Source organism: Paraburkholderia sp. PREW-6R, from assembly GCF_039621805.1.
Taxonomy (GTDB): Bacteria; Pseudomonadota; Gammaproteobacteria; order Burkholderiales; family Burkholderiaceae; genus Paraburkholderia.
The window spans coordinates 456828-513441 of sequence record NZ_CP155073.1; the positions used below are offsets into that span (position 1 = coordinate 456828).

Annotated in this window: 51 protein-coding genes (1 of these 51 running past the window's edge); 24 read left to right on the plus strand and 27 right to left on the minus strand. The window is 63.3% G+C overall.

Annotation, left to right across the window (positions count from 1 at the left end):
- Positions 1-99 precede the first annotated feature (99 nt).
- From AAGS40_RS02055 to AAGS40_RS02065, 3 genes are all read left to right on the plus strand, one after another.
- Positions 100-576, plus strand: coding sequence for a nitrate reductase associated protein (locus tag AAGS40_RS02055; RefSeq protein WP_345812866.1), 477 nt, complete (start codon positions 100-102; stop codon positions 574-576).
- A 299-nt stretch (positions 577-875) separates the two neighbouring features.
- Entirely contained in the window at positions 876-3986 is a 3111-nt protein-coding gene (locus AAGS40_RS02060) for an EAL domain-containing protein (protein ID WP_345812868.1), read from the plus strand.
- Between the two features lie 223 nt (positions 3987-4209).
- The gene (locus tag AAGS40_RS02065) at positions 4210-4539 is read left to right on the plus strand and encodes a DUF4148 domain-containing protein (RefSeq protein ID WP_345812869.1); all 330 of its coding nucleotides are present in this window, start codon (positions 4210-4212) and stop codon (positions 4537-4539) included.
- Positions 4540-4692: 153 nt separating this feature from the next.
- Here AAGS40_RS02065 and AAGS40_RS02070 read toward each other — a convergent pair whose 3' ends face one another.
- Positions 4693-5088 (minus strand): acyl-CoA thioesterase, encoded by a 396-nt coding sequence (locus AAGS40_RS02070; protein ID WP_345812870.1) that lies wholly within the window; start codon positions 5086-5088, stop codon positions 4693-4695.
- Between the two features lie 293 nt (positions 5089-5381).
- On the opposite strand from AAGS40_RS02070, the gene AAGS40_RS02075 reads away from it, so the two are divergent.
- The gene (locus AAGS40_RS02075; protein ID WP_345812871.1) at positions 5382-7271 is read left to right on the plus strand and encodes an ABC transporter ATP-binding protein/permease; all 1890 of its coding nucleotides are present in this window, start codon (positions 5382-5384) and stop codon (positions 7269-7271) included.
- Positions 7272-7404: 133 nt separating this feature from the next.
- Here AAGS40_RS02075 and murU read toward each other — a convergent pair whose 3' ends face one another.
- Positions 7405-8118 (minus strand): N-acetylmuramate alpha-1-phosphate uridylyltransferase MurU, encoded by a 714-nt coding sequence (murU, locus tag AAGS40_RS02080; protein ID WP_345812872.1) that lies wholly within the window; start codon positions 8116-8118, stop codon positions 7405-7407.
- A gap of 16 nt (positions 8119-8134) precedes the next feature.
- Complete coding sequence (locus AAGS40_RS02085; RefSeq protein WP_345812873.1) at positions 8135-9202, minus strand: phosphotransferase; 1068 nt, start codon at positions 9200-9202, stop codon at positions 8135-8137.
- Between the two features lie 218 nt (positions 9203-9420).
- Between AAGS40_RS02085 and AAGS40_RS02090 the strand changes: the two genes are divergently transcribed.
- The 6 genes from AAGS40_RS02090 to AAGS40_RS02115 all read left to right on the plus strand — a co-directional run bounded on the left by AAGS40_RS02090 (position 9421) and on the right by AAGS40_RS02115 (position 16204).
- The gene (locus tag AAGS40_RS02090) at positions 9421-11787 is read left to right on the plus strand and encodes an LPS-assembly protein LptD (protein ID WP_345812874.1); all 2367 of its coding nucleotides are present in this window, start codon (positions 9421-9423) and stop codon (positions 11785-11787) included.
- A 74-nt stretch (positions 11788-11861) separates the two neighbouring features.
- Positions 11862-13226, plus strand: coding sequence for a peptidylprolyl isomerase (locus AAGS40_RS02095; protein ID WP_345812876.1), 1365 nt, complete (start codon positions 11862-11864; stop codon positions 13224-13226).
- Positions 13227-13231: 5 nt separating this feature from the next.
- Positions 13232-14239, plus strand: coding sequence for a 4-hydroxythreonine-4-phosphate dehydrogenase PdxA (gene pdxA, locus AAGS40_RS02100; protein ID WP_345812877.1), 1008 nt, complete (start codon positions 13232-13234; stop codon positions 14237-14239).
- 99 nt (positions 14240-14338) lie between these two features.
- Positions 14339-15184: a 16S rRNA (adenine(1518)-N(6)/adenine(1519)-N(6))-dimethyltransferase RsmA gene (gene rsmA / locus AAGS40_RS02105; protein ID WP_345812879.1), complete on the plus strand. Its 846-nt coding sequence runs from the start codon at positions 14339-14341 to the stop codon at positions 15182-15184.
- Between the two features lie 209 nt (positions 15185-15393).
- Positions 15394-15780, plus strand: a complete 387-nt coding sequence (gloA, locus tag AAGS40_RS02110; RefSeq protein ID WP_345812880.1) for a lactoylglutathione lyase — start codon at positions 15394-15396, stop codon at positions 15778-15780.
- Positions 15781-15805: 25 nt separating this feature from the next.
- Positions 15806-16204: a DUF4440 domain-containing protein gene (locus AAGS40_RS02115; RefSeq protein WP_345812882.1), complete on the plus strand. Its 399-nt coding sequence runs from the start codon at positions 15806-15808 to the stop codon at positions 16202-16204.
- A 104-nt stretch (positions 16205-16308) separates the two neighbouring features.
- Here AAGS40_RS02115 and AAGS40_RS02120 read toward each other — a convergent pair whose 3' ends face one another.
- The 7 genes from AAGS40_RS02120 to AAGS40_RS02150 all read right to left on the minus strand — a co-directional run bounded on the left by AAGS40_RS02120 (position 16309) and on the right by AAGS40_RS02150 (position 23716).
- Positions 16309-17208 (minus strand): SprT family zinc-dependent metalloprotease, encoded by a 900-nt coding sequence (locus AAGS40_RS02120; protein ID WP_345812883.1) that lies wholly within the window; start codon positions 17206-17208, stop codon positions 16309-16311.
- A gap of 42 nt (positions 17209-17250) precedes the next feature.
- The gene (locus tag AAGS40_RS02125; protein ID WP_345812885.1) at positions 17251-18012 is read right to left on the minus strand and encodes a lysophospholipid acyltransferase family protein; all 762 of its coding nucleotides are present in this window, start codon (positions 18010-18012) and stop codon (positions 17251-17253) included.
- A 39-nt stretch (positions 18013-18051) separates the two neighbouring features.
- The gene (gmhB, locus tag AAGS40_RS02130) at positions 18052-18606 is read right to left on the minus strand and encodes a D-glycero-beta-D-manno-heptose 1,7-bisphosphate 7-phosphatase (protein ID WP_345812886.1); all 555 of its coding nucleotides are present in this window, start codon (positions 18604-18606) and stop codon (positions 18052-18054) included.
- 10 nt (positions 18607-18616) lie between these two features.
- Positions 18617-20716: a glycine--tRNA ligase subunit beta gene (gene glyS, locus AAGS40_RS02135; RefSeq protein ID WP_345812887.1), complete on the minus strand. Its 2100-nt coding sequence runs from the start codon at positions 20714-20716 to the stop codon at positions 18617-18619.
- A 16-nt stretch (positions 20717-20732) separates the two neighbouring features.
- Positions 20733-21740, minus strand: a complete 1008-nt coding sequence (gene glyQ, locus AAGS40_RS02140) for a glycine--tRNA ligase subunit alpha (RefSeq protein WP_345814466.1) — start codon at positions 21738-21740, stop codon at positions 20733-20735.
- A 272-nt stretch (positions 21741-22012) separates the two neighbouring features.
- On the minus strand, positions 22013-23173 hold the full coding sequence (gene mnmA, locus AAGS40_RS02145) for a tRNA 2-thiouridine(34) synthase MnmA (RefSeq protein ID WP_345812888.1): 1161 nt from the start codon (positions 23171-23173) through the stop codon (positions 22013-22015).
- Positions 23174-23233: 60 nt separating this feature from the next.
- Positions 23234-23716: an NUDIX hydrolase gene (locus tag AAGS40_RS02150; RefSeq protein WP_345812890.1), complete on the minus strand. Its 483-nt coding sequence runs from the start codon at positions 23714-23716 to the stop codon at positions 23234-23236.
- A 196-nt stretch (positions 23717-23912) separates the two neighbouring features.
- Between AAGS40_RS02150 and AAGS40_RS02155 the strand changes: the two genes are divergently transcribed.
- Genes AAGS40_RS02155 through AAGS40_RS02165 form a run of 3 tightly spaced genes read left to right on the plus strand, consistent with a single transcriptional unit; the run spans position 23913 to position 26866 of the window.
- Positions 23913-25055: a Re/Si-specific NAD(P)(+) transhydrogenase subunit alpha gene (locus tag AAGS40_RS02155; RefSeq protein WP_345812891.1), complete on the plus strand. Its 1143-nt coding sequence runs from the start codon at positions 23913-23915 to the stop codon at positions 25053-25055.
- 15 nt (positions 25056-25070) lie between these two features.
- Positions 25071-25415: an NAD(P) transhydrogenase subunit alpha gene (locus AAGS40_RS02160; RefSeq protein ID WP_345812892.1), complete on the plus strand. Its 345-nt coding sequence runs from the start codon at positions 25071-25073 to the stop codon at positions 25413-25415.
- Positions 25415-26866 carry an NAD(P)(+) transhydrogenase (Re/Si-specific) subunit beta gene (locus AAGS40_RS02165; protein ID WP_345812893.1) on the plus strand — a complete coding sequence of 484 codons (1452 nt, stop codon included), beginning with the start codon at positions 25415-25417 and terminating at the stop codon, positions 26864-26866. Before AAGS40_RS02160 ends, AAGS40_RS02165 begins: the two co-directional genes overlap by 1 nt.
- A 196-nt stretch (positions 26867-27062) precedes the next feature.
- Here AAGS40_RS02165 and AAGS40_RS02170 read toward each other — a convergent pair whose 3' ends face one another.
- The 6 genes from AAGS40_RS02170 to AAGS40_RS02195 form a co-directional block, all read right to left on the minus strand.
- Entirely contained in the window at positions 27063-28355 is a 1293-nt protein-coding gene (locus AAGS40_RS02170; RefSeq protein WP_345812894.1) for a class I SAM-dependent RNA methyltransferase, read from the minus strand.
- Positions 28356-28643: 288 nt separating this feature from the next.
- Positions 28644-29540: a hypothetical protein gene (locus AAGS40_RS02175; protein ID WP_345812895.1), complete on the minus strand. Its 897-nt coding sequence runs from the start codon at positions 29538-29540 to the stop codon at positions 28644-28646.
- A gap of 334 nt (positions 29541-29874) precedes the next feature.
- Positions 29875-30612, minus strand: coding sequence for a PqiC family protein (locus AAGS40_RS02180; protein WP_345812896.1), 738 nt, complete (start codon positions 30610-30612; stop codon positions 29875-29877).
- Positions 30609-32267: an MlaD family protein gene (locus AAGS40_RS02185; RefSeq protein ID WP_345812897.1), complete on the minus strand. Its 1659-nt coding sequence runs from the start codon at positions 32265-32267 to the stop codon at positions 30609-30611. Before AAGS40_RS02185 ends, AAGS40_RS02180 begins: the two co-directional genes overlap by 4 nt.
- Positions 32260-32910 carry a paraquat-inducible protein A gene (locus tag AAGS40_RS02190; RefSeq protein WP_345812898.1) on the minus strand — a complete coding sequence of 217 codons (651 nt, stop codon included), beginning with the start codon at positions 32908-32910 and terminating at the stop codon, positions 32260-32262. The genes AAGS40_RS02185 and AAGS40_RS02190 overlap by 8 nt, the downstream gene beginning before the upstream one ends.
- Before the next feature lie 7 nt (positions 32911-32917).
- A complete protein-coding gene (locus tag AAGS40_RS02195) occupies positions 32918-33688 on the minus strand; it encodes a paraquat-inducible protein A (RefSeq protein ID WP_345812899.1) in 771 nt (256 codons plus the stop codon).
- Positions 33689-34146: 458 nt separating this feature from the next.
- Between AAGS40_RS02195 and AAGS40_RS02200 the strand changes: the two genes are divergently transcribed.
- The 4 genes from AAGS40_RS02200 to AAGS40_RS02215 all read left to right on the plus strand — a co-directional run bounded on the left by AAGS40_RS02200 (position 34147) and on the right by AAGS40_RS02215 (position 37450).
- Positions 34147-34707, plus strand: a complete 561-nt coding sequence (locus AAGS40_RS02200; protein ID WP_345812900.1) for a cytochrome b — start codon at positions 34147-34149, stop codon at positions 34705-34707.
- An 8-nt stretch (positions 34708-34715) separates the two neighbouring features.
- On the plus strand, positions 34716-35279 hold the full coding sequence (locus tag AAGS40_RS02205) for a YceI family protein (protein WP_345812901.1): 564 nt from the start codon (positions 34716-34718) through the stop codon (positions 35277-35279).
- 40 nt (positions 35280-35319) lie between these two features.
- Positions 35320-35898 carry a YceI family protein gene (locus AAGS40_RS02210; protein ID WP_345812902.1) on the plus strand — a complete coding sequence of 193 codons (579 nt, stop codon included), beginning with the start codon at positions 35320-35322 and terminating at the stop codon, positions 35896-35898.
- A 274-nt stretch (positions 35899-36172) separates the two neighbouring features.
- A complete protein-coding gene (locus tag AAGS40_RS02215) occupies positions 36173-37450 on the plus strand; it encodes an MFS transporter (protein WP_345812903.1) in 1278 nt (425 codons plus the stop codon).
- Between the two features lie 92 nt (positions 37451-37542).
- On the opposite strand, the gene secF is transcribed toward AAGS40_RS02215, so the two are convergent.
- From secF to yajC, 3 genes are all read right to left on the minus strand, one after another.
- A complete protein-coding gene (gene secF, locus AAGS40_RS02220; RefSeq protein ID WP_345812904.1) occupies positions 37543-38493 on the minus strand; it encodes a protein translocase subunit SecF in 951 nt (316 codons plus the stop codon).
- 18 nt (positions 38494-38511) lie between these two features.
- Positions 38512-40575, minus strand: a complete 2064-nt coding sequence (secD, locus tag AAGS40_RS02225) for a protein translocase subunit SecD (RefSeq protein ID WP_345812905.1) — start codon at positions 40573-40575, stop codon at positions 38512-38514.
- A gap of 118 nt (positions 40576-40693) precedes the next feature.
- Entirely contained in the window at positions 40694-41023 is a 330-nt protein-coding gene (gene yajC, locus AAGS40_RS02230) for a preprotein translocase subunit YajC (RefSeq protein WP_345812906.1), read from the minus strand.
- Between yajC and AAGS40_RS02235 the strand changes: the two genes are divergently transcribed.
- Complete coding sequence (locus AAGS40_RS02235) at positions 41013-41204, plus strand: hypothetical protein (RefSeq protein ID WP_345812907.1); 192 nt, start codon at positions 41013-41015, stop codon at positions 41202-41204. The genes yajC and AAGS40_RS02235 overlap by 11 nt on opposite strands.
- A gap of 16 nt (positions 41205-41220) precedes the next feature.
- Here the strand turns inward: AAGS40_RS02235 and tgt are convergent, their stop codons facing one another.
- A complete protein-coding gene (gene tgt / locus AAGS40_RS02240) occupies positions 41221-42411 on the minus strand; it encodes a tRNA guanosine(34) transglycosylase Tgt (RefSeq protein ID WP_345812908.1) in 1191 nt (396 codons plus the stop codon).
- Between the two features lie 116 nt (positions 42412-42527).
- Positions 42528-43577: a tRNA preQ1(34) S-adenosylmethionine ribosyltransferase-isomerase QueA gene (gene queA, locus AAGS40_RS02245; protein WP_345812909.1), complete on the minus strand. Its 1050-nt coding sequence runs from the start codon at positions 43575-43577 to the stop codon at positions 42528-42530.
- A 149-nt stretch (positions 43578-43726) separates the two neighbouring features.
- On the opposite strand from queA, the gene recG reads away from it, so the two are divergent.
- Complete coding sequence (gene recG / locus AAGS40_RS02250) at positions 43727-46159, plus strand: ATP-dependent DNA helicase RecG (RefSeq protein ID WP_345812910.1); 2433 nt, start codon at positions 43727-43729, stop codon at positions 46157-46159.
- Between the two features lie 103 nt (positions 46160-46262).
- Positions 46263-47222, plus strand: coding sequence for a LysR substrate-binding domain-containing protein (locus AAGS40_RS02255; protein WP_345812911.1), 960 nt, complete (start codon positions 46263-46265; stop codon positions 47220-47222).
- Between the two features lie 30 nt (positions 47223-47252).
- Here AAGS40_RS02255 and AAGS40_RS02260 read toward each other — a convergent pair whose 3' ends face one another.
- Positions 47253-47453: a hypothetical protein gene (locus tag AAGS40_RS02260; RefSeq protein WP_345812912.1), complete on the minus strand. Its 201-nt coding sequence runs from the start codon at positions 47451-47453 to the stop codon at positions 47253-47255.
- Between the two features lie 248 nt (positions 47454-47701).
- Here AAGS40_RS02260 and AAGS40_RS02265 point away from each other — a divergent pair, with 248 nt between their 5' ends.
- The 4 genes from AAGS40_RS02265 to ubiA all read left to right on the plus strand — a co-directional run bounded on the left by AAGS40_RS02265 (position 47702) and on the right by ubiA (position 51169).
- Positions 47702-49156 carry a catalase gene (locus AAGS40_RS02265; protein WP_345812913.1) on the plus strand — a complete coding sequence of 485 codons (1455 nt, stop codon included), beginning with the start codon at positions 47702-47704 and terminating at the stop codon, positions 49154-49156.
- 65 nt (positions 49157-49221) lie between these two features.
- Positions 49222-49383 carry a hypothetical protein gene (locus tag AAGS40_RS02270; protein WP_345812914.1) on the plus strand — a complete coding sequence of 54 codons (162 nt, stop codon included), beginning with the start codon at positions 49222-49224 and terminating at the stop codon, positions 49381-49383.
- Positions 49384-49547: 164 nt separating this feature from the next.
- The gene (locus AAGS40_RS02275; protein ID WP_345812915.1) at positions 49548-50036 is read left to right on the plus strand and encodes a Dps family protein; all 489 of its coding nucleotides are present in this window, start codon (positions 49548-49550) and stop codon (positions 50034-50036) included.
- A 269-nt stretch (positions 50037-50305) separates the two neighbouring features.
- Positions 50306-51169 (plus strand): 4-hydroxybenzoate octaprenyltransferase, encoded by an 864-nt coding sequence (gene ubiA / locus AAGS40_RS02280; protein WP_345812916.1) that lies wholly within the window; start codon positions 50306-50308, stop codon positions 51167-51169.
- Positions 51170-51281: 112 nt separating this feature from the next.
- On the opposite strand, the gene proC is transcribed toward ubiA, so the two are convergent.
- The 5 genes from proC to AAGS40_RS02305 all read right to left on the minus strand — a co-directional run.
- Positions 51282-52100 carry a pyrroline-5-carboxylate reductase gene (proC, locus tag AAGS40_RS02285; RefSeq protein WP_345812917.1) on the minus strand — a complete coding sequence of 273 codons (819 nt, stop codon included), beginning with the start codon at positions 52098-52100 and terminating at the stop codon, positions 51282-51284.
- Positions 52101-52148: 48 nt separating this feature from the next.
- Positions 52149-52847, minus strand: coding sequence for a YggS family pyridoxal phosphate-dependent enzyme (locus AAGS40_RS02290; RefSeq protein WP_345812918.1), 699 nt, complete (start codon positions 52845-52847; stop codon positions 52149-52151).
- 37 nt (positions 52848-52884) lie between these two features.
- Positions 52885-54111, minus strand: coding sequence for a glycolate oxidase subunit GlcF (glcF, locus tag AAGS40_RS02295; RefSeq protein WP_345812919.1), 1227 nt, complete (start codon positions 54109-54111; stop codon positions 52885-52887).
- Positions 54112-54119: 8 nt separating this feature from the next.
- Complete coding sequence (gene glcE, locus AAGS40_RS02300) at positions 54120-55208, minus strand: glycolate oxidase subunit GlcE (protein WP_345812920.1); 1089 nt, start codon at positions 55206-55208, stop codon at positions 54120-54122.
- A 160-nt stretch (positions 55209-55368) separates the two neighbouring features.
- On the minus strand, positions 55369-56614 hold the 3' portion of the coding sequence (locus tag AAGS40_RS02305) for an FAD-linked oxidase C-terminal domain-containing protein (protein ID WP_345812921.1). 248 nt of this gene lie beyond the right edge of the window; 1246 of the gene's 1494 nt are visible here — the last part of the coding sequence; its start codon lies off the right edge, out of view; the stop codon is at positions 55369-55371.

The window sequence follows — 56614 nt, forward strand, 5'->3', positions numbered from 1 at the left end:
GCGTTGCGCGCCGGCTTCGGGCCGCCGTCGCGCAAATAAGGTTCTAAAATACCTCAAGCCGGGCTTGCGTGTGGCCCGTTACCAGAGAGGAACACCGTCATGGGACTCAGCGAAGCACCGATCCTGTTCGACTTCGAAGTCGCGTCGTCCGAGAACTTCACGTACATTCCAATGTCGGTCCGCTTCAATCTCGACCGTTTCGGGCTGCGCATTTCACTGGCTCAATGGCAAATGCTGCCGCTTGAAGACCGTAAGCTGCTGGCACGATTTCCTGTCGACGAGGACGCGGAAATCGAACCGAACTTCGATCACGCGCTGTTCGAAATGCTGCGCACGCATGCGAACATGGAGCCCGAGTGGTTCACACCCGAAGAGGCGCCCGCATGGCGGCGGACCGACAGCGTGCCGCAGGGCGTCGCCCATCAGGCGGAACTCGCGGGTCTTGCCGCGCCGAGCGTCGCGCGTTGGGCCGACCTTGATCCGTTCAGGCGCTATGTGCTGGCCAAGCTGTCGCGCAAGCCGGAAGCGAACCACGACTTCATCCCCGCGATGAGGGAATTTGGAGCGGCCGGCTAGGTGCGGCCGGCTAGGCGCGGCCGGCCAGGTGCGGCCGGCCAGGCGCGGCCGGCGAGGCGCGGCCGGCCAGAAGCGGCCGGCCAGAAGCGGCCGGCCGGAAGCGATCGGCGAGGCCGGCCGGCCAGGCGCCGCCAGCAACAATCCCCCAAGCACCGCAAAATTTCCTCCCTCCCACCCTCAATCGATTCCGAACCGTGCCGTTATCCAAAGGTTGGCGCGTATAACCACTCGCATCGATGTGAACCGGCATCGAACGCGACGGCGCGCTCCGTCCGCAGAACGAGTGACGTTCGGAACCCATGACTCTTTTTTTATCGAAGCGGCTGCTGATCAATCTGGCGGTCGTCGTCGCAGCGGTCGGCGCGAACGCGTTCGTCGCTTACACGCAGATTTGCGGCCAGCGCGACGTCGACGCCCGCGCGCTGCGTTCGACAAGCGTACGCCAGAACCTGGACGCCTATCGCTCGGCGCTCGACGGCGGACTTGCCGCGCTCGCACGCTTCGAAGCGTCGGGCGAGCGTGCGCCGCAGCATGCGGCTGGCGCCATGTCCATGACACTCGGGAACCTGGAGCGCGATCTGCACGAGGAAATGGCCAGCGAACCCGCGATGCTCGGCGCGCTTGCCAGACTAAGCGCCGACAGCCGCGCACTGCAACGCGACATCGGCGATGCGTTAAAGCAGACGGCGAGCGCCGCGCCGGGCGACTCCCGCGCGTGGGCGGCCTCCGCCTACACACAACTCGGCCTCGGGCTGAATCGTGTCGAAGCCGACCTGGCTTCGGTGCGCGGCGAGGAAAACCGCGCGTTGCAGGCGTCGCTCGCAGCCTCGATCCAACAATCGCGGCGCGCCATGCTGCTGCTGATCGCAACGATGCTCGCCGGCAGCGCGCTGCTGATTTTCACGTTCGGCGTGCGCGAAAGCAGCGCTCGCGCGAAACTGCGCAGCATGCGCGCACTCGGTCGCAACGACGAGCGCTTTCGCGGGCTGTTCGACGAGCATCCGGTGCCCATGTACATCGTCGATCGCGAGACGCTGCGTTTTCTCGCGGTCAATACTGCCGCGATCAAACAATACGGCTATAGCGAGCGCGAGTTCCTCGCCATGACGGTCCGCGCGATCCGGCCGCACGCCGAAATCGCGCGTCTCGAATCCCACCTGCAGCGCAGCGACCTGGTGCCGCGTGGCCGTACGATGGCGGGCGTGTGGCATCACCGGCGCAAGGACGGGTCGATGATCAGCGCCGACATCTCGTATCACGCGCTCAATTTCATGGGTCGCGCCGCGTTCTTCGTGCTTGCCGACGACGTCACCGAGCAGATCAACGCCGAAGCCGAAGCGCAGCGTTCGAACCAGATGCTCGAAACGGTGATCGACAACATTCCACAGCGGATTTTCTGGAAGGATCAGGCGTCGCGCTATCTCGGCTGCAACATGGCGTTCGCGCGCGATGCCGGCTTGTCCTACCCGGAGCAGGTGGTGGGCAAAAGCGATGCCGACATGCCGTGGCGCGCATTTGCCGATCGGTTGAGCGAACACGATCACGAAGTCATCACGACCGGCTTGCCCAAAATGAACTTCGAAGTGGACGTGGTGATAGACGGCGTGCACCGCACCACGATGACGAGCAAGCTGCCGTTTACCGACAGCGACGGCCGCGTGATCGGCGTGCTCGGCTCCTATACCGACATCACGGAGCGCAAGCGTGCCGATCTGGCGCTGCGTTTGCAAAGCCGCGCGCTTGATGCGAGCGTCAACGCGATCCTGATTACCGCGCCGTCGCCGACCGGCAATCTGATCGAATACGTGAATCCCGCGTTCAAGCGCATTACCGGCTATGACCCGGCCGAGGTGATCGGCCACGACTGCCGTGTGCTGCAGCGCGACGACCGCGATCAGGAAGGCGTCGCGCTGATCCGCCAATCGCTCGTCACCAATCGCGAAGTGAGCGCGGTGGTGCGCAACTATCGCAAGGACGGCGCGCTGTTCTGGAATCAGCTCTTCATTGCGCCGGTGCCGAACGCGGAGGGTGTCATCACGCATCATATTGGCGTCATCAACGACGTGACCGATCTGATCCGCTATCAGGAACAGTTGGAATATCAGGCCAATTACGACAGCCTCACGCGACTCCCGAACCGCAATCTGCTGCGCGACCGTCTGCAGCATGCGTTGATCGTCGCGCAGCGGCAGCACAAGGGCGTCGCGGTGGTGTTCCTCGATCTCGACGGCTTCAAGAACGTCAACGACAGCCTCGGACACAGCGTCGGCGACCGTCTGTTGAGCGTGGTGGCCGAGCGGCTTGCGCGCTGCTCGCGCACGAGCGATACCGTCGCGCGGCACGGCGGCGACGAGTTCGTGATCGTGATGACGGATACCGTCGATGAACAATCGCTGATTGCATGGATGGAGCGCGTGCGAGCGTCGATATCAGAGGCGGTCTGGCTTGACGGCACCGAGTTGTACGTGGGCTGCAGCATGGGCGCGAGCCTGTACCCGCAAGATGGCGACGATGCGGAAACGCTGATGAAGAAGGCCGATCTCGCGATGTATCGCGCGAAAGACCTGGGCCGCAACACGTTCCAGTTCTATCAGCCGGAGATGAACGCGAGCGCCGGTGCCCGTCTGAATCTCGAACGGCGCTTGCGCCGCGCGTTGCGCGACAACGAATTTTTGCTGCACTACCAGCCGCAGGTGGATATCGAAACCGGACAGATCGTCGGCACCGAAGCGCTGGTGCGCTGGCGCGATCCGGAGGTGGGGCTCGTGCCGCCGTCGTCGTTCATTCCGGTCGCCGAGGAGAGCGGCCTGATCGGACCGCTTTCCGAATGGGTGCTGCGCGAGGCGTGCCGCCAGAACAAGGCGTGGCAGGATCAAGGCTTGCCGGCGGCGCGCGTGTCGGTGAACCTGTCGGCGCGCGTGTTCCAGCAGCGCGATATCGCGCAACTCGTGATGCAGGTGCTGGCCGAAACGGGTCTTGCGCCGGAGTACCTCGAACTCGAACTGACCGAAAGCGCGATCATGCGCAACGCCGAAGAGGCGGTGTCGATGCTGAATGAGCTGCACGCGCTCGGCATCGGTCTTGCGATCGACGACTTCGGCACCGGCTATTCGAGCCTCAGCTATCTGAAGCGTTTTCCGGTCGACCGGCTGAAGATAGACCGCTCGTTCGTGTCGGACATCGGTGTGTCGAGCGACGACGAAACGATCACGTCGGCGATCATCGCGCTCGCGCATTCGCTGAAGTTGCAGGTGATCGCGGAGGGCGTGGAGACGTCCGCTCAACTCGACTTCCTGAAGGAGCGCGCATGCGATGAAATGCAAGGCTTCTACTTCGCCAAACCGTTGTCGACCGATGCCATTCGCGCGTTGCTGCAAGGCGGCGTCGGAGCGGAACTGGCAACGGCGTAAGCGATGCGCGGCGCTGTCCAGGCAATACGTCGCGCGCCAGGCTGCGCGATGAGCAAATCAGAAAAGGGTCGTATATAGTCGAGGCTCCCATCGTGAAGCTGACGACCGGGAACCAGGAAGCATCGATTCACGTGGCGCAGCGCCCGCAATCGTAGCTGGATGGCTTGGTGCGAGAGCGGACGTTTCGCCGTCGACTATGAGTTCAACGACTGGAGAAAAAAGAATGACGTCTTCCCCTGCAAAGAAGTGGGCTGTACTGCTGGCATCCGTGGTATTGAGTGTGGCGTCGGTCTCGCCGGCGTTCGCACAAAGCGGCGGCGGCGGTCCGGCGGGAAATGATTCGGACGCGGCAATTCCGGGCGCCGCTTCGAAAGTCACGACCACCAAAGCGCAACGCAAGGCCGCGCGCAAGCAGGCGCGGGCCAAGAAAAATGCCGAGCTGAAGCAGCTGGAAGCCAACGGATATAACCCGTCGCGTAACGATCCGAATTATCCGAACGACATTCAGAAGGCGGAGAAGAAGGCGGCCGCCGGCACCGCGGCCAGCCAGTAAGCGCTGCGGCGCCTGTCGTCGGTCTGGCGGCCCGCTTGCATGAGCTTGCCCGCCAGGCTTGCCGGATGGGATGGACGTAAACCAGACGAGGCGCCCGGAAGGCGCCTCGTTACACTTGCGCGAGTTCCGCCCGAAGCGGCGGCCGCGCGTCAGTCAGTCGAGGGTTGGCAACGCGCGCGGACGACGGTCGCTGTCGGTTGCAACATAGGTCAGCGTGGCTTCGGTGACCTTGACGAGGTCTTCGGTAAGGCTCATGCGTTGCGCGTAAACCTCGACTGCCACCGTCACCGACGTATTGCCGGTCTTGACGATATCCGCATAAAAACTCAGCAGGTCGCCGACGAACACCGGCTGCTTGAACACGAACGAATTCACCGCAATGGTCGCCACACGTCCATTCGCGCGACGGCTCGCCGGGATCGAGCCGGCAATGTCCACCTGAGCCATGATCCAGCCGCCGAACACGTCGCCGTGAACATTGGCGTCGGAAGGCTGCGGTACGACTCGCAGCGCACACGGCTTTTGCGGAAGTTGAAGAATATCGGTCATCGGGACACCCTGAGAAACGTGTTGGCTCGGTCGGCTCGACCGGCAGGCGGCGATTCACGACAACTGCACTGCGTACCCGGCAGAAGCCGTGACACGGCTTACGTGCAGCGCTGGCCGATCGGCCCATGAAGAGCGGCGCCAGCCGGCTTCTGCGACAATATAGGAATCAGGAATTGTACGGGAAAGCGCCCAGCCGGGCCGCGTGACAAAAAGCAGGGCGCCGGACCGGCAAGCTGCTAGGCTTGCCGCTGCGCTGCGAACTCCGTCTGTTTCGCAATTCAAGCAGAGTCCCCATGCGCCGCTCGTCCTCGACCGAACTTTCCCCGATCTCCACCCAGCCGCGCAACGACTGGCAGACGATCCTCTCACTGCTGCCTTACCTCGCCACCTACAAATGGCGTGTGGCATTCGCACTGAGTTGCCTGATCGGCGCGAAGGTCGCCAACCTTGGCGTGCCAATCGTGATGAAGCGGATCGTCGACAGTCTCTCGTCGGTTCGCCATCTCACCGCACTCGGCCGCGCACAGGACGCGCCGGGCATCGTGCTGCTCGGCGGCGTCGGTCTGCTCGTGGTGGCGTATGCGGTGGTGCGGCTTTCCACGTCGCTCTTTACCGAGTTGCGCGAAGTCCTGTTCGCGAAGGTGACCGAAAGCGCGGTGCGTCAGCTCGCGCTGAAAGTGTTCCGCCATCTGCATGCGCTGTCGCTGCGGTTTCATCTGGACCGGCAGACGGGCGGCATGTCGCGCGATATTGAACGCGGCACGCGCGGTATCACACAGCTGATCTCGTATTCGCTCTACAGCATTCTGCCGACGCTCGTCGAGGTCGGTCTCGTGCTCGGTTTCTTCGTCGTCAAGTACGAGGCGTATTACGCGGTCGTCACGTTCATCGCGCTGGCTGTGTACATCACGTTCACGGTGAAAGTGACGGAATGGCGCACGCATTTTCGCCGCACCATGAACGATCTCGATTCGCGGGCAAATTCGCGCGCGATCGATTCGCTGCTGAACTACGAAACCGTCAAATACTTCGGCAACGAAGAGTGGGAAGCGCAGCGCTACGACGAAAATCTCAGGCGCTACCGCACAGCGGCGATCAAGTCGCAGCGTTCGTTGTCCGCGCTGAACTTTGGGCAGCAGGCGATTATCGGCACCGGGCTCGTGTTCATTCTGTGGCGCGCGACGCAAGGAGTGATGGCCGGGCGGCTCACGCTCGGCGATCTGGTGTTGATCAACACGTTCATGCTGCAACTCTACATACCGCTGAATTTTCTCGGCGTGGTGTATCGCGAGCTGAAGCAGAGTCTGACGGACATGGACCGCATGTTCACGCTGCTCGGCGCGACGCGTGAAGTGCCCGATCTGCCCGACGCGCCTGCGCTACACGTGACGGGCGCGCAGGTCCGCTTCGAGCACGTGAATTTCGCGTATGAGCCGGCGCGGCAGATTCTGCACGACGTGAGCTTCACGATTCCGGCGGGCACCACGACGGCGGTGGTCGGCCATAGCGGCTCGGGCAAATCCACGCTCGCACGGCTCATGTTCCGCTTCTACGATCTCGACCGCGCAACGGGCGGCGCGATCACCATCGACGGTCAGGATATCCGCGATGTCGCGCAGGATTCGCTGCGCGCGTCGATCGGCATCGTGCCGCAGGATACGGTGCTGTTCAACGATTCGATCTACTACAACATTGCGTACGGCCGGCCGTCGGCCACGCGCGACGAGGTGATCGCGGCGGCGCGCGCGGCGCATATTCATGAGTTCATCGAAGGCTTGCCGAAGGGCTACGACACGCCGGTCGGCGAACGCGGGCTGAAGCTTTCGGGAGGCGAAAAGCAGCGCGTGGCAATTGCCCGCACGATCCTCAAGAATCCGCCCATTCTGTTATTCGACGAAGCCACGTCCGCGCTCGACTCGCGCTCCGAGCGCGCGATTCAGCGTGAACTCGATCAGATCGCCCGCGAACGCACGACGCTGATCATTGCCCACCGGCTGTCGACGGTGGTGCACGCACAGCAGATCATCGTGATGGATAAAGGGCGCATCGTGGAGCGCGGCACGCACGCGGAGTTGCTGAACGCGAATGGGCTTTTTGCGCAAATGTGGGCGTTGCAGCAGCAACGCGCGGAATTGACGCCGGAGGCTGGCGAGCCTGCGGATGTTGGCCACAGCGGACGGTAGTGAGCGTCGGCGGAGTCGACGCACGCGGGCACACGTCGGCCACCTTCGAGGGCAGCGCAGCGGAGCCCGGCGGCGCACGAAAGCTCACGCGCCGCCGCGGCATGCGCACTTTCCTGCGCTCTCTCGCTCGCGCTCAGCGTGCGCGCAAGCGCTGATCCAGCGCCTGCAACTGCGCGGGCGTCCCGACGTTTTCCCACACGCCTTCATGCAGTTCGCCGCTCGCGCGGCCTTGCGCAATCGTCTCGCGGTAATACGGCGAAAGCGCGCGCCGCGTGCCGCGCGGCAAATCACGGAACATGCGCGTGTCGTACAGACCGATGTTGCCGAATGTGAAGCGCGGTTGGGCGTCGAGTGCCAGCACGCCGTCCACGAGACCGAAGTCGCCGCCCGGATGAAACGCCGGATTCGGCACCATCACCAGATGCATGCCGGGCTCGCCCGACGCTGCCAGTTGCGCGGCACGGGCCTGCAGCGTCGCGTAATCGAAATCCGCATAGACGTCGCCACTTACCGCGACGAACACTTCACTCGTGCCTTCGTCTTCGAGTAGCGGCAGCGCCTGAACGATGCCGCCCGCTGTTTCCAGCGCTTCGGTTTCGCGCGAATACAGCAGACGCACGTGCCAGCGCGAACCGTCGCCGAGCGTGTCCTCGATCTGTTTGCCGAGCCACGCGTGATTGATCACGATAGTCTCGAATCCGGCCCGCGCAAGCCGTTCGATCTGCCACACGATCAACGGTTTGCCGCCTGCTTCGAGCAACGGTTTGGGGCGTGTGTCGGTCAACGGACGCATGCGTTCGCCACGGCCCGCGGCAAAGATCATCGCTTTCTTCAGGGACTTCGTCATGAGCGAGGTGAGGAGTTCAGAACGTGTAGCCGACTTCGTCGGCGCGGCCTTCGAGTTCGTCGAGCAGTCTCGCAAACGGGCGCAGCGGCGCGTAGCGTTCCGCCACCTTACGCGCGTAGCCCATGAAGCGCGGCAGGTCGTTCATGTAGTGCGGCTTGCCGTCGCGATAATTGATCCGGCAGAAAAGGCCCAGCACCTTGATGTGCCGTTGCAGGCCCAGCCATTCGAGTTGACGGTAAAACTCCCCGAAATCCGGATCGACCGGCAGGCCGGCCTTTCTCGCACGCTCCCAGTAGTACACGAAGCAGTCGAGTTCGAATTCCTCGTCCCAACTGAGAAACGCATCGCGCAGCAGCGACACGACGTCGTACGTGATCGGACCGTACACGGCGTCCTGGAAGTCGAGCACGCCGGGATTGGGCGGCGCGATCATCAGATTGCGCGGCATGAAGTCGCGCAGCATGAAGACTTGCGGTTGCGCGCGGGCGCTCGCAATGAGCAGCGCATACGTGCGATCGAGCAGTGCGCGCGTCTTTTCGTCGACCTCACGGCCCAGATGCCGGCCAATGAACCACTCCGGCAACAACTCCATCTCGCGGCGCAGGAACGCTTCGTCGAATGGCGGCAGCACGCCGTCTTGCGAACTGAGCTGCCAGCGGATCAGCGCGTCCAGCGCGTCGCGCATCAGCGTGCGGCACTGGCTGGAATCGCCGTCTCTTTGCGCGGTGGTCAGCGCACCGAGATACGACTCGGTGCCGAGATCGGTGACGAGCATGAAGCCCGCGTCGAAATCGGCTTCCATCACGCGCGGCACGTGCACGCCGGCGTCGAACAGCAGTTGCGCGATCTGCACGAACTCGCGGCATTTTTCGGGCGGCGGCGCGTCGACGGCGATCAGCGTGCCGGCGGCCTCGCCTTCCGGCGCCTTACCGGCGAGCCGGAAATAGCGCCGGAAACTGGCGTCGGACGAGGCGGGAACGAGGGTGTCGAGCGCAAGCGCATAACCCGCCGCGTGGCCTTGCAGCCAGGCTTTGAGCAGGTGGAGGCGGGTGTCGGTGGAATCTTGGGAGGAGGGCAGCGTCATGAAAACCGGCGGCAAAATCTTGGGGGCAACGTCTTGCCATATAATACCCCACGACTTTTTTGACGCGACTCACGCCAGCTGTGCGCATTGCGCTTTACCGCCCGCCTCACCGTTCGACAGATCTCTATTGATGTGCAGCCGACTGTCACGGTCAGGATGTGCAGGCGGTGGATCGTGACTGCAAAAGCTGACGGACGGGCCGATTCGCCAAACGATACATGCCGCCTAGACAGCTTTCCCAAACGACTCCCTCTTGTGCCGCAGAGCCGCGCAAAAGGCGGCTCGTCGCGGCGTTGATCGCCGTTCCGGGCCTGATGCCCGCGCTTGCGCACGCCCAGCTCGTCGGCGAGGCGGCGCAGCCACAGCCTATCGACGCGCCGTGGGGCATGCGGCTCGCCCCGCAGCTCGAAGAACATCCGCTGCAGTCGGGCCAGAAGCCGGCCACGTTCGTGCTCGGCGAAAGCGAGAGCGGCACGACGGATCAGGATCTGGCCGCGAAGGGCGCCGCGGAAGTGCGCCGCAATACTTTCGTCATCAAGGCCGACGCGCTGCATTACGATCAGGACACGGACATGGCCGACGCATACGGCCAGGTCCACGTGAACAACAACGGCGCGACCTTCGCCGGCCCCGAGGCGCACATGCGCGTGGATTCGAGCGAAGGCTTCATGACCGCGCCGAAGTACCACTTCAACATGACAGGCGGTTCGGGCAGCGCGGACCGCGTCGATCTGCTCGACAACGAGCGCTCGGTGTTCACCAACGGTACGTACACGGCCTGCGAGTGCGCGGACGATCCGGCGTGGTACATCAAGGGCAGCGAATTCGATTTCGACACGGGCGCGGACGAAGGCGTCGCCCACAATGGCGTGCTGTTCTTCCAGGGCGTGCCGGTGTTCGCGTCGCCGTGGCTGTCGTTCCCGCTGTCGGGCGAGCGGCGCAGCGGGATCCTGCCGCCCACGTTCTCGCTGAGTTCGTCGAACGGCTTCGAACTCTCGGTGCCGTATTACTTCAACATCGCGCCCAATCGCGATCTGACGGTCACGCCGCGTCTGATCTCCAAGCGCGGCGTGCAGCTGCAGACCACGTTCCGGTATCTGTCGCCCACGTATTCCGGCTCGATCACCGGCGAATTCCTGCCGGACGACCACCTGACCAAGACCAACCGCTACGCGCTGTACATCCAGCACAACCAGAATTTCGGCGACGGGTTCGGCGGCTACATCTATTACAACAAGGTTTCGGACAACACGTATCCGGAAGACCTGTCGTCGTCGGTCAACCAGTTCATGAACGGCACCCAGCTCCTGTATCAGCAGGAAGCCGGGTTGACCTACAACAATGGCCCGTGGTCGGTGCTCGCGCGTGAGCAGCACTGGCAGACGCTGACGCCGTCGGTCGCGCCGTATGGCCGCGAGCCGCAGTTGAACGTGAAGTACGCGAAGTACAACGTCGGCGGTTTCGACTACGGCGCGGAAGCCGACTACACGAACTTCCGCATCACCACGGCGGACATGACCGAAGGTCAGCGGGTGATGTTCAACCCGTACCTGTCGTACTCGGTGGTTGGACCAGGCTACTTCGTCACGCCGAAAGTGCAGTGGCACTTCGCGTCGTACAACCTGCGCAATATCGGCACCGACGTGCCCGTCGGCACGCCGAAGAACTTCACCGAATCGATCCCGACGCTCAGCTTCGACACGGGCCTGATCTTCGACCGCTCGGTGCGCATCTTCGGCGAGGATTACATCCAGACGCTGGAGCCGCGCCTATACTACGTTTACACGCCGTACCGCAATCAGGAATCCGCGCCGCTGTTTGACACGGCCGACTCCGACTTCGGTCTCGCCGAAATTTTCACGCCGAACACGTTCGTCGGCAACGACCGGATCGCGGACGCGAACCGGCTGACGGCCGCCATCACCACGCGTTTCATCAACCCGGCAACGGGCGACGAACGCGCGCGCTTCGTGATTGCGCAGCAGTACTATTTCCAGGACCAGCGCGTCACGCTGCTGCCGACGCAAACCAGCACGCAAGCCACGCACTCGGACCTGATTGCAGGCGCGTCGTTGAAGCTCGGCGCCGGTTTCGCTTCGGAAACGGCGTTCCAATATAATGCCGACAATAACCAGCTGGTGAAGACCAGCGTGGGCTTCGGGTTCAGCCCGGGCACCGGCCGGGTGATCAACGTCGGCTATCGCTACACGCGCGCGAACACCACGCTGGATAACCAGCCGATCAACCAGCTGCTGATTTCCGGGCAGTGGCCGCTCACGCACCGCGTGTACGGAGTCGGGCGCTTCAATTACGACCTCGGCGGTCACCGGATCGTAGACGGTCTCGTCGGTCTGCAATACGACGCCGACTGCTGGACGCTCGGCGCCGGTATCCAGCGTTACGCGAACGGCCTGAACACGTCGGGGCAGAATCAGTCGAGCACGCGGTTTCTCGCGCAGCTGACGTTCAAGGGTCTGTCGAGCGTCGATAACGGACTGATCAGCGCGTTCCGCAACAGCGTCGCGGGCTACACGCCGTTGCCGCCGCCGCCGCCGCCGGAAGCGCGTTTCACCAATTACGAATGACGCTCACCGAATCACGAGCATTGACGGAATGCGAAAAGACGGGCCCAGGCGTGCCCGACATCATTGGAGTATCTGTGGCAATCATGAAAAAGCTTCGCTTGGCAACGCTCGCGGCCGGTCTGGCCGTCGCGGCGTCTTTCCTGTCGGTGGCGCCGGTGCAGGCGCAGGCGCTCTCCAGCAGTAGCGGCGAGACGGTCGATACCATCGCCGCGGTGGTCAACAACGGTGTCATCACGCGGCGCGAGCTCGACGAGCGCATCGGCCTGATCACGCGCCGGCTGAACCAGCAGAACGCGCCGGTCCCGCCGATGGACCAGTTGCGTCAGCAGGTGCTCAACCAGATGGTGCTGGAGCGCATCCAGCTGCAAAAAGCCAAGGAAGACGGCATCAATATCGACGACGCTGCCGTGCAGAAAACGCTCGAACGTCTCGCGCAGGCGAACAACATGTCGCTTGAAATCTACCGCGCACGGATCGAGGCGCAAGGCGTGCCCTGGACCACGTTTACGAACGACGCGCGCACGGAACTGACGCTGTCGCGTTTGCGCGAAAAGGAAGTGGATAGCAAGGTCACCGTGTCGGACGCCGAGGTCGCCAATTACATCGCCAGCCAGCGCGGCCCGAACGCCGGCCTGACGAGCGACCTGCACATGCAGCACATTTTCGTGAAGGCGCCGCTGAACGCGCCGGAAACGGACATCGAAGCGGCGCAGAAGAAAGCCCAGGCGTTGCTGGACGAAGCGAAGGGCGGCGCCAGTTTCGAGAAGCTGGCAAAGTCGGAATCGCAGGCGCCGGACGCGTCGAAGGGTGGCGACATGGGTTATGCGTCGCCGGCCACGCTGCCGCCTGACTTCGTCAAGGCCGCGTCGAATCTGCGCCCGGGCCAGGTCAATCCGGACCTGATCCGCACCAGCGACGGCTTTGAAATCGTGCGTCTGGTGGACCGCCGCGCGGGTCAGGGCACGTCGTCGAGCGATTCCACGAAGCTCGTGCAGACGCACGTGCGGCACATTCTGCTGCGTGTCGGCGACGGCATGTCGGAGCCGCAGGCGCGCCAGAAGCTGCTCGAGATCAAGCAGGAGATCGCCGCGGGCGGCGATTTCGCAAAGTTCGCGCATACGTATTCGCAGGACGGTTCGTCGTCGCAGGGCGGCGATCTGGGCTGGATCAGCCCGGGTGAAACGGTGCCCGAATTCGAACGCGCGATGAACACGTTGCAGGACGGCCAGATCAGCGACCCGGTGCGAAGCGAGTACGGCTACCACCTGATTCAGGTGCTGGGCCGCCGCGAAGCAGAAGGCTCCGTTTCGCAGCAGATGGACCTCGCGCGCCAGGCCATCGGCCAGCGCAAAGCGGAACAGGCGTATGCCGACTGGCTGCGCGAACTGCGCGACACGGCGTACGTGGAAGTCAAACCCATGCTGACGAGCGCGCAGTAAGCATCATGACGAACGCCGCGCAGTCCAGCCATCCGTTGCAGATCGCGGTCACGACCGGCGAGCCCGCCGGCGTCGGCCCCGAGTTGACCGCGCAGGCGCTGGCCGGCGCGGCCACGCACTGGCCCGGGGCGCAATTCACAGTGCTCGGCGACGCGGACCTGCTCGCCGCGCGGGCGCATGCGGTGGGCGTGGATTGGGCCGCGCTGACGGCGGACGGCAAGCGCGTTCGCGTGCAGCACACGGCGCTCGGCGCGCCGGCGCAGGCCGGCAAGCTGAACGCGGCAAACGGCCGCTATGTGCTCGACCTGCTCGATCGCGCGATCGACGGCGCAATGGCCGGTTCGTTCGACGCGATCGTCACCGCGCCGCTGCAAAAGAGCACGATCAACGACGCCGGCGTGCCGTTTACCGGCCACACCGAATATCTGGCCGAGCGTACGAATACGCGCCAGGTGGTGATGATGCTGGCCGGCACCGGCAAACGTCCGCTGCGGGTCGCGCTCGCCACCACGCATCTGCCGCTGAAGGATGTGTCCGCGGCGTTGTCGGTGCAAGGCATTCTGGAAACGCTGCGCATCATCCATCATGATTTGCGGCATCACTTCGGTTTGCCCGCGCCGCGCATTCTGGTCACGGGGCTGAATCCACACGCGGGCGAAAACGGTTATCTCGGCCGCGAGGAAATCGAGGTCATCACGCCGGCGCTGAAATGCGCGAACGATCAGGGTATCGACGCGCGCGGTCCCTATCCGGCGGATACGCTGTTCCAGCCGCGTTATCTGGACGAAGCTGACTGCGTGCTGGCGATGTTTCACGATCAGGGCTTGCCGGTGTTGAAGTACGCCACGTTCGGCGAAGGCATCAACGTCACGCTCGGGTTGCCGATCATCCGCACGTCGGTGGATCACGGCACGGCGCTCGATCTGGCCGGCACGGGCCGTGCCGACGCCGGCAGCCTGATCGCCGCGATCGACACGGCGGTGTCGATGGCGCAGCACCGCCGGGCGGGCTGACGGCGGCGCACGCCGCTCGCGTTGCCGACGCTTTCGCACGAGCATTGCGTTTCGCGCGCGCTCCTTTTTCAAAGCCATTTTTTTCTTAGCGTTTCTTCGATGTCCATCAGCAGACAGCAACAGGGCCGGCACCAGGGTCACATCGCGCGCAAGCGTTTTGGCCAGAACTTTCTGGTCGACATGGGCGTGATCGACTCGATCGTCGACGTGATCCGGCCGCAGCGCGGCGAGCGCATGGTCGAAATCGGGCCGGGCCTCGGCGCGCTGACCGAGCCGCTGATCGAGCGGCTGGCTACGCCCGGCTCGCCGCTGCACGCTGTCGAACTGGACCGTGATCTGATCGGCCGTCTGAAGACGAAGTTCGGCGAGCTACTCGAACTGCACGCGGGCGACGCACTCGCGTTCGACTTCGGCTCGCTGGCCGTTCCGGGCGAGAAGGCGTCGCTGCGCATTGTCGGCAATCTGCCGTACAACATTTCGAGTCCCTTGCTGTTTCACCTGACCTCGTTTGCCGAGCGCGTGATCGACCAGCACTTCATGCTGCAGAACGAGGTGGTCGACCGGATGGTGGCGGAGCCGGGCACCAAAGCATTCAGCCGACTTTCGGTGATGCTGCAGTATCGCTACGTGATCGATAAACAGCTCGACGTTCCGCCCGAGGCATTCAACCCGCCGCCGAAGGTCGACTCGGCAATCGTGCGGATGATTCCCTATGAATTGCACGAGTTGCCGGACGTCGACGAGCGCGTGCTCGGCGAAGTGGTGACCGCCGCCTTTTCGCAACGCCGCAAGATGTTGCGCAATACGCTTGGCGCGTACCGCGATTCGGTGGATTTCGAAGCACTCGGCTTCGATCTGCAACGCCGCGCGGAAGACGTGCCGGTGGCCGAGTATGTGCGCGTCGCGCAATTGGTGGCAGGCTCGGATTCGCGCAGCGAGGGCTAAGCTTCAGGCGGTCAAAACGCGGTAGCCGAACGCGGCGGCCGAACGCGGCGGCCAAACGCGGCGGTCAAACGCGGCGGTCAAACGCGGCGGTCAACGGGTTGGCACGTCCGCTTTATTTCTGACTACTGATGTATTTGGTAGCCCCAACTCATCTCCGTCCAAATCCGGGTACATTTACGGTTTCTACGTCAGGCAACTGGGAGTACAACATGCGCCTTCTTCACACCATGCTCCGGGTCGGCGACCTGGACCGTTCAATTGCGTTTTACACGGAACTGCTCGGCATGAGACTGCTGCGCCGCGAAGACTATCCGGAGGGCAAGTTCACGCTGGCGTTCGTCGGCTACGAAGACGAACGCACCGGCACCGCGCTGGAACTCACGCACAACTGGGATACACCTTCGTATGATCTCGGCAACGGCTTTGGCCACCTCGCCGTTGAGGTGGAAGACGCCTACGCGGCGTGCGACAAGATCAAGGCACAAGGCGGCACGGTGGTGCGCGAAGCCGGCCCGATGAAGCATGGCACGACGGTGATCGCATTCGTGACTGACCCGGATGGCTACAAAATCGAATTCATCCAGAAGAAGAAATAAAAAGCGTGCTCGGTGAGGCGACGCAATGATCAGATCGAATCCCTACTTCGAAGAACTCGGTAGCATTCACGTCGAAATCCAGGCGCTGTTTGACGGCTCGGCCGACGAAGGTGCGTTGCGGCGAATCATGGCGCGCTTCGCGCCGCAATTCACACTCGTCACGCCGTCGGGCGCCGTGATGGATTACGCGGGTCTGCACGACACGTTTGCAAGGCTGATTGGCGCGCGCCCCGGTTCGCAGATCACCATCAAGGACATGGAGCTTGTCGCCGAGTATCCGTCTGGCGCCGTGGTGAAGTATCGCGAGTATCAGCGCGACAGCGCGGGCAACGCGAACGTGCGGCGCTCTACCGCCGTGATGGATCTCGACTCAACCGGCAACGTTTCATGGCGTCATCTGCAGGAAACGTTCTGCACGGAGTAAGCCAGTATCAGACGGCAGTTGCAAGCGGCAAGTCATGCAATGAAAAAAGGGCGCTTCGTTCTAACGACGAAGCGCCCTTTCTTATGTGGCCATATTCGAACGCATCAAAGCGTCGGCAGCAATTCCGGTGGATGCGACTTCAATGTTTGCCGTGCCTCGCGGAACTCTGGAAAGATCGATTCAACGGTCTGCCAGAAGCGCGGGCTGTGATTCATCTCACGCAGATGCGCAAGTTCATGCGCGACCACATAGTCGATGATCGACAGCGGGAAATGAATCAGGCGCCAGTTCAGGCGAATCTTGCCGTCGCTCGAACAACTGCCCCAGCGTGTGGCCGCCGACGACAGCGCGTACGCACGGTAGTTGACGCCCAGCTTGTCCGCGTAAATGGCGAGACGCTCGCCGAACACGCGTTTTGCCTCGCCTTGCAGCCAGCCTTGCACGCGGTCCTTGATCTGCTGCGGGTCCGCTTGCAGCGGCAACGGCACCTGCAGCGCCGCGTCCTGAGCGTTGAATGCGAGCGTGCCTTCTGGCGCGCCGAGCGTAATGCGCACAGGGTGACCGAGATAGGGCACCTGTGCGCCGTCTTTCCAGTCCACTTTCGGCAACGCGCGTTGTTCGACACGCGTTTGCCATTCGATCAGCTTCGTGAAAATCCAGCGCTGCTTCTCGGTGATTGCCGTTTCGATATCGGCAAGCGTGACCCAACGCGGTGCAGTGATCGTCAGCCCGGTGCTGTCGATCGCGAAACCGATCGAGCGGCGTGCCGAGCGTTTCAACGCGTAATGCAGGATGCGCGATCCGATGGTCAGGCTACGCAGCTTGCTGCCGTCCGGCGCGAGCGGCGCAACCTGCGATCCGCCCGGCGAGGTTGCGGACAGACCTGACGAAGGTGCGGACGGTGACGGGGACGACGACGTCGACCCCGGCTCGGCAAAGAGCGGGAGATCGAGTTGCCGGCTATCGAGCGCCGCAGCGGGCTGCGACGTAGGAGACTTCTGCATCGGATTCGGCTTCGCGCTAATACGCCTTCAAGGCGTGGCGCGTCAGATTGGTGCGGCGGCGGAACGGTTCTTTTCCGCCGCGCTGTACGCAGCAGGATCGATGCGACGCATCTCTGCTTCGATCCACTGTTCGACGCGCGTGTTCACTTCGTCGGGCGTGAGCCCCGTCGTCTCGATCGGTTTGCCGATCGACACTGTGACTATACCCGCATATTTGAGAAACGAGTTGCGCGGCCACACACGCCCTGCGTTGTGTGCGATCGGCACGACCGGTGCGCCCGTTGCAATCGCAAAACGCGCACCGCCGGTTTTGTATTTTCCCTGCTTGCCGGTCGGCGTGCGCGTGCCTTCCGGAAACATGATGACCCAGGCGCCTTCCGCCATGCGCGCCTTGCCTTGCCGGATGACGGATTCAAACGCGTACTTGCCCTCCTTGCGATCGATATGAACCATCTTCAACAAGCCGAGCGCCCAGCCGAAGAACGGTACGTACAACAGTTCTCGCTTGAACACGTAACACAGCGGACGCGGCATCAGTGCGGGAAACGCCAGCGTCTCCCACGCGGATTGATGCTTCGACAACAGCACGGCGGGACCGTTGGGCAGATTCTCGTAACCCTCGATCCGGTAGCGGATGCCGTTCAGCCAGCGCACCATGTTGAGCGTGGCACGGCACCAGCCGGCGGCCATCCAGTAGCGTTTATCGGCGTGCATGAACGGGAACGCGATGAAGCACGCGGTCGCGTAGGGCACCGTGAACACCACGAAGTAGAGCAGCAACAGCAGGGAGCGAATGAAGCGCATCGGCGTGATTGAAAAAAGTTAGGACGCGCGCGGTGCGCGTCACTCCTGGGCGTCGGAGAGGAAATCGAGCGCGAACGCGCGCAGGTCATTATGGACTTTCGTGCCTTCGGGCAGACCGCCGGCTTCGAGCGTTTTGCGTCCCTTGCCGGTCAGCACCAGATGCGTGGGATGACCGAGCGCGGCGCCCGCCTGCAGATCGCGCATGGCGTCGCCGACCACCGGTGTGTATTCCGGCGTGGCCTCGAAGCGCTCGTTGATCTGCTTGAGCATGCCGGGCTTCGGCTTGCGGCACTCGCAGTGATCTTCCGCCGTGTGCGGGCAAAAGAACACGGCGTCGATGCGGCCGCCGACCGCGGCCGCCATGCGATGCATTTTCAAGTGCATTGCGTTCAGCGCGTTCATGTCGAAAAGGCCGCGGCCGATGCCCGACTGGTTGGTCGCGATCGCCACGCGGTAACCGGCCTGGTTCAGACGCGCGATCGCTTCGAGCGCGCCCGGCAGCGCGACCCATTCGTCCGGCGACTTGATGAACGCGTCGGAATCGACGTTGATCACGCCGTCGCGGTCGAGGATCACCACTTTTTTGGTCGGCATGGCGCGGGGCTCAGGCGGCGAGTCGGGAAATGTCGGCGACGCAGTTCATCTGCTGATGCAGTGCGCCGAGCAGGGCCAGACGGTTGGCGCGCAACGCCGGATCTTCGGCGTTGACCATCACGTCGTTGAAGAACGTGTCCACCGGTTCACGCAACGCGGCGAGCGCAGTCAGCGCGCCCGTATAGTCGCGCGCGGCGAGTTGCGTCTGCACGCGCGGTGCGACCTGTTCGAGCTGCGCGTACAACGCTTTTTCCGCCGATTCTGTGAGCAATGCGACCTGCACACCGCCGGTGGCCGCGCTTTCCGACTTCTTCAGAATGTTCGAAATGCGTTTGTTGGCGGCCGCGAGCGACGCCGCCTCGGACAGCGACGCGAACTCGCGCACCGCATCCAGGCGCGCAACGATGTCGTCGAGGCGCGTAGGATTGAGCGCCAGCACCGCGTCGATTTCCCCGGGCGCATAGCCGCGTTCACGCAGCAGACCGCGCAGACGGTCCATGCTGAACTCGTAAATGGCTTGCGTGGAATCCACGACGCCCGGGACGCTTGCGAACTGTGCATAAGCGGCGCGCAGCAGTTCGATCAGATCGACCGGCAACTGCTTTTCAATCAGGATGCGCAGCACGCCCAGCGCGTGACGGCGCAGCGCAAACGGATCTTTTTCGCCGGTGGGTTGCAGGCCGATGCCCCAGATCCCGACCAGCGTTTCGAGCTTGTCCGCCAGCGCGACTACGGTGCCGGTTGCCGTGCTCGGCAATGCGTCGCCGGAAAAGCGCGGCTGATAGTGTTCCGAGCAGGCGAGCGCGACTTCTTCGGGCTCGCCGTCGTGGCGCGCATAGTACGTGCCCATCGTGCCTTGCAGCTCCGGGAATTCGCCCACCATGTCGGTGATCAGGTCGGCCTTCGACAGACGCGCGGCGCGCTGCGCAAGCGCCACGTCCGCGCCGGTCAGCCCGGCAATGACGCCCGCCAGCGCCTCGACTCGCTCCACGCGCTGCAGCGCCGAGCCGAGCTTGTTGTGATACACGACGTTCGCGAGCAACGGCACGCGATCCGCGAGCGGCTTTTTCTTGTCCTGCTCGAAGAAAAATTTCGCGTCGGCTAAACGCGGACGCACCACGCGTTCATTGCCTTCGATAATGTCGCCCGGCGTTTTCGTTTCGATGTTCGACACGATCAGGAAACGCGAGCGCAACTTGCCGTTTGCATCTGTCAACGCGAAGTATTTCTGATTGGTCTGCATGGTGAGAATCAGGCATTCCTGCGGCACTTGCAGAAACTCGTCCTCGAAGCGGCACGCGTAGACCACCGGCCATTCGACCAGCGAGGTCACTTCGTCGAGCAGCGATTCGGGCATCACCACCTGATCGCCGTCGGCTTGCGCGAGCAGGTGCGTGCGGATGGTTTCCTTGCGGTCGGCGAAATTCGCGACCACGCGGCCTTTGTCCAGCAGCGTGTGAGCGTAGGCATCCGCGTGCTGGATCTGCACGAGCCCCTCGGAGAGGAAGCGGTGGCCGAGCGTGGTGTCGTCGGCGTCGATACCGAGCGCCGTGACCGGCACGATCTCTTCGCCATGCAACGCGGTGAGGCGCTGCACCGGACGCACGAACTGCACGTTGGTGCCGTCCGGGCGCTGATACGTCATGACCTTCGGAATGGGCAGCTTGCCGAGCGTTTCGTCGAGCGCGGCCTGCAGGCCGTCGGCGAGCGTCGCGCCCGGCGCGGCGTAGCGCAGAAAAAACGCCTCCGTCTTGCCGTCTTGCGCGCGCTCCAGGTCGCTCACCGAAAAGTCGGGGAAGCCGAGCGCGGCGAGTTTCTTGGCAAGCGGTGCAGTGGGCTGGCCGTCTTTATCGAGCGCGACGGAAACCGGCAGCACTTTTTCGCGCACGTGCTTTTCCGGCGCGACCGCGCGCACGTTTTTGATCGTGACTGCGAGGCGGCGCGGCGTTGCATAACGTTCGAACGACACGTCGCCGTCGATCAGATCGCGCGCCGCGAGGCGCTGCGCAATGCCTTCGGCGAACGCGTCGCCAAGACGCGCGAGCGCTTTCGGCGGCAGCTCTTCTGTCAGCAGTTCGACGAGCAGGGTAGCGTGTTGGAGTTGAGTCATTGTCTTCGTGTTCTCGTCAGTCCGGATCGATCTTGCGTTCGATTTTCAGCGGCGGCGCCCACGCGGGCATGGCGGCGTCCTGCGCGTCGGTGGTGAGGCCGGGCACGCCGTGCACCGGATTGCCGAGCATCGGGAAGCCGAGCTTTTCGCGCGAGTCGTAATAAGCCTGAGCGACGAGACGCGACAGCGCGCGAATCCGGCCGATATACGCCGCACGCTCCGTGACGGAGATCGCGCCGCGCGCGTCGAGCAGATTGAACGTGTGGCCGGCCTTCAGCACGAGTTCATAGGCGGGCAGCGCGATCTGCGCTTCGATCATGCGCTTCGCTTCGGCTTCATAGCTGTTGAAGAACGTGAACAGCAGATCGACGTTCGCATGTTCGAAGTTGTACGTGGACTGTTCGACTTCGTTCTGGTGATAGACGTCGCCATAAGTCAGGCGGCGAATTTCAGGGCCATTCGGACCTTGCTCTTCCCACTCGGTCCAGGTCAGGTCATAGACGTTCTCGACCTTCTGCAAGTACATGGCAAGACGCTCGAGACCGTAGGTGATTTCGCCGAGCACCGGCTTGCAGTCCAGACCGCCGACTTGCTGGAAGTACGTGAACTGGGTCACTTCCATGCCGTTTAGCCACACTTCCCAGCCAAGACCCCACGCGCCGAGCGTCGGATTTTCCCAGTCGTCCTCGACAAAGCGCACGTCGTTCTGCTTCAGATCGAAGCCGAGCGCTTCGAGCGAGCCGAGGTACAGGTCGAGAATGTTTTCCGGCGCCGGCTTGAGCACGACCTGGTACTGGTAGTAATGCTGCAGACGGTTCGGGTTCTCGCCATAGCGGCCGTCTTTCGGACGACGCGACGGCTGCACATACGCGGCGCGCCACGGCTCGGGTCCGATTGCGCGCAGGAAAGTGTGGACGTGGGACGTGCCCGCGCCGACTTCCATGTCGATCGGCTGGAGCAACGCGCAGCCCTGCTTGTCCCAGTAGGATTGCAGAGTCAGGATGATTTGCTGAAACGTGAGCATGAAGTGCCTTTCGGGCATGGGGCCACGCCGTGAGCGCGAAAGCGCGCGGCGCTAGCCGTGGAGCGAAGTGCCAAATCGTAGATTTTAGCGGAAAGGCAGGGGGGTGTCCGTTTTACGGGGTCATGTCGCAGCCGGTTCGGCCATTGCCGGGAACGATTCGCTGTGCGCCGCTGGCCACTATCTCCGTGAGCGGCGAGCAGCGGTGGAAGCGGTTCAGCAAAGGTAAGCGCGCGGCGGTGCCAAAGCGTGGGGCCGACGACGCGACGCGTCGCCTAGCGCGCCGTCAGCAGTGCTGCTTTCTGCGGCTCGCGCAAGAGCGGCTCGCGCAAGAGCGGCTGCCCGGTCACCGCATGTTCGATGATGCCGCCGCCCAGACACACGTCGCCATCGTAGAGCACAGCGGATTGCCCCGGTGTGACGGCCCACTGTGCGGTGTCGAAAGTCAGTTCGAAGAGTCCCGCGCCGTCGCTCGCGGCATTGAACGTGCAACGCGCGTCCGATTGCCGATAACGCGTTTTCGCACCGCACGCGAGACCTTCCGCCGGCGGCTCGCCCGCGACCCAGCTCGTATTGCCCGCCGACAGCGTGCGGCTCAGGAGCCACGGGTGATCGTGGCCCTGTGCGACAAAGAGTGTGTTCGACGCAATGTCCTTGCCGGCCACGAACCACGGTTCGCCGCTGCCGTCCTTGCTGCCGCCGAGGCCGATTCCCTTGCGCTGCCCGAACGTATAGAACGCAAGGCCGATGTGTTCGCCGACGAGCTTGCCGTCGGTGGTCTTCATCGGGCCGGGCTGGGTCGGCAGGTAGCGGTTCAGAAAATCGCGGAACGGCCGTTCGCCGATGAAGCAGATGCCGGTCGAGTCTTTCTTTTTCGCATTCGGCAGCCCGATCCGTTCGGCGATTTCGCGCACTTTCGTTTTGGGTATTTCGCCGAGCGGAAACAGCGTCTTCGACAGCTGTGCCTGATTCAGCCGATGCAGGAAGTACGACTGGTCTTTCGTATGGTCGAAAGCCTTCAGCAGTTCGAAGCGGCCATGGTTCTCGCGCACGCGCGCATAGTGGCCGGTCGCGATGGTTTGCGCGCCGAGCGACATCGCGTGATCGAGGAATGCCTTGAACTTGATCTCGGCATTGCACAGCACGTCCGGGTTCGGCGTGCGGCCGGCCGAGTATTCGCGCAGGAATTCCGCGAACACGCGATCCTTGTATTCGGACGCGAAATTGACCGCTTCCACGTCGATGCCGATCAGGTCGGCCACCGACACCACGTCGATCCAGTCCTGACGTGTGGAGCAGTACTCGCTGTCGTCATCGTCTTCCCAGTTTTTCATGAACAGGCCGACCACGTCGTAGCCCTGTTCTTTCAGCAGCCACGCCGTTACCGACGAATCGACTCCGCCCGACATGCCTACTACGACTTTCTGCTTGCTCATAAGATGCTCACTGGGTACTGCGTGACTTCATGGATCGTGGGGTGACGGATTGCGGTTCGCTCACGCCTGCTTTTTCCCGACCGAATGCGTGTGTACGAAGTCGAGCGGGAAACGCCGGCCCGCGAGGTAATCGTCGAGACATTGCATGACGAGCGGCGTGCGGTGCCGCTCGGGGCAGGCGCGCAATTCAGCTTCGGTCATCCACAACGTGCGGACAATGTCGGGGTCGAGCGCGCGCTCCGTGTCCGGCTCACCGGCGTTGCCGCAATAGGTGAAGCGCAGATACGTCACGGCTTCGCTGCCGGGCCGCTCGAAGTGGGTCATATACATGCCGACCAGCGCCTCGGGCGTGAACGGATGAGCGGTTTCCTCGAGCGTTTCGCGGATCACCGCGTCCAGCAATGACTCGCCCGCTTCCAGATGGCCGGCGGGCTGATTCAGGCGCAAGCCGTCGACAGTATGTTCCTCGACCAGCAGAAAGCGCCCGCCGCGTTCGACGATCGCCGCGACAGTGACGTGCGGCAGCCAGGTTTCCGGGTTCATGGATGCGCATTTTACCGTTTATAGGCGCAGGCTGCCCGCCGCGGCGCGTGGCCCGCGCGCTGGGCACCCCCGGATTGTCCCCGATTTCTGGACACCCCCCGGTATCGGTTAAAGTGAAGCATTAGCCGTTGCATCCGCAAGCCGGCGTGCCTCGTCGGCCGATCTGTCGTCATTCAGGAAGTCGAGGAGGAACACGATGCACATCGGAGTGCCAGCCGAGACACGCGCGCACGAAACACGCGTTGCCGCGACGCCCGAAACGGTCAGGAAGTACGTGACCCAGGGCCATCGGGTCACGATCCAGAGCGGCGCCGGCGCTGGCGCGAGCTTTCCTGATGACGCCTTTGCGGCAGCCGGCGCGCAGGTCGTCGACGCGGCCACGGCTTTCGGCGCCGATCTCGTCCTCAAAGTACAGTCTCCTACCCAGGCCGAACTGCCGTTGGTGAAGCGCGGCGCGGTGCTCGTCGGCATGCTCGATCCGTTCAATGCCGATAACGCGACGAACCTCGCGGCGGCCGGCGTGACGGCCTTCGCGCTGGAAGCCGCGCCGCGAACGACCCGCGCGCAAAGTCTCGACGTGCTGTCCTCGCAGGCGAACATTGCGGGCTACAAGGCGGTGCTGCTGGCGGCCACGCTTTACCCGCGCTTCATGCCGATGCTGATGACCGCCGCCGGCACCGTCAAAGCGGCGCGTGTGCTGATTCTCGGCGCGGGCGTGGCCGGCCTGCAGGCAATCGCGACCGCGAAGCGCCTCGGCGCGGTGATCGAAGCGTCGGACGTGCGTCCGGCGGTGAAAGAGCAGATCGAATCGCTCGGCGCCAGATTCCTCGACGTGCCTTACGAAACCGACGAAGAACGCGAAGCCGCGCAAGGCGTCGGCGGCTATGCGCGACCCATGCCGCCTTCCTGGCTCGCGCGTCAATCGGCGCTCGTCCACGAACGCGCGAAGCAGGCCGACGTGGTCATCTCCACCGCGCTGATTCCGGGCCGCGCCGCGCCGACCCTGATTTCCGTCGAGACGGTAGAGGCCATGAAGCCGGGCTCCGTGCTGGTCGATCTCGCGGCCGGCCGGGGTGCGGAGTACGCAGGCCGGCGCGGCGGCAACTGTCCGCTCACCGAAGCGGATCAGGTGGTGGTCAGACATGGCGTGCAGATCGTCGGTTATACGAATCTCGCGTCGATGGTGCCCGCGGACGCCTCGTCGCTCTATGCCCGCAACCTGCTCGACTTCCTCAAGCTGATCATCACAAAGGAAGGCGCCCTGAACATCGATCTTGCCGACGATATCGTCGCGGCCACGTTGCTGACGCGTGACGGCCAGGTCGCGCGCAACGCATAAGCGGAGAGTGCGGAAATGGAACTCATCAACCACACGGTGATTAACCTCATCATCTTCGTGCTCGCCATTTACGTCGGCTACCACGTCGTCTGGAACGTCACGCCCGCGCTGCATACGCCGCTGATGGCCGTGACCAATGCGATCTCCGCAATCGTGATTGTCGGCGCGATGCTGGCTGCGGGTCTGACTCTGGGCGCGCCCGGCAAATTCTTCGGCACGCTCGCGGTCGCGCTGGCTGCGGTGAACGTGTTCGGCGGGTTTCTCGTCACGCGGCGAATGCTCGAGATGTTCCGCAAGAAAGAGCCGAGAAAGCTCGCTGCCGACAAGGCTGCAAACACGACGGCCAGGGAGAACGTGTAATGAGTCTGAACGTCGTTACGCTGCTTTATCTGGTCGCCTCGGTCTGCTTCATTCAGGCGCTCAAGGGGCTGTCGAATCCGAAGACGGCTCGCATCGGCAACACATTCGGGATGGCCGGGATGGCGATCGCCATCCTCACGACCATCGCGCTGATCGCGAAAGAAGCGAATGGGCTCGGCTCGAATCTCGGCCTCGGGTTGGGCTTGCTGCTGGTCGCGCTGTTGATAGGCGGCGCCATTGGCGCTTTCGTCGCGGCGCGCGTCGAAATGACGAAGATGCCGGAGCTGGTGGCGGCGATGCATTCACTGATCGGTCTCGCCGCGGTGTGCATTGCGTATGCGGTGGTGTCGGAGCCGGCGGCGTTCGGCCTCGTCGATCCGGAGAACACGGCGCCGGGCTTTCTGCCGTATGGCAACCGTGTCGAGCTGTTTATCGGCACCTTTGTCGGCGCGATCACGTTCTCGGGTTCGGTGATCGCGTTCGGCAAGCTGTCGGGCAAGTACAAGTTCCGGCTTTTCCAGGGCGCGCCGGTCGTGTACAGCGGTCAGCATCTGATCAACCTGATGCTCGCCGTCGCGATGCTGGGCTTCGGCATCCTCTTCTTCCTCACGCAATCGTGGCTGCCGTTCATCATCATGACGATCATCGCGTTCGTGCTCGGCGTGCTGATCATCATTCCGATTGGCGGCGCGGATATGCCGGTGGTCGTGTCGATGCTGAACTCGTACTCCGGCTGGGCGGCTGCGGGGATCGGCTTTTCGCTGAACAATCCGATGCTGATCATCGCGGGCTCGCTGGTGGGCTCATCCGGTGCGATCCTGTCGTACATCATGTGCCGGGCGATGAACCGCTCGTTCTTCAACGTGATTCTGGGCGGCTTCGGCAACGAGGCGGGCGCGGCGGCGGGTGGGGCGGCTGAGCAGCGCCCGGTGAAATCCGGTTCCGCCGACGACGCGTCGTTCATGCTCGGCAACGCCGAAACCGTGGTGATCGTGCCGGGTTATGGCCTCGCGGTGGCGCGCGCGCAGCATGCGTTGAAGGAGCTGACCGACAAGCTGGTGGAAAAGGGCATCGAGGTGAAGTACGCGATTCACCCGGTCGCGGGCCGCATGCCGGGCCACATGAACGTGCTGCTCGCCGAGGCCGAAGTGCCGTACGACATGGTGTTCGAGATGGACGACATCAACGGTGAGTTCGGTCAGGTGGATGTCGTGCTGGTGCTCGGCGCGAACGACGTGGTGAATCCGGCGGCAAAGACCGATCCGAAATCGCCGATCGCGGGCATGCCGATCATCGAGGCATACAAGGCGCGCACGGTGATCGTCAACAAGCGTTCGATGGCGGCAGGGTATGCCGGCCTCGACAACGACCTGTTCTACATGGACAAGACGATGATGGTGTTCGGCGACGCGAAGAAGGTGATTGAAGATATGGTGAAGTCAGTGGAATGACGTCTGCCGCCGCGACCGTTCGCGGTTTGCACATGACGTGCTCCGCGAACAGTCGACTTCCGCTGCGCCGCTGTGCGCCGCTTGTTTGCAGCTTGTCTGCCGTGTGTACAGCGTTTGTGCGCCGTGTGTTGAACGCTTGAGCACCGCTTTCTGCACTTCGTGCCCGAGTGGCTCGAACACGGCATGGCGCCTGCGTTCAGGCCGCCGGCGTATCGGTCTGCGGCCGCTGGCGCACGCTGCCCGCAATAAGGTCGAAGCGGAACAGGCGGCATTCCAGCGCACCGTTGAAAAGCGGTGTCTTGGTCGATTCGCGCAGCCGCAACTGGCCCGGCAGCTTGCGGTCCGACGTGAGAATGAACGCATGCCAGCCGGTGAAGCGCTGCTTCAGCGCGTCGCCGAGCAACTGGAAGAATTCGCTATCCGGCGCTTCTTCCTGGGCACGACGGAAGCCGTCGTCGTCACGATCTTCACGACTGCCGCGGCCCTCGCGAAGCTCGCCGCGCGCATTGCGGCCACGCACTTCGATACGCTCGCCATAGGGCGGATTCGCGACGAGAATGCCCGGCGTGGACGTGGGCGGCGTCATGCCGCGAGCGTCCACCTGTTTCAGCGGAATGGACGGCAAACCGGCGCGCTGGAAGTTCGCGCGTGCCTTGTCGAGCATGTCGCCGGAGATGTCGCTGCCGTAAATCTGGATGTCGGCGCGCGATTGGCGGGCCGCGTGTTTTGCATCGAGCGCAGCGGCCTTCAGCGTGTGCCACGTTCTGGCGTCGAACTGCTTGAGCTTTTCAAAGCCGAAGCGGCGCTCCGCCCCCGGCGCGATGTCGAGCGCCACTTGCGCGGCTTCCGCGAGGAAGGTGCCGCTGCCGCACATCGGGTCATACAGCGGCGTGCCGGCGGTCCATCCGGTGAGACGCAGAATGCCGGCCGCGAGGTTTTCGCGCAGCGGCGCCGCGCCTTTGTCGAGCCGCCAGCCGCGCTTGAAAAGCGGGTCGCCGGAGGTGTCGAGATACAGCGTGCAGTCGGTTGCGGTCAGGAAGGCGAATACGCGTACATCCGGCATGGCCGTGTCGATGCTCGGGCGCGCGCCGCTCACTTCACGCAGACGGTCGCAGATTGCGTCCTTCACGCGCAACGTGGTGAATTCGAGACTGCGCAGCGGCGATTTGATCGCCGTGACGTCCACGCGCAGCGTTTCGTTCGCGGAAAACCACTGCTCCCAGCGCTGTTCGACGGCGAGCGCATACACGTCCTGTTCGCTGCGATAAGGACGATGCGCGATTTTAAGCAGCACACGGCTTGCAATGCGCGAATACAGGTTGGCCGCCATGCCAGCCGCCCAGCCGCCGCGAAAGTGCACGCCACCCGGCACCTGGGCTCCGGCGGTGAACGGCGCGCCGTTCAGATGCTTCGCGGCGATTTCCGCGAGTTCGGCTGCAAGCGAGGCTTCAAGGCCGCGTGGGCAAGGGAGGAAAAAATCGAAGGACATTGAGGTTGCCGGAAGGCGTTGGATAAGGCGCTATTGTACGCGGTCGGCTTGAGGGGTTTCAGTGGGGTGAGTACAGGCAACGCGCATTGCCGTTCGGAGTCGTGCAGGAGAACGCGTCGCATGCTTTGCGCGTGAATCTGAACGCAGCGCCCGCGCGGCACATCGCGCCGCATGACGCGGGGAGCGCGTTCTTTTGGCGATGACGAGTCGTTGTTCAGCGGATGGCAAAACGGGTGCGGTCAGGTCCAGACGCATCCCCTACGTCCGGGCCGGGTGAATGTCGGGCAGTTACGCCGCGGTCCTTTCGATCTCCGCAGAGGTGTGCGCGAGATCTTCTGGCCGCGTGGCCCTGAGCTTTTTTCCGCGGCGCGCCTTTCTTTCGGCGCCGGGTCGTGAAGACAGACTGGCGGGCAGCGGATCGACCGCGTTCAATGTAGTCAGGTGCTTCTTTACTCGCTTTGGCTGATCGCCGCAGTCCGTGATTGCGGACGTCGATGGGCGTGACGCGCGCGCCTGAGCGATAAGCAGACAGAGTGCGTCAGCGAGATCCGTGCGGGTGGAAGGCAGAACGAATGCGGGATCCCGCTCGAGGCGACGCCACGCTGCTGGAAACGCGCGGCTGAACAGAAAGCACAGCGCTTTCGTGTCGGGCTGGTGATTGCGCCCGCGCAGCCATTCCTTGTGCAGCAGATCGATCGCGCTATCGCGCAGTGACGTACGCAGCATGCGTTTTCTTAACAGCCCACGGCGAATTTCGAGATCCTTGGCGCTCAGGATCGACGTGCCGACCGCGTCCGCAATCAGCGCAGCGCGTTCGAATGGCGTTCCGCAGCGCGCATTGAGCAGCGTATGTCCTTTGCGCATGAGGCAGATCGTTTCGTAACGCACGTTGTCGTCTAGCTGGGCCTTGTAGGGAAGGCCGTCGTATTCTTCGTGGGCGTCGCACTCGCGCAGCACGATAGCGCGCACGGTGCACGCCTGGTTGCCGTCGAGCAACGCTAAATGTTGCGACAGCGCCGGGTGAACTTCGCGCAACCACGCGACATGCTGGGCAATTCCAAAGTTTGGAGTTCTAAGTAATCCGCCGACGAAGAAAAATCGCACGGCGCCGCGATCGTCCGAAATCGCCAGGCCATACACGACGATGCGCGGGATGAGTGGCAAAGCGCAGGTGAAACGCGACATGATCCCTCCAGTTATTAAGCGTTACAGGCGATTTCACTATGGTTACAAAGCTTAAGGTTAGGAGATTTCGGACATCATGCAAACCAAATGGGCAACGCTGACCGGGGAAAGATATGATAAAAGCGATTTAAACTCACCGTGAAACGCGTTGCAGCGTGTTTACGCCGGTAAGGAGGGACAGAAAGAAATTAAACACGCACCCAGTGGGCATGTAATGGATTTGTCACATTGACCGCAATTAAACGTTTCAAACGTTTTTCAGTGCGATTCGCAATGTCCGACATGCTTCATACAGGGTGCCCTGCCGCCGCGAGCAGCGCACCCGTATGCTCGCTCAAGCGCCTGCCGCCGCCGTGCTGTTACCCGACGGACACGCCGGCGCCGCTGTCGGTGCAGCATTGTTCAGCGAAGCTCCGCTGTTCAAACGCGGTGGGAGGGCAGCCAACGTCTTCACCGCCGCAGCAACTTGCGTGGAAATCTCCTGCAGCGCTTTTTTATGCCCGTCCACCAGCGCGTCATAGCCGCCACTCACTGGCTCATTGACGACGCTGCGGCAGGTCATCACGGTCGAGCTGTTCACCGCGCGCACGCTCCAGACCGCGTCGATCAACGCGTGCGAACCTGGCCACGATTCGAAGCGCTGCACGTTCACGTTCACGCGATAAACCGGCGTGCTATCCGGATACGCGGTGCCATAGACGTCGATCGTGCCGAGTTGTTGCGTCAGATCCGTGGATAGCGCGCGGCGAATTTCATCGCCGGGCAGTGAAGCCCAGCGTTCATCTTCGAGCACGCGAACCTGTGTCGGACCTGTTTGCACGACCAGCTGGTTTTTGGCGACCTGCGGCGGCACGTCGATGGGCGCCACCGCGATCATCCACGACGGCCCCGACGTGCGCGCAGTGACGCTCGTGGTGGTGGCCGATCCTGGCGCGCCGGCATCGCCAAGCGTATAGAAGCGGCTGTTCGGCGACGAGCACGCCGCCATCGCCACCAGTGCGGCCAGCGCGCCGATCTGGATGGCGCCGCGCGCGAGCGCGCGCGGCGGGCGGGGGAGCCGGGCAAACATCATGGTTTATCTCCTGATTTACCGCGCAACAGCGATTCGGGGTGGCGCTCCAGATAGTCCGACAACGCATTGAGCGACTGCAACGTGCGCGTCAGTTCCTGTAGCGCCTGATGCACGTCCGACTGCAGCGGCGAATCCTGCTGCAACGTCGCCTCCGCGGAGCCGAACGTCTGCTTCGCTGCGGCGAGGGTGTCGCGAGCCTGCGGCACGACTTCCTTGTCCAGTCGCGTGAAGAGCTGGTCGGCATTCTTCAGCGCGCTATTCAGGTTCGAGCCGATCTCGTCGAACGGCACCTTGTCGAGCTTCTTCGCTATGTCCGCAACCTGCAATTGCAACTCGTCGAGCGTGTTCGGGATGGTCGGCAGTTCGAGCGGGTCGCTCGTTACGTCGACTGTTGCCGGCGGCGCTTTCGGGAAGATGTCCACGGCCACGTACAACTGGCTCGTGATCAGATTGCCGGTGCGCAACTGCCCGCGCAGACCGTGCTTGACGAGCGCCTGCAGCAGACTCTGACCCGCCATGCTGCCCGGCGCCGGCGCGGTCTCGCGGAAGCGCTTGCCGAGGCGGTCGGGGTACAGGTTCATCGTGACCGGCATGGTGAAGCTGCGGGTCTTCGGATCGTAGTCGATGCCGATGTTGGTCACTTGCCCGAGCACGATGCCGCGGAAGTCGACTGGCGCGCCAATCGACAGCCCGCGCAGCGACTGATTGAAGTTCATCACCACGCGCAGCGGCACGCCATCGGGTTCGCGCATCGCGTCTGCTTCGTCGGAACCGAGGCGGAACGTCATGTTGTTCGGCGCCTGCGCACCCACGCCCTGGCCTGGCGGCGACTGGAACGACAGACCGCCCACGATCACCGTGGCAAGCGATTGCGTGTTCAGCTTGAAGCCGCTCGAATCGAGCCGCAGATCCACGCCGCTCGCATGCCACCAGCGCGAATTGGTGCCGACGTACTGGTCGAACGGCGCGGATACGAACACCTGCATCGTCACACCGGTGCCGTCTTTATCGAGCGAGAAGCCGACGACCTGGCCGACCTGCACGCGCCGGTAGAAGATCGGCGAGCCGATGTCGATCGAGCCGAGCGAGTCGCCATGCAGAATGAACTGGTGGCCTTTCTGGTCGCCGGTAATGGGCGGCGGCGTTTCGAGGCCGACGAAGTTCTTTTCGGTGTCGGGCGAATGGCCCGCGTCCGCGCCGATGTACGCACCCGAAAGCAGCGTGGTCAGCCCCGACACACCGGTCGCGCCCACGCGCGGCCGCACGACCCAGAAGCGGGAATCCTTGACGGCGAAATCCTCGCCCTCTTTGGTCAACTGCACCTGCACCCGAACGTGCGACAAGTCCTTCGACAACGTAATGGTCTTGACCGACCCGACGTCGACGTCCTTGTATTTCACCTTGGTTTTGCCCGGCTCGAGCCCTTCGGCGTTCACGAAGCTGATGGTGATGGTCGGTCCGCGTTCGGTGACGGATTTGATCACGAGCGCCACGCCGATCAGCGCCGCGATCAGCGGAATCACCCACACGAGCGACGGCAGCCAGCGGCTGCGCGGCTCGATTTCGGGGTCCGGCAACTGCGGCGGCAGGTTCGGTCCGTTCGAATCGTTACGTGGCGAGTCGGAGGCGGGCGTCGGTCCTGGCGGGCTAGTCATGGTTGGGGTCCTGAGTTTTTTGAGTACTGCTGTCCACGTTGTCCCAGATGAGGCGTGGATCGAATTGCATGGATGCCATCATGGTGAGGATCACCACCGAGCCGAACGCAATCGCGCCGGGGCCGGCAGTAATGACAGCAAGCGATTTGAAGCGGACTAGCGCAACCGTCAGCGTGACGACGAACACGTCGAGCATCGACCAGCGCCCGATCCGCTCGACGATCCGGTAAAGCGTGGTGCGCTGGTCGGGGCGCCAGCGTGAACGGCGCTGCGTGGTGACGGTAAGCAGCACGAGCACGCTCAGCTTGAGCATGGGCACCATGATGCTGGCGATGAATACGATGACCGCGAGCGGCCAGTCGCCGGACGTCCAGAAGTACACGACGCCGCTCATGATCGTGTCGTCCTCGGAACCGAGCAGCGACGACGTATGCATGACCGGCAGCAGATTCGCGGGAATATACAGCAGCGCCGCCGCGATCAGCAGCGCCCACGTGCGCGCGAGGCTGTCGGGGTTGCGAGAATGAAGCGTCGCGCCACAGCGTGAGCAATGTTGCGGCGTGACGGAACGCACGCGCGGTTCGACGCGGCCACATGCGTGGCAGGAGACCAGGCGCGCGCGCCTCGCGGACACATATTTCATCGCGCGCTCACCCCTGATGCGGCGCGGACGGCGCACCGGGCGGCAAGCCGGCCTCGCCTCTCGTCACGACGTCGGCAGGCGCGGCCTGCGACGGCGCGGGCGGCCCGGCCACCGAACCGATCGCCACCGCCGCGCTGTCCGCCGACGTGCGCGGCAATGGCCGCTGGCGGCTGTCGCCGAGTTCGTCGGCCAGATCCCAGAGAATGCGCGGGTCGAATGTCACGACCACGGCGAACATCAGCGTGAGCACGCCGAACGCAAAGAGCGCCGCTTCCGGAATGACGCGCGCGAGGCTGACCATCTTCACGATGGTAATGAGCACGCCGAGCATGAACACTTCGATCATGCCCCACGGACGCACGAACTGAATGGCGCGCAGCACCCGGTTGAAGCCGGGCGGCACATAGCCCGAGCGCAGCGGCACCAGCACGTACAGCAGCGCGATGAGTTCGGTCAGCGGGAACAGGATCGTGGAGCAGAACACCATGACGGCGACGATCTGCATGTCTTCGCCCCATAGCGCGACGAGCGCGCCAAAGAGCGTGGTCTCCGACGTAATGCCATTCGTTTCCAGTTCGACGATCGGGAAGCCCTGCGCAATCACAAAGGTGATCAACGCGGCGAGCGTCATCGCGCAGATGGCGTCGAGTTTGCGCGACACGCCGCTATAGAGTGTGGCGCCGCAGCGCGGGCAGCGCGCCAACGTTCGCCCCACAAGCCGAGGCTTGCGGAACAGCGCATCGCATTCGTGGCACGCGATCAGATTGTCATGTTCCATGCGGCAAAAGAGCTAACGACGTGGAGAGGCGTGCAATGCCGGTATTGGCGGCAGGACTCGAATGCGTGCGGCCGCAACGGTGGCCGGACAAAGGTGCAGCAATAGTACCAAACGTGCCGAAGCCGAGCCGCCACCCGCGCAGCGCCTTTCCCCGATGCGCGCTGGTCTAGTACACGATTTCGATGCGTGCCGCGTGAAACCCCCGAGGCCCCGACTGCTATGACATTCTATGTCCCCAATTGTTCAAAGGCGGCGCGCTTTCGCAGCAAATTTCAGACCCAACGCCGGCAGTGGGGCGAAACATCCGCAGCCAGCTTTTCCTGCTTGGAGTAGCATGGCGGCCTTGGGGCATATGCCGCTGCCGGTGCGTGTGAATGCAGGCAGCGAAGCATCCGCGTCGACGCCCGATAGCAGGACTGGCTGTGCCGTTAACCTCTCATCGCTCGAGTTGAACCGTTATGGCAATCAATCCTTCATTCGCTGGCCGGGAATCGTACACGCGCACCGCCATTGCCTTTCATTGGCTTATCGCGCTCCTCATCGTGTGCGGATTTGCGCTTGGCTGGGTGATGACCGACATTCCCGGTTTCACGCCCACCAAACTGCGCTATTTCTCGTGGCATAAATGGATCGGCGTAACGGTATTCGCGCTCGCCGTCCTGCGCATTCTGTGGCGGGCCACCCACGCCGCGCCTTCCATGCCGCGCCGTATGCCCGCCTGGCAGCGCGGCGCCGCGCATCTCGTGCATCTGCTCCTCTATGTGCTGATGGTGGCGATTCCCGCGTCCGGCTATCTCTACAGTTCCGCCGCCAACGTGCCGGTGGTGTACCTCGGGCTGATCCCGCTGCCGCGTCTGATCGCGCCGGACCCGCATCTCAAGGAACTGTTGAAGAACGTTCATATCACGCTGAATTACACGTTGCTCGCGCTGGTTGCGCTGCATGTGGCGGCGGCGCTCAAGCATCAATGGCTCGATCGCGACGGCCTGCTCTCGCGCATGCTCCCTTTCCTCAAATAAGGATAACCATGAAGGTCTCGTTTTATCGCTATATGCTCGCGGCGTTTGCGGCCGCCTCGCTTGCCGCGGCCGGCAGCGCGCTGGCCCAGGTGGACGTCGCCAAAAGTACAGTCACGGCGACGTCGAAGCAGATGAACGTGCCGGTGGAAGGCAAGTTCAACAGGTTCAGCGCGCAGATCAGCTTCAATCCCGCGACACCGGCCAACGGCACGGCGCAGTTCAGCGTAGACGTGGGCAGCTACGATCTCGGCGATGAAAGCTACAACGATCAGGTGCGCGGCAAGGACTGGTTCGACGCGAAAACGTATCCGACCGCCACCTTCGTGTCGAGCGCGATTGCGCCGGCTGGCGGCAATCAGTACAAGGTCACGGGCAAGCTGACCATCAAGGGCAAATCGCAGACGGTGGTGGTGCCGGTCACGGTCAGCCAGCAGGGCGCGACGCAGGTGTTCGACGGCTCGGTGCCGATCAAACGCTCGGCGTTCGACATTGGTACAGGCGAGTGGAAAGACACATCGGTCGTGGCGGACGACGTCGTGATCAAGTTTCATATCGTCGCGGCGCGCAAGTGACGCGGCTGCCGCATTGTCCAAAAGCACCAGGGAGCATGAATTGAAAACTTCCACGTTGATTGCCGTCGGCGCGCTGGCGTCTTCTTTCTCGCTCGGCGCGTTCGCCGCCGACACCTATCTGCTCGACCCGACTCATACGTATCCGAGCTTCGAAGCGGATCACCTCGGCGGCCTTTCGGTGTGGCGCGGCAAGTTTACGAAAAGCTCCGGCACGGTAACGCTCGATCGCGCGGCCCGAACCGGCACGGTGGATGTAACGGTCGATCCGTCGTCGGTCGAAACCGGCAACAGCAAGCTCGACGAGCATCTGAAAACGGCGGAGTTCTTCGACGTCGCCAAATACCCGACAGCGACCTACAAGGGCACGAGCATCAAGTTCGACGGCGACAGGCCGGTCGAGGTCGAAGGCACTTTCACGATGCACGGTGTAACCAAGCCGCTCAATCTGACGATCGAATCGCTCAAGTGCATGCCGCACCCCATGCTCAAGCGCGAAGTGTGCGGCGTGGAAGCCAGCGCGCATTTCAACCGCGCCGATTATGGGATGGATTTCGGCACCAAGTATGGTTTCAGCATGGATACCAAACTGCACATCCAGGCCGAGGGGATCAAGCAATAGATTCGGCGCTCCAACCGCGCCCTCGGTAACACCGTGTGTGCGCGCCAGGCGCTGCGATGCAACACGCGAGCCGCTTCGGTCATATTGACGACCAGGCGGCTTTTTTCATTTATTGGCGACGCGCGAAGCCTTACGTGGCGGGGTTCGGGCATTTGCCGCTCGCGCCACTTTAATTTTTGATGTACATAGAGCGCATCAGCCGTATTGGTTGTGCGCGCATCCAGTCGGCGGTAAATCGAACACCAATAAAGGCTCGCGCGAACTGGAGATCTGAATGAATGCATCAACTGCAACAAGTCTCGCGGGTACCCGGCAGAGTTCGTGGCGCGCGGTGGTGGCCGCGTCGATCGGCAACGCGCTGGAATGGTTCGATCTGGTGGTGTATGGGTTTTTCGCTCTCATCATCTCGAAGCTGTTTTTCCCCGCCGGCAACGATACTGTCTCGATGCTGCTCACGCTCGGCACGTTCGGCGTGTCGTTCTTCATGCGCCCGCTCGGCGCAATCGTAATTGGCGCTTATGCCGACCGCGCCGGACGCAAGGCGGCGCTGACGCTGTCAATCCTGTTGATGATGGGCGGCACGCTGATTATCGCGATTTTGCCGACCTATTCGAGCATCGGCATCGCGGCGCCCGTGATTCTCGTGATCGCGCGCCTGATGCAAGGCTTCTCGGCAGGCGGAGAGTTCGGCAGTGCAACCGCGTTTCTGGCGGAACACGTGCCGGGGCGGCGCGGTTTTTTCGCCAGCTGGCAGGTGGCGAGCCAGGGGTTGACCACGTTGCTCGCCGCGGCCTTCGGCGTGCTGTTGACCGGCAGGCTGTCGCCGGAGCAGATGGGGTCGTGGGGTTGGCGCGTGCCGTTCTTCTTCGGCCTGCTGATCGGCCCGGTGGCCCTCTACATCCGCACGAGGCTCGATGAAACGCCCGAGTTTCTCGCCGCCGAAACAACCACGACGCCGCTGCGCGACACTTTCGCGAGCCAGAAACTGCGGCTGCTCATTGCGATCGGCGCAGTGGTACTCGGCACGGTTTCCACCTATCTGGTGCTCTTCATGCCGACTTTCGGCGTCAAGCAACTCGGCCTCGCGCCGTCGGTCGCGTTTTCGGCGATCGCGTTGACCGGTCTGATCCAGATGGTGTTCGCGCCGTTCGTCGGTCATCTGTCGGACCGGCATGGACGCACCACGATCATGTTGATCTCGGCGGTGCTGCTGCTCGTCCTGATTTATCCGGCGTTTGTGTATCTGATCGCGCATCCCACTTTCGGCACGCTGATGATCGTGCAGATCGTGTTCGGGTTTTTGATGACCGGCTATTTCGGCGCGCTGCCGGGTCTGCTCTCGGAGATGTTTCCCGTGCAAACGCGCACGACGGGTATGTCGCTCGCCTATAACATCGCGGTGACGATTTTCGGCGGGTTCGGGCCGTTCATCATTGCGTGGCTGATCAGCGCGACCGGCTCGAAGGCCGCGCCGAGCTACTACATGATCTTCGCCGCCATCATCAGTCTGGTCGCACTGATGGCGGCACGCCGGAAATTAGGGTTCCGATAACGCGTGCGCAGCTTGCAACGGTCAAAAAAAAGGCCGGTTCATCGTAGAACCGGCCCACACTTTTCAACGCCTGGCTTAATGTGAAAGCGCGCTCAAACCTGCGCCCCGGCATTCGGATCATTAGGATCGATGCCGGCCTTCCTGTCCTTCAGCAGATCTTCACGCTTCACGCCGAACCACATGGCGAGCGCCGCAGCCACGAACACCGACGAGTAGATACCGAACAGAATACCCACCGTCAACGCGAGTGCGAAGTAGTGCAGCGTCGGGCCGCCGAACAGGAACATGGACAGCACCATCATCTGCGTACAGCCGTGCGTGATGATGGTTCGAGACATGGTGCTGGTAATGGCGTGGTTGATGACCTCGATCACGCTCAGCTTGCGTTCGCGGCGGAAGGTCTCGCGAATCCGGTCGAAGATGACGACTGATTCGTTCACCGAGTAGCCGAGCACCGCCAGCACGGCGGCCAGCACCGACAGCGAAAACTCCCACTGGAAGAACGCGAAGAAGCCGAGAATGATGACCACGTCATGCAGGTTCGCGATCACGCCGGCAATGGCGTACTTCCATTCGAAGCGGAACGACAGGTAGATCACGATCCCGACCACCACGCAGGCGAGCGCGAGCAGGCCGTCTGTAGCGAGTTCCTTGCCGACCTGCGGGCCGACGAACTCGACGCGCTGCAATTGCACCTGCGGCGTGTCGGCCTTCAATGCGTTCATCACCTGATCGCTTTGTTGCGCGGACGTGAAGCCCGGCTTGAGCGGCAAACGGATCAGCACGTCACGCGAGGTGCCGAAGTTCTGCACCTGCGCGTCGCCGTAACCGAGCTTGCCGAGCGAGCTACGCACGGGATCGAGCGGCGCCGCGCCCGGATACTGCACTTCGATGACAGTGCCGCCGGTGAACTCGACCGACAGATGCAGCCCGCGATGTACGAGAAAAAACACAGCGGCAACGAACGTCAGCAGCGAGATCGCGTTGAAAACCAACGCGCGCTGCATGAACGGAATGTCTTTGCGGAAACGGAAAAATTCCATGATGTGGCTCTCCGGGACTCAGCGGGATGAACCCGGTTTCTGCGGCGAATTCGGCGAATTCGTTGCGTTGCGCCGACGGACGGTCGGCTTGCCGGCGCGAGCCTGGGCCGAAGCGGCAGCCCCGGCCTTCGGCCTTGCGGCGGCGGCTTTGGTCGCGGCGATCGCCTTGCCGGTATCCGTTGCGGTGTCGTCCTGACCGAGGTACGCAGACGAACCGGCCGTTACGGTTTCCGGACGCCACACCTGGCCGATCGCCAGCGACTTCAGCTTCTTCTTGCCGCCGTACCAGAGGTTGACGATACCGCGCGAGAAGAACACGGCCGAGAACATCGACGTGAGGATGCCGATACAGTGGACGATCGCAAAGCCGCGCACCGGTCCCGAGCCGAACGCGAGCAGCGCGATACCGGCGATCAGCGTGGTGACGTTCGAGTCGAGAATCGTCGCCCATGCGTGCGCGTAACCGTTCTGGATCGCCAGTTGCGGCGGCGCGCCATTGCGCAGTTCCTCACGCACGCGTTCGTTGATCAGCACGTTCGCGTCGATCGCCATACCGAGCGCGAGCGCGATAGCGGCGATACCGGGCAGCGTGAGCGTGGCCTGCAGCATGGACAGCACGGCGATCAGCAACAGCAGGTTGACCGACAGGCCGATCATGGAGATCACGCCGAACAGCATGTAATACGCGATCATGAAGACGGCAATGGCCGCGAAGCCCCACACGACCGAATGGAAGCCCTTCCTGATGTTGTCCGCGCCGAGGCTCGGGCCGATCGTGCGTTCTTCGATGATGTCCATCGGCGCGGCAAGCGAACCGGCGCGCAACAGCAGTGCGAGGTCGGCGGCGCCTTGCGGCGTGGCCTGGCCGGTGATCTGGAAGCGGTCGCCCAGTTCCGATTGAATCGTGGCCACCGTCAGCACTTCGCCTTTGCCCTTTTCGAACAGCACCATGGCCATCGGCTTGCCGATGTTGTCGCGCGATACGCTGCGCACTGCACGCCCGCCCGCCGAATCCAGACGGATGTTGACGGAAGGACGCTGATGCTCGTCGAAGCCCGCCGACGCGTCGATGATCCGGTCGCCCGTGAAGATGATCTGCTTGCGCAGCAGCACCGGCGTCTGGTTGCCCTGCGTGAACAGTTCGTCGCCCGGCGGCACCGGGTCGGACGGATTCGGGTGCGTATTGACCGGGTCGGCGAGGCGCGCTTCGAGCGTTGCCGTGCGACCGATGATGTCTTTCGCCTTCGCCGTGTCCTGCACGCCCGGCAGCTCGACCACGATCCGGTCGGAGCCTTGCTGCTGGATCACCGGCTCGGCCACGCCGAGTTCGTTCACGCGGTTATGCAGCGTCGTGATGTTCTGTTTCAGCGCTGCGTCCTGAACCGACTTCTGCACCGCGGGCGTAAATGTGCCGACCAGTTGCACGCCGCCGTCCGGCGACGCCTGCGTGGCCCACTGCAGTTCGCCGATGCCGCGGCTCAGCTGCTTCGACGCCGCGTCCGCCGTCGCCTGGTCGGCGAAATTGATCACCACCGTCTGGTTGACGCGGTTCACGCCGCCGTCGCGAATATTGTTGTCACGCAGCAGCGTGCGCGCGTCCGACGCGTCGGAGTCGAGCTTCTTGTTCAGTGCGCCGGCCATGTCGACCTGCAGCAGGAAGTGCACACCACCGCGCAGATCCAGACCAAGGTACATGGGCAGTGCGTGCAGCGCGGTCAGCCAGTGCGGCGACGCGCTTTGCAGATTCAGCGCCACCACGTATTGCGGGTCGTTCGGGTCGCTGTTGAGCGACTTCTGCAGCAGATCCTTCACGCGCAACTGCGTGTCGGTGTCCAGCAGACGCACGCGGATATTCGCGTTGGTCGCCGAGTTGTCGAACGTGACGTCTTCGGGCTTGATCTGATTGGAAGCGAGCGCTGCTTCGACTGCCGACAGCGTGGTCGAGTCGAGCTTGACCGTTGCCTTGCCGCTCGACACCTGCACCGCCGGCGCTTCGCCGAACAGGTTGGGCAGCGTGTACACGAGGCCGATGACCAGAGCCACCAGCATCACGGCGTATTTCCAGAGGGGGTAACGATTCATGAGTGGTCCAACGGGAAGGTTGGCTTGGAAGCGATGCATCCGGCGATCAGCGCGGGCGGTTCACGGTGTGCTGCGTGAACTGCGGAGCGAGGCCGCGCCGGATGCGAGAAAGCCGGCCTTAAAGCGACTTGATCGTGCCCTTCGGGAGAATCGTCGTGATCGACGCTTTCTGCACGGTGATCTCCGTGCCTTCCGAGATTTCGACGCCAACGTAAGCTTCGCCCACCCGGGTGACCTTGCCGACGATGCCACCGTTCGTCACCACTTCGTCGCCCTTGGCCATGGCCGAGAGCATGTTGCGGTGTTCCTTCTGGCGCTTCATCTGCGGGCGAATCATGATGAAGTACAGCACGCCGAACATCAGAATCAGCGGCAGGAAGCTCATCAGATTCGATTCGATGCCACCTGCTGCAGTGCCTTGGGCGAAGGCATTGGAAATGAACGACACGTTGGTCTCTCCGTTATATCAAAACGATCAAAAAAATCAGCCGATTATTCTACCACCGGCCCGACATGCGTCGGCGCGGCAAATCGGCTTTGCGATCAACCGTTTAAAGCCCGTTTTGCCGGCGACGAAAGATGATTGTAAGGTTTTCGCCGTGAGGCCGATGAAACCGTCGGATATCTGATCGGCCTCGCGGCGTGTCACGGCGCCTGATCGACGCCGCGCGCGCGGTTTTCGTGGAAGCGTTTGCGGAAGGTCTCGAACATTTTCGCGTCGATCGAATCGCGCATTTCCTGCATCAGTTCGAGGTAGTAGTGCAGGTTGTGGATGGTATTCAACTGCGCACCGAGGATTTCCCCTACCCGATGCAGATGGTGCAGATAGCCGCGCGTGAAATTCCGGCAGGTGTAGCAGCCGCATTGCTCGTCGAGCGGGCGCAGCGAATTCTTGTGCGTCGCGTTGCGGATCTTGATGTCGCCGAACCGGGTGAACAGCCAGCCGTTGCGCGCATTGCGCGTGGGCATCACGCAATCGAACATGTCGACGCCCGCCGCCACGCCCGCCACCAGATCTTCCGGCGTGCCGACGCCCATCAGGTAATGCGGCTTGTTCGCCGGCAGTTTCGGGCCGATGTGGTTCAGCACGCGCATCATGTCCTCTTTCGGTTCGCCGACCGAAAGGCCGCCGATCGCGAGACCATGAAAGTCCATCTCCGCGAGGCCCGCCAGCGATTCGTCGCGCAGGTCCTCGAACATCCCGCCCTGGACAATGCCGAACAGCGCGTTCGGATTGCCGAGGCGGTTGAATTCGTCCGTGGAGCGCTTCGCCCAGCGCATCGACATGCGCATGGAGTCGGCCGCGTCCTGGTGCGAGGTGGGCACGTTGTTGGTCGCGTACGGCGTGCATTCGTCGAATTGCATGACGATGTCCGAGTTCAGCACCTTCTGGATCTGCATCGACACTTCCGGCGACAGGAACAGCCTGTCCCCGTTGATCGGCGACGCGAACGTGACGCCCTCTTCGGTGATCTTGCGCAGATCGCCGAGTGAAAACACCTGGAAGCCGCCCGAGTCGGTCAGAATCGGCTTCTTCCAGCCCATGAAGCCGTGCAGGCCGCCGTGCGCGTCGATCGTTTCGAGCCCGGGGCGCAGCCACAGGTGAAACGTATTGCCGAGGATGATCTGCGCGTGCATTTCCTCGAGTTCGCGCGGCTGGACGGCTTTCACGGTGCCGTAGGTGCCGACCGGCATGAAGATCGGCGTTTCCACCACGCCATGATTCAGCGTGACGCGGCCACGGCGCGCCTGACCGTCGGTGCCGAGCAATTCGAAATGGAGGCCGTTTTCAGGGCGCGTAGGCGTCGCGTCTTGCGACTGATGACCAAGGGTCATGGATTCACTCCTGGGCAACCGGAGAACAGTCCGGCGCAATGGTTGAAGTGCCGACGCGAAGGGTTCGCGGCGGCAAAGAAAACTGTGCAGACTGCGCGTATCAGCGGATCAGCGGATCAGCTGTCGCGCCGCGTCAGCAGCATGGCGTCGCCGTAGCTGAAAAAGCGGTAGCGCTCGTTGATCGCATGCCGGTAAGCCTCGCGGATCGCGTCCACGCCAGCGAACGCCGACACCAGCATCAGCAAGGTTGATTTCGGTAAATGGAAGTTTGTCACGAGCCGGTCGACCACCCGAAAACGGTAGCCTGGCGTGATGAAAATATCCGTTTCCGTGCTGGCGGCACCGAGCGGACGACCTTCCGCTTCGGCGTCACGCGCGGCGGCTTCGAGCGCGCGCATCGAGGTCGTGCCGACCGCGATCACGCGGTTGCCCCGCGCGCGCGTGGCCGCGATCTTGTCGGCGAGCGACTGCGGCAGGTGATACCACTCGCTGTGCATCTTGTGTTCGGCAATATTCTCGACCCGAACGGGCTGGAACGTGCCTGCGCCGACATGCAGCGTCAGCGTCGCACGCTGCACGCCTTTGGCGTCCAGACGCGCGAGCAGCGCGTCGTCGAAATGCAGACCGGCGGTGGGTGCGGCAACCGCGCCCGGATGTTGCGCAAACACGGTCTGGTAGCGGGTTTCGTCGGTCGCGTCGGGATCGTGTTCGATGTACGGCGGCAGCGGCAGACGGCCGAACTGCTCGATCAACGTCAGGCAGTCGTCCGGAAAATGCAGCGTGTAAAACGGTTCGACGCGCTCGCCCACCGTGACGTCGAACGCGTCGGCAAGACGCAAGGTGGTGCCCGGCTGCGGACTCTTGCTTGCGCGAATCTGCGCGAGCGCCGTGCGTTCGCCGGTCAGACGCTCCACCAGCACTTCGACTTTGCCGCCACTGGCCTTCTGGCCGAGGAAGCGCGCTTTCAGGACTTTGGTATCGTTAAAGACGAGCAGATCGCCCGCGGCGACGCAGTCCGGTAGCTCGGCGAAGCGTCGGTCGGTAAGACGCGCCGGGCTCACTGCGTTGTCCACCTCGAGCAGACGGCTGGCGCTGCGCTCCGGCAGCGCGACTTGCGCGATCAGCTCGGGTGGCAGATCGAAATCGAAATCGGAAAGCGTAAACATGGGGACGACTGGAAGCGGATTGGATACTGATTTGAGCCGAAGCCTGAGCCGGGCAGCTATGATTGCGGGACGCCGAAGCGCCCCGCGAGCCCGCGCGCTGATAGGCGGCGACACCCTTGACAGCCGATATTGTACTTGCGAAGCAACTCATGCCTTTGTCCGACCGCCGATTGCCCCCCGATGCCGATGAAGTGAGCGCCGAGCAGAAGCGCCGCCTCTCGCGAGCTACGGCAGCGGACGCGGGCACGAGCGGTGTACCCGCGCCGCCTCGGCGGCCGCTGGACTCGCAGGCTGCGTCGAACCCGCGTGAAGACGTGCTTGCTGTATCGGGCGTCATCGAGACCGCGCCGCTCGCGGGCGCATCCGCCACGCAGGCCTCACCTGCAACGAGCGGCGCGGCGGCCAAAGCGTCCGCGCAAGGAGGGACGACGGGCGATGCGACAGGTGGTGCGAAAGGCGGGACGAGAGCCTCGAAGAAGTCGGCCGAAAAAACCGCTGCCAAGCCCGCGGCAAAGTCGGCCGAAAAAACCGCGGACAAGCTTGCAAGGCTCGGCCTTAAACGCGATATCGATCTGGTCTTGCACCTGCCCATGCGCTACGAGGACGAAACCTCGCTGACGCCGCTCGGGCATCTGTTGCCAGGCGGCGTTGCGCAGACGGAAGGCGTGGTGTTCGACAACGAGATCGCTTACCGGCCGCGCCGGCAGTTGCTGGTGCGGCTGCGCGACGATGCCGGCGACGAACTGGTGCTGCGCTTTCTCAATTTCTACGGTTCGCAGGTCAAGCAGATGGCGATCGGCGCGCGGCTGCGCGTGCGTGGCGAAGTGCGTGGTGGCTTCTTCGGCATGGAGATGGTGCATCCGGCTGTGCGCGTCGTCGACGAGGACACGCCGCTGCCGCAGGCGCTCACGCCGGTCTATCCGAGCACGGCCGGTGTCACGCAGGCATATCTGCGCAAGTCGATCGATAACGCGTTGTCGCGCACGTCGTTGCCGGAGTTGCTGCCTGAACAGGTCGCGCGTACGTATCTGCAGCCGCTCGGTGTGCCTGCGCTGATGGAAGCGGTGCGCACGCTGCATCACCCCGGCGCGCAGTCCGACGAAACTGCGTTGATCGACGGCACGCATCCGGCGTGGGTGCGCATCAAATTCGAGGAACTGCTGGCGCAGCAGATGTCGCTCAAGCGCGCGCACGAGGAGCGCCGCACGCGCGCCGCGCCGGCCATGCCGCGCCGAAGGCTGGGTGACGAAAGCGCGCTGGTCGCGCGTCTTCTGAAAGCGCTGCCGTTTTCGCTGACGGCGGCGCAGGAGCGCGTAGGCGGCGAGATTGCGCTCGATCTCACACAGCCGCATCCGATGCAGCGTCTGTTGCAGGGCGACGTGGGCAGCGGCAAGACGATCGTGGCCGCACTGGCCGCGGCGCAGGCGATCGACGCCGGTTATCAGGCCGCGCTCATGGCGCCGACCGAGATTCTCGCGGAGCAGCATGCGCGCAAGCTGCGCGGCTGGCTGGAGCCGCTCGGGGTCAGCGTCGCGTGGCTCGCCGGCAGTCTGAAGGCCAAAGAAAAGCGCGCCGCGCTCGAAGCCGCTGCGCTCGGCACGGCGCAGCTCGTGATCGGCACGCACGCGATCATCCAGGACGCGGTCGAGTTCGCGCGGCTCGGGCTCGTGATCGTCGACGAGCAGCATCGCTTTGGCGTGGCGCAGCGGCTCGCGCTGCGCGCGAAGGCGCAGAACGCCGCGGACGGCGCACGCGATTTTCAGCCTCATCAGTTGATGATGTCCGCGACGCCGATTCCGCGCACGCTCGCCATGACGTATTACGCGGATCTCGACGTGTCGACGATCGACGAATTGCCGCCCGGCCGCACGCCGATCCTGACCAAGCTCGTGTCCGACGCCCGTCGTGACGAAGTGATCGGCCGCGTGCGCGAGGCCGCGTTGACCGGGCGTCAGGTGTACTGGGTGTGTCCGCTGATCGAAGAAAGCGAGACCCTGCAGCTGCAGACCGCGGTCGAGACTTACGAGACGCTGGTGGCGGCGTTGCCGGAGTTGAACGTCGGCCTCGTGCACGGACGTCTCGCGCCGGCCGACAAGGCCGCGGTGATGGACGCGTTCACACGCAACGAAGTGCAGTTGCTCGTCGCGACGACGGTGATCGAAGTGGGCGTGGATGTGCCGAATGCGTCGCTGATGGTGATCGAGCACGCCGAGCGGTTCGGGCTTGCGCAATTGCACCAGTTACGCGGACGGGTAGGGCGCGGCAGCGCGGCATCGGTGTGCGTGCTGCTGTACACCGGGCCGTTGTCGATGACGGCGCGAGCGCGCTTGCAGACGATGCGCGAGACGACCGACGGGTTCGAGATCGCCCGGCGAGACCTGGAAATTCGTGGCCCCGGGGAGTTTCTCGGGGCCCGGCAGTCGGGCGCGGCGATGTTGAGATTTGCCGATCTCGAAAATGATCAGTGGCTCATCGAGCCCGCGCGGGAGGCGGCAGCGGTGCTGCTCGACAAGTACCCCGAGGTGGTGGGTCAACATCTGGCGCGGTGGCTCGGAGCGCGGGAGCAGTATCTGAAGGCATGAGGCTGGGCCAGGTGCGTTTTAGAGCCTGCCGCCGGGTTGGCGAACCGACCCTATAGGTGTATAACTAGAACCTATCAAACTCACGTGCCTGATTGGTCCCCTAATGACGCTCACCGAATTGAAATACATCGTTGCGGTTGCCCGCGAGCGGCACTTCGGCCGTGCTGCCGAAGCCTGTTTCGTAAGTCAGCCAACCCTCTCGGTAGCCATCAAAAAGCTGGAAGACGAACTGAACGTTCAGATCTTCGAACGCGGCACCAGCGAAGTCAGCGTCACTCCCATCGGTGAACAGATCGTTACGCAAGCGCAGCGCGTGCTGGAGCAGACGCTCGCCATCAAGGAAATCGCCAAGCAGGGCAAAGACCCGCTGGTTGGACCGCTGCGTCTCGGCGTCATCTACACGATCGGGCCGTATCTTTTGCCCACGCTCGTCAAACAGATGATCCGGCGTGTCCCGCAAATGCCGCTCATGCTGCAGGAAAATTACACGCTCAAGCTCATCGAACTACTCAAACAGGGCGAAATCGATGTCGCGATCATGGCGCTGCCATTCCCTGAAACGGGTCTGATGTTGCGCCCCATGTACGACGAGCCGTTCGTCGTCGCGCTGCCGTCCGGCCACGCATGGGAAAACCGTCAGAAAATCGGCGCCGACGACCTGAAGCAGGAAACCATGCTGCTGCTCGGCAGCGGCCATTGCTTCCGCGATCACGTACTGGGCGTGTGTCCCGAGTTGATGCGCTTTTCGCAGAATGCGGACGGCATCCAGAAGACTTTCGAAGGGTCGTCGCTCGAGACGATCCGGCATATGGTCGCGAGCGGCGTCGGCATTACGGTGCTGCCGCGTATGTCGGTGCACGAGGTCAAGCCGCACGCAGCCGGCATCGATGCGGGCCTGCTCAGCTATGTTCCGTTCGAGGAACCCGTGCCCGATCGCCGCGTCGTGCTCGCCTGGCGCAAGAGTTTCACGCGGATGCCCGCTATCGACGCCATCTGCGACGCCATCAGCGCCTGCGAGTTGCCTGGCGTGAAGAAGCTGGACCTGCCCGCCGCAGTCAACTGAGAGCCGGTTCCCAACCTGGCGGCGCATTTGTCATGCGCTGCCTTGCCAATCCACGTTTTTTAGCGAGCCGCGGCGGCGCGGCAACTGCATCGCGCTCGACCCCGCTAATCGTTTCACGGCCAGGCCAGTCCGGCATGGGGTCCGCGCCCACCCTATCGAATAGATAAAATTAATCAAAAACAAAAACTCGATAGCATTGGTATAGTTTTCTTCAGGGATCGCCCGATCCATCAGAACTGGAGGAAATCATGTCCCGCTCGACCTCGCCACGAATTGAGCCCCGCGCTGTTCAATCGAAAGGCGTCCCGGCGACGACTGGAAGGTTCAGCGCGTCGATGCTGAGCCTGCGTAGCGTCGCGCTTTCCTTGCTGGTCGATCGGGCACTGTCCGCCTAAGCCTGTGTGAGGCGTGCCGCCGCACGCATGCAGGTCCGCGCACCTCCCAACCCATTTCAATAAAAGCCATCCAGGAGTTCCGCCATGTCCGAACAGAAGCTCACCAACGCCGCTGGCGCGCCCGTCGCCGACAACCAGAATTCGCTGATCGCCGGCGTACGCGGGCCGGTCGTCCTGCAGGACGTGTGGCTGCTCGAAAAGCTGGCTCACTTCGACCGCGAAGTGATTCCCGAGCGCCGGGTACACGCCAAGGGCTCGGGCGCGTTCGGCACGTTGACGGTCACGCACGACATCTCGCGCTACACGAAGGCGAAAGTGTTCGCCGAAGTCGGCAAGCAAACGCCGCTTTTCATGCGCTTTTCGACGGTAGCGGGTGAACGCGGCGCGGCCGACGCCGAGCGCGACGTGCGCGGCTTCTCGATCAAGTTCTACACGGAAGAGGGCAACTGGGACGTGGTGGGCAACAACACGCCGGTGTTCTTCATCCGCGATCCGCTGAAGTTTCCGGATTTTATTCACACGCAAAAGCGCGATCCGTACACCAACATGCGCAGCAACGTGGCCGCGTGGGATTTCTGGTCGCGCCATCCGGAGTCACTGCATCAGGTCACGATCCTCATGAGCGACCGTGGCATTCCGAAAAATTATCGGCAGATGCACGGCTTCGGCTCGCACACGTACTCGTTCATCAACGCGAAAAACGAGCGCTTCTGGGTGAAATTCCACTTCAAATCGATGCAAGGGATTGAAAATTTCACTGACTCAGAAGCGGCGCAGGTCGTCGCGCAAGACCGCGAAAGCGCGCAACGCGATCTGATTCGCAGTATTGAAACGGGACAGTTCCCGAAATGGCGCTTCGCGATTCAGGTGATGCCGGAAGCGGACGCCGCCACCTATCGCTTCAATCCGTTCGACATCACGAAGGTCTGGTCGCAAAAGGATTACCCGCTGATCGACGTCGGCACGCTGGAGTTGAACCGCAACGCGCAGAACTATTTCGCTGAAGTGGAGCAGGCGGCGTTCACGCCGGCCAATGTGGTGCCAGGCATCGGCTTCTCGCCGGACCGCCTGTTGCAGGGGCGTCTGTTCTCCTATGGCGACACGCAGCGTTATCGCCTCGGGATCAATCACCATCAGATTCCGGTGAATGCGTCGCGTGTGCCGAACCCGCATTCATTCCATCGCGACGGCGCAATGCGCACGGACGGCAACCTGGGCAGCACGGTGAATTACGAGCCGAACCGCTTCGGCGAGTTCACGCAGGACGAGAACGCGGCCGAGCCGCCGCTCGCCGCCGGGACGGTGGATCGCTACGATCATCGCGATGATGACGACTATTACACGCAGGCAGGTATGTTGTTTGCGCCCTTCGATGCGGCGCAGCGTAAACGTCTGTTCGGCAACATCGCTCGCCACATCAGCGGTGTGCCGCACGAGATCGTCGCGCGTCAGATCGAGCATTTCCGGCGCGCCGACCCGGCCTACGCAGAAGGCGTGATCGCCGCGCTGGCCGATCTCGCGGAAGTCAGCAGGAAGTAAGTCATGCAGCAGGCGGCGCGCATCGGCGCGTCGCGGGTAACGATACGAATCGAGGAAGCACGATCATGATCCAGACGATGATGGCCGTCATTGGCAATGCATCCACCGCCCACCACGCGCACCGCCAGCAGGCGCTGATGCTGCGCAGGGTCGTCGGATTTGCGATCGTCACGAGCGGGCTCGCGGTGATCGCCACGCAGGCGCTGCAACACGCGCTGGGCGGCTGACGGAGCGCGTGGCCTCAAGCATGGCCATAAGCGCGGCGGGCGTTCGCACGTCACGCGAATGCAGCAGCTTCTAAGCTAAACTGTCGAGCGTTCGAGGTGCCGGTTTGCCACGCGCAGACCGTCACGTTGCCGACCGGTTCGTATCACTCTTCAAAGGAGTCATCATGGCCAAGAAAGAAGCCGTACAGCACGTCAATATCGGTATCAGCGACGAGGATCGCGAAAAGATTGCAGACGGTCTGTCGCGTCTGCTCGCGGACACTTACACGCTGTACCTGAAGACCCATAACTTCCACTGGAACGTGACGGGTCCGATGTTCAACACGCTGCATCTGATGTTCGAAACGCAATACAACGAGCTGGCGCTGGCGGTCGATTCGATCGCGGAGCGGATTCGCGCATTGGGCGTCCATGCGCCGGGCAGCTACAAGGACTTCGCGAGACTGTCGTCGATCCCCGAAGCGGACGGCGTTCCCGCAGCCGAAGAAATGATCCGCCAACTGGTGGAAGGTCAGGAAGCGGTGGTGCGTACTGCGCGGGGGATTTTCCCGTCGACGGAAGCCGCCAACGACGAACCGACCGCAGACTTGCTGACGCAACGCATGCAAACGCACGAAAAGACCGCATGGATGTTGCGCTCGATGCTGGCGTAATGGCTCTGTCGGCCGAACTGGCTCGACGGGCCTAAGCCTTCGCGCTGAGCGGCGTTCCGGGCGACAGTCCGGACGCAGCCCGGTGGCCCGCTCAACACGCAACTCAGGCCTGAGCCCCAAACGCTTGCAGCCATCGACACGAACAAAGCCTCCCTTTCGCGGGAGGCTTTGTTTTTTGCGGCGCATCCGGCGCTCAGCCTGAGTCGTCGCGACGCGCCAGCGGTATCCCGTAAAATACCGGCACTCCCCGCACCGGATTCAATCCGCCCATGTTTGCCCGACTTCCCCTGTATCTGCGCCTCGTGCGCATGGACAAGCCGATCGGCAGCCTGTTGCTGCTGTGGCCGACGCTCAACGCGCTTTGGATTGCGTCCGAGGGCCACCCCGCGTGGCCGTTGCTGGTGATTTTCACTGTCGGTACGGTGTTGATGCGCTCGGCGGGTTGCGCGATCAACGACTACGCGGACCGCGATTTCGATCGCTATGTGAAACGCACCGAGAACCGGCCCATCACGTCGGGAAAAATCAAGGCGTGGGAAGCGGTGGCGCTGGCGGCCGGCTTGTCCCTGCTCGCGTTTCTGCTGATTTTGCCGCTCAATGCATTGACGAAGGAGTTGTCGGTGGCGGCGCTTTTTGTCGCGGGCTCGTATCCGTTCACGAAGCGGTTCTTTGCTATTCCGCAGGCCTATCTTGGCATCGCGTTCGGCTTCGGCATTCCCATGGCGTTCGCCGCCGTCCAGAATCACGTGCCGATGCTCGCATGGGTCATGCTGCTCGCGAACGTGTTCTGGTCGGTTGCGTATGACACGGAGTACGCAATGGTCGACCGTGACGACGACATCAAGATCGGCATTCGCACGTCGGCGCTCACCTTCGGCCGTTTCGACGTCGCCGCGATCATGCTCTGCTATGCGGCGACACTCGCCATCTACGTGGGTATCGGCGTGATGCTGGGTTTCGGCGTGCTGTACTGGCTGGGGTGGGCGGCTGCGGCGGGCTGCGCGGTCTACCACTACAAGCTGATCCGCCACCGCGAGCGCATGGCATGCTTCGCGGCGTTCCGGCATAACAACTGGCTCGGCGGCGCGCTATTCGTGGGCATCGCCGCGCATTACGCGGCCGCTTCGTTCTAACGCCTCGCGGCCTTCCAGCCAGCGCAGGCACGTCAGAAGCACATGCCATAAAAAAACGCCGCGCTATCTGTTCGATGCGCGGCGTTTTTCCTGCTCGTCACAATGGGCAGTCTTACTGTTTGCCGAACTCGTCGCCCATTTCTTTTGCTCGCGCGTCGGCGGCTAGTGCGCCACGCACGATGGCATCCTTGATTCCGCTTGCTTCGAACGAAGCCAGCGCCGCCGCCGTGGTGCCGCCCTTCGACGTCACACGTTCGCGCAGCATCGCCGGCGGCTCGCTGGAATTGGCCGCCAGTTGCGCCGCGCCGGTGAAGGTGGCAACGGCCAGCGCGCGGCCTTGCGCCTCGTCCATCCCGAGCTGACGCGCGGCTTCCTGCAACGCCTCGATGAAATAGAACACGTAGGCCGGACCGCTGCCCGAAATCGCGGTAACGGCGTCGATTTTCGCTTCGTCGTCGAACCAGACGGTCTCGCCGACTGCGCCAAGCACGTGCGACGCAAGTTCGCGGCCCGCTTCGTCGACCCCGGCAGTGGCAACCAGACCCGTCACGCCCATTCCGATCAGCGCCGGCGTGTTCGGCATCACGCGGACGATCCTCGCGTGGCCGTTCAGCCAGCGCGCCATGTCGTCCATGCGGATGCCCGCGACAATGCTCACCACCAGTTGCGACGCCTTCAGATGCGGCGCCACGCCCTCGGCGACGCTCTTCAGGATCTGCGGCTTCACTGCGAGCACGACGGCGTCATACGACGCGAGTTGCGCATCCGCCGCGGAGGCAGCGGTGTTGACGCCGAATTGCTGTTCGTTGCGCTTGCGCGCGTCTTCGTTGGGATCGATTGCGCAAAGATCGGTCGCGGCGACGCCGCGTTTGATGAGGCCGCCGATCAACGCCGCGGCCATGTTGCCGCCGCCGATAAAAGCAATTTTCATGATGGTCCGAAAGGGTTTACGTGACGGGCCCGGCGCGGCCCGGCGCGGTCAGTTGGAATAATCTCTTGCGCCGAAAATCGCGGTGCCCACGCGGACGATCGTCGCGCCTTCGAGCACGGCGGCTTCGAGATCGCTCGACATGCCCATTGAAAGCGTGTCGAGTTCGAGCCCGTCGTTGCGCAGCTGTTCGAACAGCTCACGCAGGTGGCGATGCGGCACGCGTTGCTCGTCGATACCGCCGGCCGGCTCGGGGATCGCCATCAGGCCGCGCAGCCTGAGGTTAGGAAGCGCAGCGATCTGCCGCGCGACCTCCGGCGCCTCGGCCGCGCTCACGCCGCTTTTGGATGCCTCGCCGCTGATATTCACCTGCAGGCAGACGTTCAATGGCGGCAGATGCGCCGGGCGCTGTTCGGCCAGTCGTTGCGCTATCTTGAGCCGGTCGACGGAATGCACCCAGTCGAACTGTTCGGCAACGGGCCGTGTCTTGTTCGATTGCAACGGTCCAATGAAATGCCATTGAATCGACGCGCGCAGATCAGCCAGTGTGTCGATCTTCGTGAGCGCTTCCTGCACGTAGTTTTCACCGAACGCGCGTTGACCCGCGAGGTAGGCGGCGCGCACGTCTTCGGCCGGGAAGGTCTTGGACACGGCGAGCAGTTCGATGGAACGCGCGTCGCGCCCGGCGACGTGCGCGGCCGTGGCGATGCGCTGCTGCACCGCTTCGAGGTTGTGAATCAGATCGGGCATGAACGTACCGGAAGTCCAGCGAAAGGCGATATCCGGATTATACGGACAGCATGTGCTCGACCAGTTCGATCCAGTGCGCAACCGGCGTCGACGTGCCGCTTTGCAGATGCGCGATGCAGCCGACGTTGGCCGACACGATCACCTGCGGCTCCTGCGCTTGCAGTTGCTCGAGCTTCTGATCGCGCAGCGTGTACGAGAGCCTGGGCTGCGTCAGCGAATAGGTGCCCGCCGAGCCGCAGCATAAGTGACTGTCGGCGGGCAGGCGCACTTCTATGCCAAGCGCCGTCAGCATCTGTTCGACCTTGCCACGGATCTGCTGGCCATGCTGCAACGTGCAGGGCGGATGAAACGCTACCGTATGGACCGATCGGCGCCGCGTGACGGCGACCAGTCGATCGGTGAACTCCGGCAGGATTTCCGAAATATCGCGAGTCAGTTCGACGATGCGGCGCGCCTTCTCCGCATAAGCCGGATCGGCCCGCAGCAGATGCGCGTATTCCTTGACGGTTGCGCCGCAACCCGACGCATTCATCACGATCGCCTCCGCACCCTGTTCGACGTAGGGCCACCAGGCGTCGATGTTCGCGCGAACGTCGCCGAGTGCTTCGTCGTTGTAGCCCAGGTGCAGACGGATCGCGCCGCAGCAGCCGGCGTCCGGCGCGATGACCGTTTCGACGCCGAGCGCGTCGAGCACCCGTGCGGTCGCGATGTTGACGTTGGGCATCATCGAAGGCTGCACGCAGCCCGCGAGCATCAGCATCTTGCGCGCGTGTTTGGTCTCGGGCCATTCGAGCGGGTGTTGCCGCGCGGGCACCTTGTCGCGCAGCTTTCTGGGCAGCAACGGGCGGAAGTGCTGGCCGAGACGCATGGTTGGCGAGAACAGTGCGCTATTCGGCACGATGCTCGCGAGCAGGCGGCGCATGAGGCGCTGTCCGAGCGGACGGCTGACCTTTTCCTCGGTGATCTTGCGGCCGATCTCCACCAGCCGCCCATATTGCACGCCCGACGGACACGTCGATTCGCAATTACGGCAGGTAAGGCAACGGTCGAGGTGAACCTGGGTGCTGCGCGTGACCGCGGCGCCTTCCACCATCTGCTTGATGAGATAGATGCGTCCGCGCGGGCCGTCGAGTTCGTCGCCGAGAATCTGATAGGTTGGGCAAGTGGCCGTGCAAAAGCCGCAATGCACGCAGTTGCGAAGAATGGCGTCGGCTTCGTCGCCGTCGGGCGTGTTGCGAATGAAGTCCGCGAGGTTGGTTTGCATCGCGTCGCTCAGAAGTCGGGGTAAAGACGGCCGCGATTGAAGATGCGGGCCGGATCGAATGCGGCCTTCAGGCCACGGTGGATTTTCATCAGCGGCGCGGGCAGTGGCGTGAAGACGCCGGCGCTGCGATCATAGCCCAGGCCAGTGCGAAAGATCGTGGCATGGCCACCGGCCTGTTTGGCGCTGATGCGTACGGTTTGCGCGTCGGTGTCGGTGATCCACCAGCGCTGGCCGCCGCCCCATTCCATCAGTTGCGCGCCGGGCAGTTGCAGCGGCTCGGTGATCGAAGGCAGGGCGAGCCGCCACAGCGCCGCTTTCGGCGGAATGGCCGCGAAGAAGGAATCGGTTTGCTCGCGCAGGCCGGCCCAGAAGCGCTCTGCTTCCACCGCGTCGACCACTTCGCCGCCGAGCGCGCTGCGCGCCGCCTTGACCGCGGCCTCCGCGCCGGCGAGCCGCACGGCCAGCGTGCCGTGCCGCCACGCGCTCGCGGTAATCGGCAGTGGTCTGCCGCCCCACTCGTTCAACTTGCGGACCGCGTCGGTGCCGTTCATGTCGAACTTGAGCGTGGTTTCGGCCTGCGGCAGCGGCAGGACCTTCACCGACAGTTCGAGAATCAGCCCCAGCGTGCCGAGCGAGCCGGCCATCAACCGCGATACGTCGTAGCCGGCGACATTCTTCACCACCTGGCCGCCGAAGTGCAGTTTTTGCCCCTGGCCGTTCATCATGACCGCGCCCAGCACGAAGTCGCGCGCCGCGCCGGCGGCAGGGCGCCGCGGACCGGCGATGCCGGCGGCGATACAGCCGCCGAAGGTGGCTTGCGCTCCGAAGTGCGGCGGCTCGAAGGCGAGCATCTGATGGTGTTCGGCGAGCGCTGCCTCGATCTCCAGCAGCGGCGTGCCGGCGCGCGCCGTGATGACCAGTTCGGCCGGGTCGTAAGCGATGATGCCGCGATAAGCGCGCGTGTCGAGGATCTCACCTTCCAGCGCCTGACCGTACCAGTCTTTGGTGCCGCCGCCACGGATGCGCAGTGCGCGTCCTTCGGCGCTGGCCGAACGCACGCGCTCGGACCAAACGGTGACGATGTCGTCCTCTTCCATGGTGTCCTGCTTCGTTGTGTTTCGTTTGATTGTACCGGGCGGGGGCGCGCTGGCAACCAGGAGCGGACCCGCATCGGGTAATCAGGGTGAAAGCAGGAAAGCGTTGCCGGGCGCGGGCTCCGCACACGTTGCGTCGCGCCCCCGGCAGCCGGCGAAACCGTTAGAACCGCGGCAGATCGGGTCGCGGCAGCAAGCCGCCGCGCACGTGCATCTTGCCGTACTCGGCGCAGCGCGCGCGCGTGGGTATGCCCTTGTCGGGATTGAGCAGGCCGGGCGCGTCGAAAGCGCGTTTGACCGCGTGGAACGTGTCGCGCTCTTCGGGCGAGAACTGCACGCACATCGAATTGATCTTCTCGATGCCCACGCCGTGTTCGCCCGTGACCGTGCCGCCGAGTTCGACGCAGGTTTCGAGAATGTCGGAGCCGAATGCCTCGGCGCGGTGCCACTCGTCCTGGTCATTGCCGTTGAACAGGATCAGCGGATGCATGTTGCCGTCGCCCGCATGGAAGACGTTCATGCAGCGCAAGCCGTATTTTTTCTCCATCTCTTCGATGCGCCCGAGCAGCGGACCGATACTGCGACGCGGCACCGTGCCGTCCATGCAGTAGTAGTCGGGCGAGATACGGCCGGCGGCCGGGAACGCATTCTTGCGGCCAGACCAGAATCGCAGCCGCTCGCTTTCCGACCGCGAAATCTGGATACGTGTGGCGCCCTGTTCGCGCAGCACCGCTGTCATGCGCACCACTTCGTCGGCGACCTCTTCAGGCGTGCCGTCCGATTCGCACAGGAGGATGGCCGCTGCGTCCAGGTCGTAGCCTGCGTTGACGAATTCCTCGACGGCGCGCGTGGCCGGCTTGTCCATCATTTCGAGACCCGCCGGAATGATGCCCGCGGCGATGATGCCCGCGACCGCCTCGCCGCCTTTCACGACGTCGTCGAAACTGGCCATCACGACTTGCGCGGTCTGCGGCTTCGGAATCAGCTTCACCGTGACTTCCGTGACGATCGCGAACATGCCTTCGCTGCCGATCAGCACCGCCAGCAGGTCCAGCCCCGGCGAGTCGGGCGCGAGCGAGCCGAATTCGACGATCTCGCCTTCCATCGTCACCGCACGCACGCGCAGCACGTTATGCACGGTCAGCCCGTACTTGAGGCAGTGCACGCCGCCGGAATTCTCGGAGACATTTCCGCCGATCGTGCAGGCGATCTGCGACGATGGGTCCGGCGCGTAATACAGCCCATAGGGCGCCGCAGCCTCGGAAATGGCCAGGTTGCGCACGCCCGGCTGCACAGTGGCCGTTCGCGCATACGAGTCGACTTCGACGATTTTGCGAAAGCGCGCGAGCGACACGACGACCCCATGACGAATCGGCATGGCGCCGCCGGACAGGCCGGTGCCGGCGCCT

What these genes read in the sequence shown, in the direction of transcription:
- AAGS40_RS02235 (WP_345812907.1), top strand. Translation starts at nt 41,013, where the DNA reads ATGAACGACACGTTGGTCTCTCCGTTATATCAAAACGATCAAAAAAAT.
- AAGS40_RS02270 (WP_345812914.1), top strand. Translation starts at nt 49,222, where the DNA reads ATGATCCAGACGATGATGGCCGTCATTGGCAATGCATCCACCGCCCAC.
- AAGS40_RS02150 (WP_345812890.1), bottom strand. Translation starts at nt 23,716, where the DNA reads ATGAACCCGGAAACCTGGCTGCCGCACGTCACTGTCGCGGCGATCGTC.
- proC (WP_345812917.1), bottom strand. Translation starts at nt 52,100, where the DNA reads ATGAAAATTGCTTTTATCGGCGGCGGCAACATGGCCGCGGCGTTGATC.
- mnmA (WP_345812888.1), bottom strand. Translation starts at nt 23,173, where the DNA reads ATGAGCAAGCAGAAAGTCGTAGTAGGCATGTCGGGCGGAGTCGATTCG.
- AAGS40_RS02180 (WP_345812896.1), bottom strand. Translation starts at nt 30,612, where the DNA reads ATGATGTTTGCCCGGCTCCCCCGCCCGCCGCGCGCGCTCGCGCGCGGC.
- glcF (WP_345812919.1), bottom strand. Translation starts at nt 54,111, where the DNA reads ATGCAAACCAACCTCGCGGACTTCATTCGCAACACGCCCGACGGCGAC.
- AAGS40_RS02125 (WP_345812885.1), bottom strand. Translation starts at nt 18,012, where the DNA reads ATGCGCTTCATTCGCTCCCTGCTGTTGCTGCTCTACTTCGTGGTGTTC.
- AAGS40_RS02090 (WP_345812874.1), top strand. Translation starts at nt 9,421, where the DNA reads ATGCCGCCTAGACAGCTTTCCCAAACGACTCCCTCTTGTGCCGCAGAG.
- AAGS40_RS02260 (WP_345812912.1), bottom strand. Translation starts at nt 47,453, where the DNA reads ATGGATCGGGCGATCCCTGAAGAAAACTATACCAATGCTATCGAGTTT.
- AAGS40_RS02155 (WP_345812891.1), top strand. Translation starts at nt 23,913, where the DNA reads ATGCACATCGGAGTGCCAGCCGAGACACGCGCGCACGAAACACGCGTT.
- AAGS40_RS02070 (WP_345812870.1), bottom strand. Translation starts at nt 5,088, where the DNA reads ATGACCGATATTCTTCAACTTCCGCAAAAGCCGTGTGCGCTGCGAGTC.
- AAGS40_RS02275 (WP_345812915.1), top strand. Translation starts at nt 49,548, where the DNA reads ATGGCCAAGAAAGAAGCCGTACAGCACGTCAATATCGGTATCAGCGAC.
- AAGS40_RS02290 (WP_345812918.1), bottom strand. Translation starts at nt 52,847, where the DNA reads ATGCCCGATCTGATTCACAACCTCGAAGCGGTGCAGCAGCGCATCGCC.
- AAGS40_RS02160 (WP_345812892.1), top strand. Translation starts at nt 25,071, where the DNA reads ATGGAACTCATCAACCACACGGTGATTAACCTCATCATCTTCGTGCTC.
- AAGS40_RS02115 (WP_345812882.1), top strand. Translation starts at nt 15,806, where the DNA reads ATGATCAGATCGAATCCCTACTTCGAAGAACTCGGTAGCATTCACGTC.
- murU (WP_345812872.1), bottom strand. Translation starts at nt 8,118, where the DNA reads ATGACGAAGTCCCTGAAGAAAGCGATGATCTTTGCCGCGGGCCGTGGC.
- recG (WP_345812910.1), top strand. Translation starts at nt 43,727, where the DNA reads ATGCCTTTGTCCGACCGCCGATTGCCCCCCGATGCCGATGAAGTGAGC.
- AAGS40_RS02185 (WP_345812897.1), bottom strand. Translation starts at nt 32,267, where the DNA reads ATGACTAGCCCGCCAGGACCGACGCCCGCCTCCGACTCGCCACGTAAC.
- pdxA (WP_345812877.1), top strand. Translation starts at nt 13,232, where the DNA reads ATGACGAACGCCGCGCAGTCCAGCCATCCGTTGCAGATCGCGGTCACG.
- AAGS40_RS02215 (WP_345812903.1), top strand. Translation starts at nt 36,173, where the DNA reads ATGAATGCATCAACTGCAACAAGTCTCGCGGGTACCCGGCAGAGTTCG.
- AAGS40_RS02065 (WP_345812869.1), top strand. Translation starts at nt 4,210, where the DNA reads ATGACGTCTTCCCCTGCAAAGAAGTGGGCTGTACTGCTGGCATCCGTG.
- secD (WP_345812905.1), bottom strand. Translation starts at nt 40,575, where the DNA reads ATGAATCGTTACCCCCTCTGGAAATACGCCGTGATGCTGGTGGCTCTG.
- AAGS40_RS02195 (WP_345812899.1), bottom strand. Translation starts at nt 33,688, where the DNA reads ATGGAACATGACAATCTGATCGCGTGCCACGAATGCGATGCGCTGTTC.
- gmhB (WP_345812886.1), bottom strand. Translation starts at nt 18,606, where the DNA reads ATGCCGACCAAAAAAGTGGTGATCCTCGACCGCGACGGCGTGATCAAC.
- AAGS40_RS02205 (WP_345812901.1), top strand. Translation starts at nt 34,716, where the DNA reads ATGAAGGTCTCGTTTTATCGCTATATGCTCGCGGCGTTTGCGGCCGCC.
- AAGS40_RS02200 (WP_345812900.1), top strand. Translation starts at nt 34,147, where the DNA reads ATGGCAATCAATCCTTCATTCGCTGGCCGGGAATCGTACACGCGCACC.
- secF (WP_345812904.1), bottom strand. Translation starts at nt 38,493, where the DNA reads ATGGAATTTTTCCGTTTCCGCAAAGACATTCCGTTCATGCAGCGCGCG.
- glcE (WP_345812920.1), bottom strand. Translation starts at nt 55,208, where the DNA reads ATGGAAGAGGACGACATCGTCACCGTTTGGTCCGAGCGCGTGCGTTCG.
- queA (WP_345812909.1), bottom strand. Translation starts at nt 43,577, where the DNA reads ATGTTTACGCTTTCCGATTTCGATTTCGATCTGCCACCCGAGCTGATC.
- glyQ (WP_345814466.1), bottom strand. Translation starts at nt 21,740, where the DNA reads ATGCTCACGTTTCAGCAAATCATCCTGACTCTGCAATCCTACTGGGAC.
- AAGS40_RS02060 (WP_345812868.1), top strand. Translation starts at nt 876, where the DNA reads ATGACTCTTTTTTTATCGAAGCGGCTGCTGATCAATCTGGCGGTCGTC.
- gloA (WP_345812880.1), top strand. Translation starts at nt 15,394, where the DNA reads ATGCGCCTTCTTCACACCATGCTCCGGGTCGGCGACCTGGACCGTTCA.
- AAGS40_RS02120 (WP_345812883.1), bottom strand. Translation starts at nt 17,208, where the DNA reads ATGCAGAAGTCTCCTACGTCGCAGCCCGCTGCGGCGCTCGATAGCCGG.
- ubiA (WP_345812916.1), top strand. Translation starts at nt 50,306, where the DNA reads ATGTTTGCCCGACTTCCCCTGTATCTGCGCCTCGTGCGCATGGACAAG.
- AAGS40_RS02085 (WP_345812873.1), bottom strand. Translation starts at nt 9,202, where the DNA reads ATGACGCTGCCCTCCTCCCAAGATTCCACCGACACCCGCCTCCACCTG.
- AAGS40_RS02190 (WP_345812898.1), bottom strand. Translation starts at nt 32,910, where the DNA reads ATGAAATATGTGTCCGCGAGGCGCGCGCGCCTGGTCTCCTGCCACGCA.
- AAGS40_RS02055 (WP_345812866.1), top strand. Translation starts at nt 100, where the DNA reads ATGGGACTCAGCGAAGCACCGATCCTGTTCGACTTCGAAGTCGCGTCG.
- AAGS40_RS02265 (WP_345812913.1), top strand. Translation starts at nt 47,702, where the DNA reads ATGTCCGAACAGAAGCTCACCAACGCCGCTGGCGCGCCCGTCGCCGAC.
- AAGS40_RS02170 (WP_345812894.1), bottom strand. Translation starts at nt 28,355, where the DNA reads ATGTCCTTCGATTTTTTCCTCCCTTGCCCACGCGGCCTTGAAGCCTCG.
- AAGS40_RS02255 (WP_345812911.1), top strand. Translation starts at nt 46,263, where the DNA reads ATGACGCTCACCGAATTGAAATACATCGTTGCGGTTGCCCGCGAGCGG.
- rsmA (WP_345812879.1), top strand. Translation starts at nt 14,339, where the DNA reads ATGTCCATCAGCAGACAGCAACAGGGCCGGCACCAGGGTCACATCGCG.
- AAGS40_RS02165 (WP_345812893.1), top strand. Translation starts at nt 25,415, where the DNA reads ATGAGTCTGAACGTCGTTACGCTGCTTTATCTGGTCGCCTCGGTCTGC.
- AAGS40_RS02175 (WP_345812895.1), bottom strand. Translation starts at nt 29,540, where the DNA reads ATGTCGCGTTTCACCTGCGCTTTGCCACTCATCCCGCGCATCGTCGTG.
- glyS (WP_345812887.1), bottom strand. Translation starts at nt 20,716, where the DNA reads ATGACTCAACTCCAACACGCTACCCTGCTCGTCGAACTGCTGACAGAA.
- tgt (WP_345812908.1), bottom strand. Translation starts at nt 42,411, where the DNA reads ATGACCCTTGGTCATCAGTCGCAAGACGCGACGCCTACGCGCCCTGAA.
- AAGS40_RS02075 (WP_345812871.1), top strand. Translation starts at nt 5,382, where the DNA reads ATGCGCCGCTCGTCCTCGACCGAACTTTCCCCGATCTCCACCCAGCCG.